Source organism: Auritidibacter ignavus (genome assembly GCF_003703835.1).
Taxonomy (GTDB): Bacteria; Actinomycetota; Actinomycetes; order Actinomycetales; family Micrococcaceae; genus Auritidibacter; species Auritidibacter ignavus.
The window spans coordinates 57672-115342 of record NZ_RDQR01000005.1; the positions used below are offsets into that span (position 1 = coordinate 57672).

Sequence of the window (57671 nt, forward strand, 5' to 3'; positions counted from 1 at the left end):
CGCTGATGGAGTTCTTCGCGCCCAGGTGCTAGCTCATACTTCAACAGCCTACTGGCACTGTAGGGGTCCAACGGGCCGATCCCGGCCGAAGGGCACCAGCGGGCGACCGGGCAGGCCCCGCAGGCCGGTTTTCGCGCGTGACAGATGCGCCGGCCCAAAAAAATCAGCCGGTGGGAGAGCATGATCCACTCGCGGGGTTCGAACAGCTCTGCCACCGCGGTTTCCACAGCGACGGGGTCTTCAGCGGTGGTCCAGCCTAGACGGCGGGACACTCGACCAAAGTGGGTATCGACGGTCAGACCGGGTTTGCCAAAAGCGTTGCCTAACACAACGAAGGCGGTTTTCCGTCCCACCCCGGGCAGGCTAGTCAGATCCTTGAGATTGTCCGGGACCGATCCGGCGAACTTCTCCACCAGCGCTTGGGAGAGTTTCATAATCGAGCTCGTCTTGGACCGATAAAAACCGGTCGGCCGGATCAACTCTTGGACTTCGCGTTCATCGGCCATAGCGAGCGCTTCGGCATCCGGGAATCGGGCGAAAAGGTCCGGGGTAACGGAATTGACCCGCACATCGGTGGTTTGGGCTGACAGGACGGTGGCCACCAGCAACTCAAAGGGATTGTCAAAATCCAGTTCCGCGACCGCATAAGGGAAGAACTCCGCCAACACCCGATTGATTTTCCGAGCGCGACGCTTTCGAGCTAGTGGTGTTTCATCCTCGGGATCACGAGCGGTCACTGTTGCGGTGCCCGTTCAATCCCCTCGAGCTCACGCAACAGACCACGCTGTCCATCGTAGGATTGCACGAGGAATTCGTGTCCACGGTCTTCCAAGGCCAGAATCCACTGGCCCGGTTCCAGCGCGAATGCCGGTTCGCCCTGCTCAGTCACGGCCCGGCGGGGCGTGTAGACCGCAAACCAGAACGGCTGGGCGGTGTCGGCGGGAGTCAGTCCGCCCGAGGTAAGTGCTGAGTCGGCCCCGACTGTCGAGGACCGACCACCGGTTTCCACCTGCGCGTCGACCACTGGGTCGACACCGACTGCTGGCTCGTGGGTTTCGGCAGACGTTTCAGGACGGTTCCAGCTCTGGTCAGGTTCGGTCTCGTCGTGGGATTCGGTGGAGGCATCCTGGCCAGGGTGTGCCGGTGTTACGGGCTCGGCTTCAGTCGGAGCGGGTTGGCCTCCGGGCTGTTCGCCGTGCTGTTCAGTCGAAGGCTGGGCAGCCCGACGCCCGGACGGCTTGTCTTCCTCCTGGTGAACCTGCTGCGGGGCCTGAGTCTGGTTCTGCTGTGCAGACGCGGCGGCGACAAAGGGGTCTACCGGTTCGGGCTGTTGCTGAGACGGTGCCCCCGGTGTGACCTGGTCGGTGCCACCTTGTTGGAATTGCTGATAGCCGGTCTGCTGAGACGCTACCGGCTGACCGAAGTCCTGGTAGGCGACGGGCTGTTGTGCTCGGACAGGCTGGGCTGACCCCATGTAAGCATGGCGCTGGTACGGTGGCGTTGCTGGCTGTACTCCTGCAGGCTGTGCGCTAGCGGAGCCGTTGAATAGTTGTGGCCAGGTGACGAACAACACCAAGGCTGTTGCCACCAAGAACAGCAAGATTGTCATCAACGCTTCAGACGCCCAGTAGAAGTAGTCGAAAGCAATGAAGTTCAAGAGCGCGTAAACGCCAATGGCCCAGGAAATGGCTTGCACCAGGTGTTTGGAGGTGAACGACCCCAACATGGGACGAGATCCGTCCAATCCCTTGGCCCTGAGCACCAGGACCATCACCACGATTCCACCACCAATGTTCAGAACAAGGTTGAGCAAAAACTCCGCATTCCAGAGGATATTGAAGCTCGCCGCCTGATCACCAATGTATCCGCGTGTTTGGTTGTAATACGTAATGTCGTTGATCATCGCCCACAGACCGGCACCGGCTACCAGGGCGGCGGCTGCCGTGATCATCACGGCCACGGCCGGCATGGAGGAGCCGCCTTGCAGATTCTGCACGCCCGGACGAGGCGCCGAGTACTGTTGCGAAGCACCAGCACCGGGTTGCTGCTGATGTGGATATCCCTGCGGTGGCTGGTAATTCTGATTCGACACGGTAACCCTTCTTAACATCTCAGGTCTCTCGGGCCTCAGGTTTGCTCCTGAAGATCTTCTCCCAGTGAACCACATCTGTCGAGAATGCGGGATATCTTTTGGGTAAAAGTCTGCTCCTCATCTGCTTTTAACTGCCGATCCCGCTGAACCACCGGTCCTGGGTAACTCTCAGAACCGGTGGTTCAGCGGGTTCAGGCCGCAACAGATGGGGATGCGACAACCTGCGCGTCAGCTCTGGTTGATCTGCTGGGCGGGGGGAACAGCTCCGTCGGCGCCGAGCTCTCCCGTGGTCTCATCCGGGTTGCCTCGCAGGTGGACGATCGCCACGGCCAGGCCACCCCATACGACCCCGAGGCAGATGATCATCATCACAATTGCTATGGTGCTCACTGGTTGACCTCCTGAGTAGTGACCGGTTGGTCTGCGTGCCGGGGTGTGTTCTTGATGTCGAAATCTTGCTCGTGCTGATCGTCTTGCATCCCGGAGTTTTTCGCCCAGGGGATCAGTGCGACCACGACGGCCAGCACCACCAGTAGCGCTGACATGCCCCATCCGAAGGTGCCGACATACCAGGAGGGCATTCCCCCATAGCCTTCATTGACAACCTGCAGAATGTACTGGACTAGCGTAATACCCAGCACGACTGGCATAACCACGGAGATCAAGATCTTGTAGATCCAGCCCAGGCGGAAGGAAGACACCGAGTTCAGGTGCCCGACGAATTCGTTGAGTCGGAACAGCACCCAGGAGACCACGAAGACCGCCACCAGGCTGACCCCGACAATACCGATGTTGTTCACAAAGGCGTCGGTGACGTCAAGGAGGTGGATTCCGGAGGTGGTGCTGAAGGCCAGGAGCGAGACCACAGCGGAGAGCCCACCAGCAATAGCCACCACCCGTGCGCGGGACCAACCAGTTTTGTCCATAATGCCGGAGATCACCACTTCGGTAATCGAGATCAGCGAGGTGATTCCCGCAAACAGTAGCGACCCGAAGAACAGGACGCCGATAATCGGGCCCAGCCCCAAGGGGGCTTCGGAAATGATGGCGGGGAACGCCACGAAAGCCAAACCAATGCCGGAACTAGCGACCTCGTCGACCCGAAGCCCAGATGCCTGGGCCATAAAGCCCAGTACCGAGAAGACGCCGATGCCGGCAAGCAGCTCGAAACCGGAGTTGGAGAATCCAACAACGAGACCTGATCCGGTCAGGTTAGAGCGTCGCTTCAGGTAGGAAGCGTAAGTCAGCATGATGCCGAAGCCGACCGAAAGGGAGAAGAAGATCTGACCGTAGGCGGCCACCCACACTTCTGGTCTTGTCAGTGCCGACCAATCCGGTGTGAACAGCGCATCCAAACCGGTGGCTGCGCCCGGCAGGCTCAAACCAATGCCGACTAAGATCACGAACATGATCACCAGCAGAGGCATACCGATCGTGGCAGCAACCCCGATGCCTTTGCCCACCCCGCGTGCGAGGATGGTCAGCACCAGGATCCACAGAGCTAGTAGCGGGAAGAAGACTCCTGGAACGATCTGGAAGCTCACTTCGGCTTGTTCTGTGGCTTGCAGGTAGTCCGCGAAGAAGAAGCCTTCTGGGTCATCTCCCCAGGCTTCGGTCACCGAGAACCAAATATAGGAAGTGGCCCAGGCCAGGATGGCGGCATAGAACAGTCCAAGCACGGCACAGATCATCACCTGCCACCAGCCGATGGCTTCAGTCCACCGGCTGAGCCGACGGAAGGCCAGTGGTGGGGATCCTTTAAAGCGGTGTCCAATGGCGTAGTCAAAGAACAACAGCGGAATACCTGCGGTCAGTAGCGCCACCATGTACGGCAGGATGAATGCGCCACCACCGTTTTCGTAGGCGACATAGGGAAAGCGCCAAATATTTCCGAGTCCCACGGCAGATCCGATTGCCGCCAACAGGAAGACCCAGCGGGTACTGAATTGTTCGCGTTGCTGTCTCCCCGCGGTGAGTGATTCTTGTGTCAGGGCCATGCCCAACTCCTTTATCTTCAGGGCCTACCAGCGTGATGAGTGTGATAGTGATCACAAGAGTATGACGAAACATGAAATTTCACAAGAGCAACGCGCGGAAAACCATGCCTCGCACGGAAACAGCAGGCATGCAACCGTTAGTTCATCGGTGATGAATTAATCAGCCAAACACTGCCCCGTTGATACCGGTTCGGTGTAGCTCTGCGCTGAGGTCAGCACCGACCCAGCTTCCTCGGCGGTGATTGCGTAGCCGACCTGGGCATCGGGAGCTTTGGCGAAGATGACGCCGGCAACCTGGCCGGCGTCGTCGACGAGTGGGCCGCCCGAGTTCCCCTCACGGATATCGGAGGCCAACTGATAAATGCCGGTCAAATGCGGATCTTGACCATAGATGTTATTCAGCGTGGCCGGACCTTCAGCTTGCACTTTGCCAGTCGTAATGCGGTATGGACCACCGGCGGGAAACCCGAGAGCGTAGGCATCATCATCGATGCTTAATCCACGACCGACCTCCAACGTTGGAAGATCGGCGTCGGGAATCTGGAGAATCGCAAGATCGGTCTCCGGGTCGAAGTAGACCACCGAAGCACGATAGACGTTTCCGTCGAGATCTTCGACGGTCGGTCCCTCAACTCCGGCAACAACGTGGGCGTTGGTCACCACTCGTTGCGGCTCCACGGCGAATCCTGAACCGGTTTGGTTCTGACCGCATTCAAATGCAGTTCCGGTGATACGGACCGTAGCCTGTCCGGCCTGTTGCACGGCATCATTGGGAGGGCGGACAGCATTGTCCTCCACCGGGCCTTGCGACTGGAGCATCGGCCCCAACTCGGGAATCACCCCTGAATCCAAGAAATCGGTCCACAATGAAGCCACGAAGGTCCGTCCAGACTCAGGAGTCAATTTGGTGACGAAAGCGATGACCCGGGATTCCTTAATGGTCTGCGTTAGTTGTGGCATACCCATCGATGACAAAGAGAAGGCCAATAGGGCAATCAACACCGAGGCGATGGCGGTATTGACAATTCCTCCAAGCACCTTGTCCACACGTCGGGCAATCGGAGCGTTAACCCGTAGTCGTACGGCTCGACCAACGGCCACTCCAATGGCCATCCCGATGCCGACGAGGACAACTGCGCACACCACCATAGCCACGATGCGCCACATCGGAGAATCCACGAAACGGTTGACTTCGGGCATCAAAAAGAAGGCAGCAATGGTGCCGAGAACGAATCCCAGCATCCGTCCGGCCGACACCCAGAGACCCTGTCGAATGCCATTGATGAACACGATGACCAGTACGACAAGAAGAACCCAATCCAGCCAGGTCAAGAACACTACGCTGCGCCACCCCTCTCTCCGTGCTACGCGTCCCGACTCTCTCCGTGCTACGCGTCCCGACGCGCATCCGGTGGCGTCTTCTACACCGTCGCGTATCTCCGCAGTGTCTCCACCCTAAACCCTACGACTGGAAAAATGCCGTGAAGACTTGCATTGTCCAGCGTTGTAACCATCTTTCGGTGGAACGGTTGACGACCACATTGATCGCTCACAGATGAATACCAGCAGATCATCCGGCAATTTCTACTGCCTGTAGAATAATTATGTGAGTAACTGCACTCGAGGTATTCACAGTGTGATCCCGATGATGCAGAATTAACAACGAGCTTACGCCGAAAAACGTTTACCCGGCCGTTCTGGCCAGTTAGGAAGATCTCGCATATGGATTTGGATGTTCTGCGCAATGCTCCGCTTTTTACCCATCTTGACGATGAAGTCTTTGATGCGTTGACTGCAGAGCTGACCGAAGTTGAATTGTCTCGCGGGGCGTCTGCTTTCCACGAAGGCGACGATGGTGATCAGCTCTACGTCATTATTTCCGGCAAGATCAAAGTTGGTCGCACAGCTACCGATGGACGTGAAAACCTGCTTGCCATCCTCGGTCCCGGCGAGGTCTTCGGCGAGATGGCCCTTTTCCAGCCCGCGCCACGCACCGCAACCGCCACTGCTGTGTCCGCAACCCGTTTGGCCGGTCTGCGTCACGAAAACCTTCGCAAGGTCATCTACTCCTCCCCGGAGGTCTCCATGCAGTTGCTGGGCGCCTTGGCTAAGCGCCTGACGCGCACCAACGAGTCGATGGCTGACCTGGTGTTCTCCGATGTGCCAGGTCGCGTTGCCAAGGCCATCCTGGATTTGGCCGACCGTTTCGGTCGCACCGCCTCCGACGGCCTGCTCGTTGCTCACGATCTAACTCAGGAAGAGCTGGCCCAGTTGGTCGGTGCTTCCCGCGAGACGGTGAACAAGGCTTTGGCCGAATTCGTCCAGCGTGGCTGGTTGCGCTTGGAAAACCGAGCCGTGGTCATTCTGGACCTGCAACGACTACGACAGCGCGCACGTTAACCGGAGAATTCTTCTTCTCTTCGTCTCTTCCTCATGGGTGGGCCGGAACACCTAGCATGTTCCGGCCCACCCATGTCTTGTGTAGGACTGTGCGCTGATTAGTCCTGAACCTTGACGGTGATTTCGACCTCGACGGGGGCGTTCATGGGAAGAACAGCCACCCCGACGGCAGCACGAGCATGGGAACCAGCCGCACCGAAAGCCTGGCCCAGCAGTTCTGAGGCGCCGTTGATGACTTGCGGTTGCCCGTAAAAATCCGGGGCCGAAGCGACAAAGCCAGTCACCTTGACCACCTGAGCAACCTGATCGAGGTCGCCGACCAGGTTTTTCACGGCAGCCATAGCGTTCAACACACACAACTGCGCCAACTTTTGACCTTCCTCGACACTGACATCAGCGCCCAGTTTTCCGGTGGTAGCCAGCTCCCCGTTCTGCAGGGGCAACTGACCAGAAGTGTAGATCAACTGACCTTCACGTAAAGCAGGCACGTAGGCAGCCAGCGGGGTGGCAACCTCGGGAAGGGTGAATCCAGCTTCCTGGAGACGGTCTTCAACTGCGGACATAAATCCTCCTCGGTATCGTTGAACATCTCAGGGGTAGAGCACGGCGACGATCTGGGTGGCTAGGGTTTAGGACGCTTGAGATAAGCCACCGGAGCGTTACCATCTGGTCCTGGCAATACCGTGACGAGTTCCCATCCTTCATCGCCCCACTGATCCAGAATCTGTTTGGTGGCGTGAATAATCAACGGTAGCGTGGCGTACTCCCAGCGAGTTGGTTCCGGAGCCGACGCGGGTTCTGGTGTTTTTTGGGTTTCGGTCATCTCCCCAGGCTATAATTGAAAGACCGTCAAGAATAGACATGACGCTCGCACTGTTTGCACCACACCCGGACACAAAACGCGAAACCGGTGGGGATTGTCACGCCTTCACCCCGGTGGCCCCGGGTCAGTAGATCACCTGACGTAGATAGAATTGCATCATGGCCAAAAAATTTGCAATGTTCGACATGGCGACCACTATGGGTAAGGTTTTCGCCTTCTTCGGCGTCTCTGCTCTTTGTGGAGGGCTGGCAGCAGGACTGGCATTACCCTTGGGAATGGTTACCGGCGCTGCCGCAACGACCGGCACAGAACTGCTGGATGAGCTTCCTGCTGAACTACAGGAAGAGCCCATGTCGGTTCCCTCTCGGATCGTTGACAAGGACGGTACCGAATTGGCCACGTTTTATGCGGAAAACCGCGAACCGGTGTCCTTGGATGAGATATCTGAAGAAATGCAGCAGGCCATTATCGCCATTGAGGATGAGCGCTTCTACGAGCACTCCGGTGTGGACCCTCAGGGTCTGGCACGCGCGGTGGTCAATAATGCCACCTCCGATACCCGTCAGGGTGCTTCAACCTTGACCCAGCAGTACGTCAACAACGTGCTGGTGAACTACCAGAACCTCAACGGCCTGCGCACCACAGTGTCGGGCACCAAGACACCGGCCGATAAATTGCGTGAAATGAAGCTGGCTGTAGCGCTAGAGAAGAAGATGTCTAAAGAGGAGATCCTCGAGGGCTACCTCAACATTGTGTTGTTCTCCGGGCGGACCTATGGCGTTGAAGCTGCAGCCAACCACTTCTTCAATAAGTCTGCCTCAGAGTTGGACCTGTCGGACGCGGCGATTTTGGCCGGTATGGTGCAATCACCCAATGCGTTGAACCCCGAAACCAATCCGGAGTCCGCACAGAACCGTCGCAACGTTGTCCTGCAATCAATGGAGAATGCAGGATTCATTACCACGGCAGAGAAAGAGAAAGCTCAGGCCCAAGATCTCGGGTTGGATATCACTCCAAAGAACTCCGGCTGCATCGCAGCGCAACACAATTCGGGTTACTTTTGCGACTACGTGCACCGCCAGATCCTCAACGATCCAGCGTTCGGCCCGGACCCGGAGTCGCGTCAGCAATTGCTGGACCGCGGTGGCCTGACCATCAAGACCACGCTTGATGCGAAAATGCAGAAGGCAGCTGCCGAAGAAGCGAATAAGGCCGTCCCTCGCGAAGAGACTCAGGGCTTCGGCTCCTCCATTGTGACTGTCGAGCAGGACACCGGAAATATCCGGGCCATGGCTCAAAACACTGTTTATAGCCCCGAGGATGGAGCCGGTAACACGCAGATCAACTATTCTGTCGACCACGCCGACGGTGGTGGCCAGGGGTTCCAGGCCGGTTCGACTCTGAAGCCGTTTGTGTCACTGGCCTGGCTCGGTGCCGGTCACTCCATGTCCGACACGGTCAACGCCTCCCGCGATGACTACACGGGAGCGAAATTCCCCGCTTACTGCCTCGACGGAGGCAAAGCCCAGATCGGAACAGACGGCTGGAACATCAATAACACCATTGGCAACATGAAGAAACCGATGCCGATGAACTACGGTCTGTACTGGTCGATTAACACCGCAACCGTCGGTGCCGCCTTCGCCACCGATCTGTGCTCCATTACCGATATCACCGATGCTGCCGGTGTTCACGGCGCAGTGAGTGAAGAAGGTTTGGACCCGCAACACCCGTCGTTCTTGTTGGGTGCGCAAGAAGTCTCCCCGCTGACGATGGCCTCGGCCTTCTCAACCATGGGCTCCTACGGTAACTACTGTGAAGCGCGTGCCCTGACCGAGGTCACCGATGCCGCCGGCAACGAGTATGAAGTGCCACCGGTGCAGTGTAACGAGAATGTGCTGAATGAGGACCACATCGTCCAGCTGAATTCCACGCTGAAACCCATCGCTAAGGACCGTATCGCCGAAGGCAATATTGACTTTGACATTGCTGGCAAGACCGGTACAAACAACAACGAATCCTCCACGTGGTTCGTCGGCTACACCGAAGGCCTCACGACCGCCGCTTGGGTGGGTAACTACCAGTCGGTGGCCAAAACGTTGAAGGGTAACACCATCGGTGGCACCTACTACGAAGACGTGTGGGGCTCGCTGATCGCCGGTCCGATGTGGATCGACTACATGAAACAGGTCGCCGAGGACTACCCGCATGGAGAAATCCGTGATGATGGGTCGCCGAGCCCGCGAAGCATTTCCTCAGCCAAAAAGGGTGGTTCAAACTCCTCCGATGACGACGAGAACAACGAGTCCTCGGACGACCCTTCAGCAGAGTCCGCAGAGTCTTCGAACTAAGACCCTGGGGTGGTAGAGGTGATCACATCCGCGAAGCTGTGGCGCCGGTTCGCCGGTGCCACAGCCGTTACGGCCGTCGCGGGTGTTGCGAGCCTGGTATACGGCGCGTGTCTGGAGGCCCGCTGGTTTAAAATCCGTCACGAACAGGTGCCGGTCTTGCCCGCTGGTCGTCCTCGGTTGCGGGTATTACATATTGCCGATCTGCACATGGTCCCATCCAACCGTGCCAAGATCGACTTCACCCGCTCGCTGGCTGAACTAGAGCCCGATCTGGTGGTCAATATCGGTGACAATCTCGGTCACCGTGACGGTCTGAAACCGGTGCTTGATGCACTGGGTCCGCTCTTAGATCTCCCCGGAGTTTTTGTTCCCGGTTCCAACGACTATTTCGCTCCTCAGCCAGCGAATCCGCTGAAGTATTTCCGTGGGCCCTCTAGCCAGCACGGATCCGCAGCACATTTAGCGGACCGCGAGGTCCTGCCCTACCGGGAGCTTTTTAGCGAATTTGAGCACCGGGGCTGGGTGAACCTCACCAATGCACATCACGATCTGCACCTCGCCCGTCATCGCCTCGCGGTGGCCGGCACCGATGACCCCCACCTCGACCGTGACCGCTGGCCCGGGTTTGGTTCTCACGCGAGAACAGCAGATCTCACCCTCGGGGTCACTCATGCCCCCTATACCCGGGTACTCGATACCATGGCCGCCGACGGCGCGCAACTGATTCTGGCCGGACACACCCACGGGGGACAAATTGCTCTACCCGTGGTGGGACCGCTGGTGACTAACTGTGATTTACCACCCCGGCAAGCCGCAGGCCTGTTCGGATGGCCTGATCTCGTGCCAGGGCGGAACGCACCCGTCGAATCTGCTACGACCATCGTCAATATTTCCGCCGGTATCGGGGCGGCCCCCAAAGTTCCGGTCCGTTTTGCCTGCCGCCCCGAAGCGGTGGTGCTGGATCTTATCCCTGCGGTGTCGCGCTGAATTCTTCCCCGGTGATCCGACGGTAGGCTTCCAGGTACCGCTGACGAGTTTTCTCCACGATATGCTCAGGCAATGCGGGAGGCCGTTGCCCAGAGGCCGGGTCCCAGCCGGACTCTTCGGAACTGAGCCAGTCACGGACAAACTGCTTGTCAAAGGAGAGCTGGGGGCGTCCTGGTTCGTAATCTCCGGCGTCCCAGAACCGTGAGGAGTCCGGGGTAAGCACCTCATCACCTAAGGTGATCAATCCGGTGGAGACATCAATACCGAATTCGACCTTCGTATCGGCCAGGATGATCCCGGCGTTGCGAGCAATCTCCTCGGCCTGACGGTAGAGCTGCAGGGTCATCTCCTGCAAGCGGGCGGCCCGTAGCAAACCGACGCGTTCACTCAGCTGCTCGAAGGTGATGTTTTCATCGTGCTCGCCCACCGCTGCCTTGGCGGAAGGGGTGAAAAGAGGTGGGTCTAGACGAGAGCCGTCCACCAGCCCATCGGGTAGTGGGATACCGGTGACGGCACCGGAAGCTTGATATTCCTTCAGCCCGGAGCCGGTCAGATAGCCTCGGGCAATGCATTCGACCGGTAGCATCTGCAAACGCTTGACGATCATGGCGCGTCCGGCGACTTGCTCCGGGACGTCCACAGAGATCACATGATGCGGAATCGGATCCAGGTCTTCGGCTGGCTGGGCGAGCTGCTGGAACCACCACAACGACAGTTGGGTGAGGATTTTGCCCTTATCGGGGATACCGGGGCTGAGGATGTGGTCGAAGGCCGAAACCCGGTCGGTAGCGACCACCAGCAGGCGGTCTGATTCACCGCTGGGCTGATCGCTGGGCTCGTAGAGGTTACGGACTTTGCCGGAATAGACGTGGCGCCAGTCAGCAAGTTCAAGGACGTCGTGAGAGGTCATCATCTAACTTTCATCGCGGACGGATTGACGGTTCACGTGGACAACAGTAGCCCGGGCAGGCACTGCGTTAGTTAGGGAAGCTGAATCTCGCCAGCCACGGCACGGCGGGCGATATCGGTGCGGTACTGGCCGTCTTCCAGATGAATTAGCTCCAGGCCCTGATAGGCCCGTTGCCGTGCCTGCGCGAGCGTGTCACCTTGACCGACAACAGCCAACACTCGTCCACCGGCGGAGAGATACTCACCGCTGTCGTTGGCGGCTGTCCCGGCGTGGAAGACGGCGACCTTCTCCAGAGCCTCAGCATCCGCAATTCCGGTCATCACCGCACCGGTGCGAGTGGTTCCCGGGTATCCCGGGGAGGCCAGCACCACTGCAACGGCGGAGGAATCAGTAAACCGCGGAGTCAGCTCCGGACGCTCGGCCAGTTCCGAGCGTGCCGCGGCGAGTAACAGCTGTCCCAGCGGTGTGGTCAATCGAGACAATACCGGCTGGGTTTCGGGATCACCGAAGCGAGCATTGAACTCAATCACCCGGATCCCCCGGGTGGTCACAGCCAGTCCACAGTAGAGCACACCCAAAAACGGGGTGCCACGCTGGTCCATCTCAGCCAGCACCGGCCGGGCAACCTGGTCCAGCACCTGCTCGGTGAAGTTCTCCGGCAGCCAGTCCAACGGAGTGTAGGCCCCCATTCCCCCGGTATTGGGACCCTGGTCGTCGTCATGGATGCGTTTGAAGTCTTGAGCCGGACTGAGCGCAACTGCCCCGTCCGGGGTACCGTCGGCGATCACGAATACCGAAACTTCGGGCCCGTCGAGAAATTCTTCGACCACCACGGTGGAGCCGGAGGCGAAACAGGATTCTGCGTGAGCCAGAGCAGCCGCGAGATCCTCGGTCACCACCACGCCTTTACCAGCGGCCAGCCCGTCATCCTTGATCACGTAGGGGGCACCGAACTCGACACAGGCGGCCCGGACTTGCTCGGCGGTTTTCGCGTGCACCGAGGCAGCGGTGGGTACTCCGGCAACGGTCATGACTTGCTTGGCGAAGACCTTGGAGGATTCCAGTTGCGCAGCGGCGGCGCTGGGGCCGAAGACCGGGATGTGCACAGCTCGCAGAGCATCGGAAACCCCGGCTGCCAGAGGCGCTTCGGGGCCAATGACGACCAGGTCCGAGCCGAGCCGTTGCGCCAGTGCCACGACCTCTTCGGGGTCATTGGCGTCAATCTGGTGCACGGGGACCTCGGCCGCAATCCCGGCATTACCGGGAGCAGCATCAACCTGGGTGACGTCGGGGTCTGCCAACAGGGTACGGACCAACGCATGTTCACGCCCGCCGGGGCCTAGCACAAGAATTTTCACAGTTCCCAGGGTAGTCGTTTCCCTCCCCTGCCGTCGCGGTGCAATGACTGCGACGGGCAGACCGGGAGAAATCCACCGAGAAAAGCCCGCCAGAGTAGCTGCCAAGAATTCGCCCCGCGACGGCAGTATGGCTTTAGACTGGAAGGTATGGCAGATCAGCACGATCCCCACCACGAGCCCTCCAATGACCGCTCACGCCGGCCCGGAGACGAGCCCCGATCAAAAAGCTGGGTGCAACACCGCGCCGATTTATTCAACCAGCTCGCCCCCGGTGAATCGATGTTGCCGGACTGGGCAGCATCCCTGTTCGTGTGGGTCATGGGTGCCCTAGCCGGTTCGATCGTCCCGTGGTTTTTATTCCGGTTGTTTACTGGCGCCCAACGTGGCGATATGACGCAAGCGACAATCAGCATCGTGTGTGGGCTGATTATTGGCACCGTAGCGCTGATCCTCTTCCGCAAAAGCAGGGCACGATGAGTTCCCGGACCTCGAACTACTCAAAACCGTTAGCCGGTACTGCGCTGGGCTCGGATTCCGTGGAGCTGGCCCAGCTGATTCGCAACGACTTTATTGAGACCCGATTTATCGGCTCCGCGGTGGTCGTCGATCGCACCGGGGCTATCCAGGCCAAGCTGGGTGATCCGGCGGCATTGATCTACCCGCGTTCGGCACTGAAACCGTTTCAGGCCTTGGCCAGTCTGCGCCACGGGGCAACGCTGGATACCGAACAGTTAGCCCTGGCAACTGGATCGCATACCGGCACGGAATACCACCAGCGACTGGCAGCGTCGATGCTGTCCGACTACGAGTTAGACAGTTCCGCACTACAGTGCCCACCGTCGTGGCCGTCTTCCCCGAAAGAAGTCGCCCGCATGGCAGCCGCTCAAGCACCAGTGCACTTGAATCCGCGACGGATTGCTCACCCGTGTTCGGGAAAGCACGCCGCATTCCTCGCGGCCAGCGTCGCCGCCGGTGATCCGGTGAAATCCTATTGCGAGCCGGGACATCCGATACAACACGAAGTGGACCGGGTGCTGGAAGAATACTTGCAAACCACCATCGCACGGCACGGCGCCGATGGGTGTGGCGCTCCGGCGGCTATCACCTCACTGACGGCCCTGGCCCGTGGGTATTCGCAGTTGGCAGCCTCGGTGCATGACCGGACGGCGGAATGGACGGCAGTGATGGTGGCCCGCTCAATGTTGGAGGCCCCTGATGCAGTGCAGTCCCCCACCGGGTTCGACTCGGTGGTGCTCAAAGAACTCCAGGTGTTGTGTAAGACCGGGTCCGAAGGGGTCGTGGCCATGGCCAGTGGCGACGGCACCGCGGTAGCGGTGAAGATGCTGTCCGGTTCCTCCCGGGCAGCCCATACCGTCGCGGCCGTGTTGCTAGCCCAGTTCAGCGACCCGCGACCGGATGTCTCCGCACTGACACAGGTGTTAGAGACGGTCTCTCCCCAGATCACCTCTGCCGGCCGCCAAGTCGGTCGCACCCGACTCTCCGATGAAGTCCTGAGGGTGATCGGTTCCTGATGGCACGTCGCAAAATTGATCTTCACCAGGGGCGAGCAGCCGTCGATGAGCTATTTAGCCATGCCGACTACGCCAGCCTCCCCCGTGCGGTACAAGCCACGGCCATCCGGTTCAGCCTCGAGGAGTTGGCCGATCGTGCCCCGGGAAAAACCGTAGAGGTCAGAGTCCCGCCGTTTGGGGTCACCCAGTGCATCGACGGCCCCGAGCACACACGGGGCACTCCCCCGAACGTGATCGAAACCAATCCTGAGACCTGGATGGAGCTCATCACCGGGGAAATCGACTGGGACCAAGCGGTGGCCTCGGGCCGGCTGCAGGCCTCCGGTTCACGAGCCGACCTCACTGATTGGTTGCCACTATTTCACCCGCCCCGCACGGCGCCACCCTCGGAAGACCGCACCTAGTCAGAACTGTTGACCGCCTTGTCCTATCGCGCTGTGTGCCAACTCGATCCTGACTGTTGCCGGCTACACACGAACCGGCGCAGAGGTTTTTCTCGCTAAACTGGGTCCCGATGTCCTCACCAGTTTCTCCACAATCCGCGCCGGATCCTGACCAGCCCGACGGATCCCCACAACCCGAGCAGGAAACCGTCGTGTTTCGTCGGGCACCCAAGATCGCCCCATTTCTCGTCGGCGGAGCGTTGCTGGGAGTCCTGGTTGCTTTGGTGATGGTCGGGATCCAAGGCACCAGCGAGGATTACACGCTGATGGCCACCCTCGGGTTCTTCGCGGTGCTGTTCGCCGTTCCCGGTGTTGCTCTCGGTGGCCTGTTGTGGCTGGTCTTGGATCGCCAATCGAAAAAACATACCCGCACCTACTATTCGCGTCCTGTCGATGATCCCCGCCAAGCTGATTATGCGGTCACCGATGACGAGTGGTCGGCATGGCGCTCCCAAACTGCCCGGCGGTTAGCCGACGAACAATTTCAAGCCCGCAGACAGGCACGCAAAAACCAGAAGAAATCCAGCTGATTAGCTCACCGGGAAGGGAAGAACTCGTGACCAGCCCAGATGATCAACACATCACCTACGCAGGCGCAGGTGTCGATGTCGAAGCCGGTGATGTTGCCGTGGCCTTGATGAAGGATGCCGTCAAAGCCACCCACGGTGAGCACGTTCTTGGCGGTTTCGGTGGCTTCGCTGGAATGTGGGATGCCTCGGTGCTGACCAGCTATTCGCGTCCGGTGCTGACCACCTCCACCGACGGGGTCGGCACCAAGGTTGCCATTGCCCAGGCGCTGGACATCCACGACACCATCGGCCAAGATTTGGTAGGCATGGTCGTTGATGACATTGTGGTGGTCGGGGCCAAGCCACTGTTCATGACCGACTACATTGCCACCGGTAAGGTCATCCCAGAGCGTATCGCCGATATTGTCCGGGGCATCGCCACCGGTTGTTCACTGGCCGAAACTGCACTGATCGGTGGTGAAACCGCAGAGCACCCCGGACTACTCGCGGAGAATGAATATGATGTGGCCGGAGCTGTGACCGGAGTGGTCGAGTCTGACCACATCCTCGGGCCAGAGAAGGTCACCTCCTCGGATGCCATCATTGCCATGGCCTCCTCGGGTATTCACTCCAACGGCTACTCTTTGGTGCGCCGGATTGTCAGCGCTCAGGGGTGGGATTATCACCAGCACCTGCCCGAATTTGGTCGGAGCCTAGGTGAAGAGCTCCTCGAGCCCACCAGAATCTATGCTTCGGTCTGTGCCGGACTGGTCGATCACCTCAATGGTGAAGCTCACCGCGCCGGAAAGCCAGCACCGTTGCACGGCTTCTCGCATGTCACCGGGGGCGGGCTAGCCGCAAACCTCGCACGTGTGTTACCTGCTGGGCTGATGGCGATCGTGGACCGCGGAACCTGGTCCATTCCCCCGGTGTTCTCGGTGCTCACCGAGGCCGGCGGTGTGCCCCAGGCCGATGCGGAACGGACCCTAAACCTGGGGGTGGGCATGGTAGCCGTGGTTGAGGCGGATCACGTCGAAAAGGCACTGGCATATCTACGCGACCACGAGGTGCCATCCTGGCAGATCGGTACTGTCGATACGCTCGACCAACAACTCATCGACAACACTGTCGCCGAAGACGTCGTGCAGGGTGCAAAGGGTGTTGACGGTGGCACGGTCGTGTTGCAGGGTACCTACGCCGTCGCTTAGGGGAACTCTTTTTTCACCTGGTCATCCAGCCACTGTAAGGCCTGGGAGGTATCGGCCCGCCACCGGAAGGTCGCCCGGGCATCGGCTCGGGAGGGGCCGGCGTTGATAACCCCCACCGGTTGGTGGCGGTGGACCATATCGAGCACCATTCGGTAGCCCGACATGACCGCCACGGAGGATCCCACCACCAACAGCGCTCCCGAGCCAGCCAACAGCTCGTTGACGCGATGCTTACGCTCAGCCGGAACGGCTTCACCGAAATAGACCACCGAGGGCTTCAACGCGGTGGAATCGCATCGCAGACAACCAACCATCTGGAACTCGTTGATCCACCGCAACTCTAGGCGTGCGTCGCCATCCGGGTTGATGTCTTCTGTGCCGGTATCGGCTCGTTGCAGAAAACCTGGATTCGCCTCTTCCAGCCGACGGTCCAAGCTCGCTCGTGATTCCACGGCCCCGCAGTTCAGGCACTGGATCTCACTCATATCACCGTGCAGAGCAACCACGGTGGAGTAATCATCGCCGAGTTCTTGAGCGGCTCGCTGATGGAGCCCGTCGACGTTCTGAGTCACGATGCCGGAAATGATGCCGGCTTGAGCCCATTGGGCCAAGACCTGATGTCCAGGGTTGGGTTGGGCATACTCCAGGTGACGCCACCCCACGAACGATCGAGCCCAATACCGGTGGCGGGCCACCGGGTCGAATCGGAACTCCTGATAGGTCATCGGGCGGTGGTGGCGCAACGAACCGTTGGGCCCCCGATAGTCGGGGATGCCAGAACCGGTCGAAATCCCGGCTCCGGTCAGCACCGCTGGGCGCAAACGGAGGAGTTGCCCGATTCCTGCTGAGGCCACCCGGTCATTTTGCAGCGGTCGGGAATCGTCGACGACGCGAGCGATGGAACGCAGGGCCGCTTGGTGGGTTGCGTAGGCCGGATGATCAACAGAGATCGCCTCATCAACGTAAGGAACCGATCGGTCTGATGAAGAGTTCATCGGATCCGATCGGTTATCAAGCGCGCTGGGCGTGGAACACCGACGCCACACAAACTACCGAGGTGACGAGTACCCGTAGTCATCCTCGTCGTGATCGTCTTCGTCCTCGTAGACGTTGTACTTATCCGCGTAGTCAGCGTATTCGTCGCTAACCGTGGGTTCGTCATGTTTCTTCCCAGAGAGTTCTCGCTCCAGTGCTGCGAAATCGGTTGCCGGGGAAAAATACTTGATATCCCGAGCCTGACGTGCTGCTTTTGCCTTTTGACGGCCGCGCCCCATGAGCGTGACCCCCTTCGCGGTCTCTTAGCCCTCCAATGGGCACAACATAAGGCTCATGCTGGTGCCGGAGGTCATGTGTTCAAACTGGTTCGTGCTCACCAGTTTAACATGTTTTCAGGTGTTGTGCCGCCACATATCGTGGTGCTCAACCGATAGCGAAGCATTGGCAGTAGACTGTCACATGTGTCAATTACGTCACGCTAAACTACTCATCCACCGCTGAGCACTGCCGTCTTCGGTTTTGACGAAAGGACTGGATAACCCATGACAGAGCCGGTCAACGAGGAACCGTCCCGCCGGGGTAGCAGAGCAGTGCCGTCCGAGACCAGTTCTGAACGCTCGCCTCGGTCACAGCGTCCCTCGCGTCGTGAGATGCGTCGGCGTCGTCAAAGCCGTCGCCGATGGATTCTCACCGGCGTGATCGTGCTGGTCATTCTCCTCATCGGTATCGGGGCCAGCTGGTTGATCCGCTCCGGTGTCTTCGACGGAGATGACTCTCCGGAAGCCTCCGAGGACGTCTCCCGCAACCCCTCCCCTGGCTTGGATGGTGTTGTTGCCACCGAGGTGTGGCCCGAAGACCTGGAGCCCGGAGATTGTTTGACGGACTTTACCGATACTGAGTCTGTCTCGACGATCGTGGACTGCGACTACGCTCACGACGCACAGCTGGTGGGACGTCAGATTCTGTCCGAAGCGGAGACCTATCCCGGTGCGGATCAGATGCGCACCCGTGCCGACGAATTCTGCGCGGCTATTGAGCTGACCGGTTCTACCGATGCCAGCGTCGTCACCCGAGTCTCCAGCCCCTCGGAGGCGTCCTGGAATGAGACCGGTGACCGCCGAATTGACTGCTTCGTCGAAGCTGAAGAATCTGGGACTCTGACAAATTCCTTGATCGGCCAGCCGGTGTTGGATGTCGCCGAGGATCAGAACCTCTCCGAGCAGCCCTCCCGCGACAGCAACGACGCAGAAACTACCAGCGAAGAAACCAGCGCTGCCACCCAGGAGGAAACCTCTGAGGGCTAATCTCTGTAGCCTCCTGGGCACCATAGCCTCAGCGACGCAAACGGCCAGCTACCCTGCTTGGTACAGGCTAGCTGGCCGTTGTCGCTGGTCTCTGCGGTGGTTGCTGAGCACGGCAGAGACCAGGATCAGTTCTGGGTACTCACCGCGTGGACGTCAAGCCCGTCCGGGGTCCGGTCCACTGCCACGGTGTCGCCGTCGGTGATCTCCCCGGCCAGAATCTTCTTGGCGAGTTGATCACCAATTTCGCGTTGCACCAACCGACGCAACGGACGTGCGCCGAAGGCAGGATCGTAGCCGGTATCGGCCAGCCAAGTCAGGGCAGCGTCGGCGACCTGCAAAGTGAGCCGACGTTGTGCCAGTCGCTCGCCGAGGTCTTTGACTTGCAGATCCACGATCTTGGTCAGGTCCGACAGCGAGAGTGGCTCGAACTGGATGATGTCATCCAACCGGTTGAGGAATTCGGGTTTGAAAGCCGCCCGTACTGTTGCCTCCACGGACGTCTTTTTCTCCTCCTCCGACAGCGCGGAATCCACCAGATACTGCGACCCCAGGTTCGAGGTCAGGATCAGAATGGTGTTCCGAAAGTCCACGGTCCGACCTTGACCATCGGTCAAGCGCCCATCGTCGAGAACCTGCAAGAGGATGTCGAAGATCTCCGGGTGAGCTTTTTCCACCTCGTCGAGCAATACCACCGAATACGGCCGACGTCGGACTGACTCGGTAAGCTGACCACCTTCGTCGTAACCGACATACCCCGGAGGGGCACCGACCAGTCGGGACACCGAGTGCTTCTCGGAGTACTCACTCATATCGATCCGGACCATGGCTCGGTCGTCATCGAAGAGAAACTCCGCCAGCGCCTTAGCCAGCTCGGTCTTACCGACACCGGTGGGTCCCAGGAACATAAACGAACCGATCGGCCGATTCGGATCCGAGATTCCTGCCCGACTACGTCGCACAGCATCAGCCACAGCAGTGACCGCGGACTGTTGCCCGATCAACCGGTTGCCGATCACGTCCTCCATCTGCAGGAGCTTTTCTTGCTCGGAGGTCATCATCCGTCCAGCTGGAATGCCGGTCCAGGATTCGATGACATCGGCAATATCGTGAGCTGAGACCTGCTCAGAGACCATGGTCTCTTCGGATTTTTGGTCCTGCTCACTGGCTTCTGCGGCACGCAATTGCTGCTCGACATCAGGAATCTCACCGTAGAGTATCCGGGAGGCTTCTCCCAGATCGCCTTCACGTTGAGCCTTCTCGGCCTGCGAGCGCAATTCGTCCAGCTGAGCACGCAGGTCACCGGCCTGGTTCAGGGAGGCCTTTTCGTTCTCCCATTGGGCCGTCAGCGCGGTGAGTTTTTCCTGCTCATTGGCTTTCTCCTCACGCAGGGCAGCCAAACGCTCCACCGAGGCCTGGTCCGTTTCGCCGTCCAGGGCCATTTCCTCCATCGTCAACCGGTCGACCGCACGGCGCAACTGATCGATTTCTTCCGGGGCTGAGTCGATTTCCATCCGCAATCGGGAGGCCGCCTCGTCCACCAGGTCAATGGCCTTATCAGGCAACTGACGCTCCGTGATGTATCGATCCGAGAGGTTCGCGGCAGCCACCAACGCACTGTCGGAAATCGCGACCTTGTGGTGGGCTTCGTAGCGCTCTTTGAGACCACGGAGAATCGCAATGGTGTCGTCCACCGTGGGTTCGCCCACGTACACCTGCTGGAACCGGCGTTCCAGTGCCGGGTCTTTTTCAATATTCTCTCGGTACTCATCTAGCGTGGTCGCCCCGATCAAGCGCAACTCACCGCGGGCCAGCATGGGCTTGAGCATGTTGCCGGCATCCATCGATCCTTCCGAGGCTCCGGCACCGACCACCGTGTGGATCTCGTCGATAAAGGTCACGATTTGACCGTCGGATTTCTTGATCTCTTCTAAGACGGCTTTGAGACGTTCTTCGAATTCACCGCGGTACTTCGCACCGGCCACCATCGAGCCGAGATCGAGAGAGATCAGCTTCTTGCCTCGCAGGGACTCAGGAACGTCGCCGGCCACGATGCGTTGGGCCAGTCCTTCAACGACTGCGGTCTTACCCACACCGGGTTCACCGATCAGCACCGGGTTGTTCTTGGTCCGGCGCGAGAGCACCTGAATCAACCGTCGGACCTCGGCGTCCCGACCAATAACCGGGTCTAACTTGCCAGACTCGGCTAGTTTCGTCATATCCGTGCCGTATTTTTCCAGTGCCTGGAACGTGCCTTCCGGATCAGCAGAGGTGACCCGCTGATCGCCACGCACACTTGTCAGCGCTGCACGCAACGCGTCAATCTGTGCACCGGCGTCCCGCAGGGCCACTCCAGCTTCACCGGTGTCAGCCGCCAGGCCTAGCAACAGGTGTTCAGTCGAGATGAACTCGTCCTGCAGTGAGCTGGCCTCATTCTGAGCCGCTTGGATCACCTGTAAGCCGGCACGAGAGAGCTTCGCCTGAGCCACGGAATTACCCGAGGTCTTCGGGAGTTTTTGGATTGCTGTCGAAGCAGCGGTGGACACCACATCGGGGTTAGCCCCGGCTGCTTTCAGGATGGACACTGCAATGGAACCGCGCTGGTCCATGAGTGCTTTGAGAACGTGTGCCGGTTCGATTTGGGGGTTACCGGCTGTCGAAGCGTTCATCGACGCTACCGAGAGCACTTCTTGAGATTTTGTGGTGAACTGCGCGTCCATCACATCTCCTCCCTTGATTCATTCACGAATAATACTTGAGTCTAATTAACTCAACCCTGCGGTGGGAGGTTTTATTCCACAGGATCCGGGTTGCAGCCGTTAGGTACTGGAGCTTTCGTCCGGCGAGGCAGACTCTGTTGCTGAGGAGGTATCGTCAACTTCTGCGGGGTCCACGAGCTGCTCGAGACGTTGAATCTGCTCGGTATAGAGACTCAACGCGTCGTCGGGGCTGATGTTATTGGCCACAATATAGACGTGGTATTGTCCACCCACGGAACCACCACCGAGATAGAGGTTCTCGAGGTCATCATCACGACTGGCTTTAATGCCCACGTGCACCGCGTGCAAGGATTCCAGTTGTTCGAAGGTCGCTTCGGCTCCGTCGACGCTATCGGATTCGATGGTGTCGCAACTTTCGGCAACCTCGGAGAACAACTTCATTGGCCGGGTTTCCTCAGCGGTTTCAAACACCATGATCTCCACGTGTGGTTCTCCGGAGAGCTCCTGGGTCTCGGGACCGTCGGAGCTAGTATCCGAGGTTTCCTCAGATTCGGAGGGCGACGGGGAGTCAGAGGCGTCGGCGCCATAGTCGTATACGCCGGTTACACCGTGCGATACCTGTGAGGTGTAGGAGTTGACCGCATCAATCGCCTCACCACATGTACCCTCGGGTTCAAAACCGGTCAGTGTCAGGTAGAGGCTCAATGGCTGGCTCTGGAAACTTTCAATCGAAAACTCGGTGGCTCCCCCCTCAGGCAAATGTTCTGCCGGAATCAGGATTTCCGATAGGTCATCACGGCTGGTTTCGACAGACGATTCATCACTGGGAGAACTAGACGTATTGGCCGAGTCCTCCGGTTCCGGACCGCCTTCTTCTGTTTGACAACCGCTCAGGGCCAGCCCAAGACTCAGGAACAGGGCGCTCAGCACCATAGGCTGCAACGGTGAGGAGGGAACGTGACCGCGTTTCTTCATAGTCAATTTCATAGTCAATATCGTACCGTCTTATCCCATACCCCCAGCAGTATCGACGCGGTACCTGTCCTTGGCCCTGCACGTTCTCTCGGCTGACCGGCGATGATTCGATAGGCTCATATTATGCCTCTCACCCGCCGGTTGGCCAGGAAACAACGTCAGACGTATCAAAACCCTCGGCCCACCGTCTGGTTCGTACTGCGTTGTACGATCACGCGACTACTCGAACTTCAGGTGTGGGATGTTGCTGCCACGATGACGTTCTTTCTGTTGCTCTCGGTCCTGCCGGCCCTGATTGTTTTGGTCTCGGTCGTTTCACTTCTCGGTTTGGCCGATGAAACCATCGGGACGGTCGCCGAGCTCATTCACGAGTTGATTCCGACACTAGATACCGAGGTCATTACCACGACCTTGATGGCTTTTTCAGAAACATCTGGTTCTGTCCTGACGATTGTGATCAGCATTTTGGGATCGATGTTCTCAGCCGGACGAGTCATTGCCGCCTTCCACCGCGCCATGAATACTCTCTACGGGACCCGTGAGGGACGTAACTTCTTCATGATGCGCGCGGTGGTCTTCGTCGAAACCATTGTGCTGATGGTGTCCTCACTGGCCTTGGTCGGTTTGATCATTATTGGAGGCGACTTTTCCCGTCGCATCGGTGGGATGCTGAACCTCTCCGAAGAATCGGTCAATGCTTGGAATACGGTCAAATGGCCCATCATCCTGCTGGTGTTGATCTTGCTGATTACAGCCGCCTACTACCGCGGGCCCAATGTGAATCTGCCCCGTTACCGGTTTATCACTGCGGGCGGGGCATTCACCGTGCTCACACTGTTCGCCGGGCTAGTCCTCACTGGATGGTTGCTAGAGAACTTCTCCATCTTTGACGGAGTACTCGACACCTTCTACGGAACGATTTACGTGATCCTGTTTCTCTGGGTCGGTGCGATCGTGATGATTGCTGGGGCCGCCTGGGATGCTGAGTATCTGCGCGCCAAGCAGTTGGCCGAGGGATTGCCCGCATGGGACCGGTTGCAGTTGTCTCCCGAACACACTCGACAGCTCGAGATCCTGGACTACCGGTCACGGTTCACCGACTATGTCGGCCACGTCGTGGTTTATTCGGTGCACACTGAAGAACCCATCACCACTTTGAAGACCGCGCAATTAGCCGAGAATAAAAGTATTTTCGCCATCAATAGGCCCCGCAGGTCCAGCTCGACCGGAAAGCCCTACCGGTCCGTCTTTGTTCCCGAAGATTTCGGAGACAACATCTATGAGGGTCAACGAGTTCATCCAGAGACCGGGGCACGGTTGGTCTATCCGCCCCAGCGACCAACCCGGTCCAATATCAACGAACGTCGCCAGCAACTTCAAGAAGACTCCAGCGGCTTCGAAGAAAGAACAGGAGACTAGTTCATGAACCTCTTGGCTGAATCATCCGGCTGCCCTTTACCCGACCACAACACCTGGCGTTCTATGATCGCTCGCGACCCGGAACATTCGGTGCGCTATGCGCAACGATGGCGTGATCTCCACCGTGAGGGGAAAGACCTTGACGGTGAGGCCCGACTGGTGGATGCGTTAGCCGATCGATCCAGCCGAATCCTGGATGCTGGGTGCGGGACCGGACGGACCGGAGGCTATCTTGCCACCCGCGGGCATACTGTCATTGGCCTTGATCTGGACGAGTACTTGATTGACGTGGCCCGTGAGGATTTCCCGAATGGTCGCTGGCATGTAGCCGATCTGGAGCAACTACCGGCCAGCCTGTCAGCACAAGCTCGACTCGATCTGTCTGAACCGTTTGATCTCATCGTTTCGGCGGGCAACGTTATGGGCTTTTTGTCGAAGAACGGTCGGCACCCCGCTCTCACGAGCCTCTGTCAGCTACTGGCACCGCAGGCACACTCGCGCGCAATCATTGGCTTCGGCGCCGGCCGTGGCTGGGACTTCCGAGATTTTCTTACCGACGCTAGAGCCTGTGGCTTTGACATCGAGCAACTATTCTCCTCCTGGCAAGCCCACCCCTTTAACGAGGACTCCGATTTCTTGGTCGCGGTGCTGACTCGATCCGATCAGTCAGCCACAGCCAAGTGCCAGAATAGCAGTGCGGGATGAGACCTCCACAGAAGTCCCATCCCGCACCGGTGACAACTACACCTCTGCTGTGCCTATCACAGCAAGAGTCTCTCAGACTTAGCCAAGATTCAGGTTGCTAGCAACTTTCTTGGAGCCTTTCTTCGCCTTTTTGGCAGCCTTCTTCAGGGCTTCTTTCTGCTCCTGACGGGCCTGCTTACGATCGGCTTTGAACTTCTGGCGAGCTTCTTCGATCGCTTCGACTTTCTGGTCGGTGGCTTCCTGGATAGCTTCTACTCGATCGTCTTTGGCAGCCGAGATCTTCTTGGCCCGCTTGGCCGCGGCCTTCTTTTTCTTACCGCCTCGGTTGAACAGCGAGTCCAGAGTGATGGCGATACCGCTACCCAAGAACAGGATGTCCTTAGCAACCGCAGTACCCGACTCGGAAGGACGGATGCCGTCGGATTCAGTCATTTCTGGGGTGTTCAGGTACATCGAAACCAAACCACCGGAGAAGGCGGACAGGGCAGCACCAGCGACCCAACCAGGAACCATCGGAACCAGCAACGAAGCACCCACACCAATCTCGGTGGTGGTAATGAACTTCTTGAACTCTTCGCCGGACATATCTTTCACAGCAGGGACACCGCGGGCAGCCATGTCGCGCAGACCTTCAGCTTGTTCATCGGAGATCTTGCGCTTATTCAGCCCGGAGTTCAGCACAAATGCGCCGGCCGCTAGGCGGAGAGGGATTTGAACAATGCTCATCGGAAGTCCTTCCTCAAGAAACGTTTTCCGGATCCCACTTTATAGGGTTTGCACTGGAAATATCACGACCCTTCTCACAATTTCGGCTGAGCGAGGATATTAACCGGCCTAAACTGATGGGGATGACCTCTTCAGACTCTTCACGGACCTCTGACAACGCTATTCCGGAGAAATATCATCGGACTCCGGTGTCTTTTGTGCGCCGTTCAACGAAGCTCTCCCCTAACCGCCAAAAGCTCTGGGATGAATCGCTGGGCCAGTGGATCGTCGATGTGCCACGGCATCACACCTCGATGTCGGTAGACCCTAATTTTGTGATTTCACCGTCTGCACTCTTTGGTCGTGACGCTGAGCTCGTGATCGACATCGGGATTGGTCACGGGGAATCCACCATCGCCGGCGCGAAGGCCCACCCGGAACGTGATTTTCTGGCCGTGGAGGTCTATACGCCAGGATTAGGTAAACTCCTCGCAGCGATGGTGGACGAGGGGCTCGACAATATCCGGGGAATTGAGGCCAACGCCCCGGAGGTCATTGACGCTATAGAAGGCCAGGCCCAGGAGGTCTGGGTTTTCTTCCCCGATCCGTGGCAAAAAGCCCGGTATCACAAGCGTCGGCTGATTCAGACCGGTTTCGTCACCAAACTTGCCACCGTGCTACGTCCAGGAGGCACTCTACGGCTGGCCACTGATTGGTCCAATTACGCCGAGCAAATGCGCGCCGTCATGGACCAGCACCCGAAATTCACGAATCTTTATCCGCACCGTTTGCGCGGCCCAGACTCTCCGTTGACACGTGCGAAGCGTGAGGGCACTGATAATAACCAGCCCGTACAAGAAGCCGAAGCTCTGGATACCATCGGTGGCTGGGCACCACGATTTACAACCCGTCCGGTCACTAGTTTCGAGCGGAAAGCAACTGAGGCAGGTCGCTATATTTTCGACTTGTGCTATCAACGCGTGGCAGATCACTAACCAAGGTCTGCTCTCGGCGGCTAACGGCCATCGCACGGCTCGCGTAGCTGTTGTTCGCTGATCCCGCCTAGTCTCTTCACGCGACGTCGTGCCACTTCGTTTTACGGAGCAGGTAGCAGTCCGCCCACGAGGTCACCTGCATCAGGTGGCCCCGCGGGCGGACTATTTAGAGTACCGGGTCAGTGATTAGTGAGCCCGGCGACGGGTGAGCAAGATGCCTGCCAATACCAGTCCAGTTGCCAGTAGCATGATCGCTACGACGCCGGCACCGGTGGATGCCAGTGCACCACCCTTGTCCGAGTCAGACTTGGACTGATCCTCACCAGCGACCTGGTCGCCCTGGTTCTCAGTTGACTCGTCGCCATCCTTGGATGGATCCTGAGCACCGTCGGAAGTGTCCTCGGTCGAGTCTTCGGTGGTAGCATCCGTCGGCTCCCCAGTGCCCTCAGTCGGACCCTCGGTACCCTCAGTCGGACCCTCGGTACCCTCAGTCGGAGCCTCGGTAGGCACCTCAGTGGGCTCCCCAGTGCCCTCCGTCGGATCCTCAGTACCCTCAGTCGGCTCCTCAGTGCCCTCCGTCGGATCCTCGGTACCCTCAGTCGGCTCCTCGGTGGGCTCTTCAGTCGGCTCCTCGGTGGGCTCTTCAGTCGGTTCATCGGTAGCAGTCAACCGTAGCCCGAAGACTACAGGATCGTGATCAGAAGAACGGAATTCGTTCGGCTCGTAGATCTCCGACTGTGCAGGATCGGTGTTGTATCGGGTTTCGTAACCGAGAATTGGCACCTCGTCGGAGTTGATGTTCCAGGACGCAGCGCCAGTGACGAATGGCTCCAAGGAGTCGTGTGCTAGTGCGTAATCCAGGTAGCCCAGCTGGCCGTCGAAGACGTAGGAGTAAGCGTATTCACCCTCGTACTTCTTCTTGAGGTCCACGAATCCGCCATCGGTGAGGGTGGTAATGGGGTTCTCATGGTCGTATGCGTTCAGGTCGCCCATAATGACCGGCTTGGGCATGTCCTTGGACCAGTCCACTAGCGCCTTGGCGGCCTCGGTGCGTACCGGATCGCAGTTACCGACGAGGTGGGTGTTATCAGCTTCGTTACCGCACTCGGAGCCCTTGGACTTCAAGTGGTTGGTGATCAGAGTGAACTCTCCCAGCTCCTTATCCGCACCGTCTTCGGTGTTCGCGGTGAAGGTTTGGGCCAGGGCGGGACGGTTGCGGTTGGTGTCAAACCGGGCATCGACGCCAGCGTCCAGTACCTGGTGGTCTCCAACAGGGGTGACCACATCGGGCTTATACATCATGGCAGTGGTGATCGCATCGGTACCCAGCTTGCCTGTCTCCACGGCGACGTAGCGCTCTTCGCCCAAGTACTCGTTGACACCGTCAACAAGGTTTTGCAATGCCACATCCGAGTTATTCTCGATTTCCATGAAGCCCACAACGTCGGCGTCCATCGTGGCGATAGCGGTTACCAGCTTTTCTTTCTGGCGCTGGAACTCTTCCTCGTTGCGAGCCCCACGCTCGTTGAAGGTGGTGAAGTAGTTCAGCACGTTGAAGGCAGCAACCTTGATGTCACCGCCCACCTCGGGTACCTCGGTGTCACGCGGGTTCGCGGCAAGGTGCTCGGCAGCCTCGGTGCGCTGAATCTTCCAGCTGTTGTTGCGGTAATCCATCACACCGGTGATGTTGTTGAACTGATCCCCACCGCGGAAGATGTTGTCTACGGTGAAGGGCTCGCCATTGGGGTGCATAGCCGGGTGCACGTTCTGGATGGAGTTGCGGTCATCAATGGTGATGCGGTTGGCCTGGTTGGATTCGTACAGCTCTTCGGCCTCGGCAGAATCCGGGGCATGAATAGCGGTCGGCGTATACTGGCGCTCCGGTCCCACGACGATCTCACCGAACCGAGCGAACTGGTAGGTCTCCAGTACGACCGATTCAGCAACGTTGACACGCATGCCCTCCAGGTGCTCCAGGTCGTCTTCCACCGGGAAGGTGATCTCGACCGGCTCGGGAAGCTCAGCGGTATCGCACTCGGTGACAGTGGTCTTCGAGAGCTGGGTCTGCTCATAGTACTCACCGGCGGTGCCGGCCACAGTCACCACGGTGCCGTTCTCGGGTGCATCGTGACCGGGATTGTGAATAAACAGACCCTCGGAGGTCTGGTCGTTGTCATCGACATCATCGGGGAGCGACTGGATCCAGAAACCGTTGGAACCCCCAGATTTATTCCAGAAGTCACCGATAACCACACCACGGACGGTCACGTTCTGGCCTTTGAGCGGCGTTTCCGAGCCTTCACCCTGCACTTGGTTAATCGGGGTGGCCTCCGCCTGGCAAACACCGGTGGGCTGATCAGTCGGCGTCGGAGTTTCCGTCGGGTCTTCGGAGGGTTGTTCACCGTTTGGTTCACCCGGGGTGCTGGCCACTTCAAAGTCACCCCGAGGCTGGTTGGGGTTACCGGGCAGACCAGCACCGTTGTAGGCGTTCGGCACCCAGGTGTCAGATCCATCAGGAACCCGGGAGGCGCCACCCAGTGCACCGGTGTAGCCCTCGAAGGTCGAGGCGCGCAATTCAGTTCCGTAGGCCAAGTCGCCATTATCTCCGTCGTGGATTCCGACAGCGTCCAGAACCTCAAAGTTGACGTCGGCGTCAATCTCACCGTTGCGGTCAGCGTCGACCACAGCGTTGGTGCCCGGGTTGCCGCGTACCAGCAACAAGCTCAGTGACCCGTTCTGCAAGCCATTCTGCGGAACGGTGAGCAACCCGCGGCCGTCGGCGTCATAGTCAAGACCACTGGCCTCGTAGTTGTGCACGACGTTGCCCTGGTTATTATTGCTATCGCCCTCAACGCCCAGGATGCGTAGCTCGGTCGTGTCGAATCCTTCAGGGATCAGGATTTCAACGAACTCGTAGGTATCTGTTCCCTGTTCATCGGTGACAAATTCATTGATCACCGGTTCGTCGGCGACGGCTGCCTGGCTGATCTGGGATAACCCCACCAGTGCCGAGGCGCTCAGTGCTGATGCTGTCAGAACAGCAACAACTTTGTTGCGCACGCTCATGTACCCTCCTCAAGGCAAGTAATGGTGTTGAGACATACCGACCTTAAGAGGGACACCTAGACGGCGACAGAAGTTTCACTGAACAACGGATTAAGTCTTCTCAACAATTCCCAGGCTGGCCTGGGCCAGCCGGTACAGCGTGCTAGTCCCCAAATCTCGATACCCGGTCCCACTGGTGGTGTTATGCCCGGTGGCCACGACCAGTTCGGGAACCTCACGAGCTGCGCCGGATGAAAGTGAGGGCACTTTCAGGCGTCGGCGTCCCGAGAATACCCGGCCAATGACTGACAGCCAGTCGCCGCGAGCACGGATTTGCCAGGCCTGTTGAATCACCGGCACCTGAAGTTCTCGGAGTCTTTTCAATTGCACATGTAATGACTGAGGAATACCCACCGGGCCGGAAAAGATAACGCTATTGATTCTCCACCAGTACCACGGGTGAATTCGGTCGCTACGAGTTTGTGCCCACAACGCGATGCGGTGGACAGCCTTCAGTGTGAATAATCCACCGTAGGAGTGGGCTTCTAACCCGATGTGAACATCCGGAGTGATCTGTGGGCAGTATCCCAGATAGTCCCATAAGTCCGTGGCGAGATGGTCCGCGACGGTATAGGCCGCCCGGACCCCGAGCACATCGACCGCCGAGGTGGCCGGGTGCCCCAGCCAGCTAATCACCAGGGGACGAGCATGGGGTAACACCATGGTTTGAGCTAGGTGCAGTTGGGCCGCCTCCCGCGCAGCACCCCAGGTGTTGTTCGAGGCGCTAATTCTCATCCCGGAGATTTGCCAACTGACGTGGGTGGGCTCGTCGAGCTCGCCAACCCCGATGAGCACCCGTTCGCGGGCCAGGTCAAAGTCCAGCAGATGGCGCGGGGCGAGCAGGTCTTTCATGGAGTCCGGTTTCAGTGCGTGGACGATACCGTCCAGGACGCGCCGTTCCTCGGACGAGAGGCGTTCCCGGTGACGCTGAATGGTCTTGAGCCGGGCTGAGGCCTGCTCGTGGCGCTCTATTAATCCACGTAATCCACGGGGCGCCATGGCAGTGCTTTAGAGCTGGAGAGGCGGGAATCCAGGGCCCGCAAAACGCGAGCGCGTTGCACGGTTGTCACTTCGCGTCGCTGATCGTGATCACCGCGACGCTGTGACGACTGCCCGTGTGCTGGTGGAGACTGGGTTTGTTCCGGTTCCGCATCCATGCTTGCCGAACGGAAGTCTGTCACAACGTCTCCCCCGGCCGCTGCGGTGAAAGTCCGGGGAACACGACCGTAGGCGTGCAAGAGGTTCACCTGATCAACCAGGTGGGAAATGGTTTGCCGGAGCGAGTGGACTTCACGTTCCAACTCCACGACGTGACGAATGCCTTCCAGCGAAATACCATCGCGGGAGAGCTGTTGAATGCGACGCAACCGGTGCACATCGCTCACCGAGTAGCGGCGCTGTCCCCCACCCTGGCGGTGCGGGACCACCAATCCCAGACGATCATATTGGCGCAGGGTCTGGGGATGCATATCAGCCAGCTCGGCAGCCACCGAGATTACAAAGATCGGGTCGGCGGCTGCCGGGTGGTCGGGGTCGAATTGTTCAAACTCTGCGAACAGGTTCTCCCAATCTTTCCGTCCGGAGCGGGCTGTCATCACAGGCTCGCTTTCTGTGCTAGCCCGGCTCGGGGATTATTGCCCTGGGTTGCTTGCGCGTAGGCCTCAGCGGCGGCCTTAACCTCATCGTTGGGCTGATCCGGAACGGCGATCTCCAGCTCGACCAGCAAGTCACCTTCCGTCTTCTTGGTTTTAATACCGCGCTTCTTCAGTCGCAGAATTTTACCCGAGGACGATCCGGCTGGGACTTTCACCTTCACGGAAGAATCCAGAGTCGGTACTTCCACGGTCGCCCCGAGGATCGCTTCGTCCACGGAGATCGGTACCCTCACGCGTACGTTTTCCGGGTGTCGCTCGTCGCGGACAAAATAGGGGTGAGATGTGACGTGGACGGTGACCAACAGGTCCCCGCGTCCGCCCGAGCCCGGCTGGCCCTTACCGCGAGCGCGCACCGTCTGCCCATCCTTAATGCCGGCGGGAATTTTAACCTCGGTGATTTCCCCGTCGGCGGCCCGTAGTTGCACGGTGGTGCCACGCACCATTCCGCCAAAGGAAATACTGGTCTCGGCCTTGCGGTCAGCGCCTTTTTGCCGGGGTGGCGAGTAATTTCCAAATCCACCAAAGAGGTCCGAAAAGTCCGGGCCCTGTGCCCCGCCCCGGGAGAATCCTCCCGAAGCGCCACGATTGAACAGGCCGCCAAAGATATCCTCGAATCCAGCACCACTAGTCCCGGCTCCTCCGGCACCGGTACCACCGGCCGGTCCGCCGGTAAACCGAGCGCCAGAGCCCATGGCCCGAATCGCATCATATTGTTGACGTTGCTCCGGATCACTCAAGACCGCGTTGGCCTCGGTGATGTCCTTGAATTTTTTCTCCGCGGTTTCGTCACCGGGGTTTTGATCCGGGTGGTATTTGCGGGCCAGTTTCCGGTAGGCCTTTTTAATATCGGATTCAGAGGCGTCTTTGGAGACACCCAGGGTGGCGTAAAAGTCTTTATCCACCCAATCCTGTGAGGCCATGGTGCCTCCTTTCGCTCATCATCAGTGACCACCACGACCGACCATGCTGTCACCTCCGGCCGGTCTCGATGTGGTCTCGAATCGTTGTCGTCTCGTCCTGTTGCGCGTCCTACTGCGCGCCCTACTGTTCGTCGGCCGGTCCGGCCGAAACCATCACCTGCGCTGCCCGAATCACTCGATCATGGCGCACGTAGCCGTTACGGAAGACCTGCACAATGTGTTCGGCAGGTACCTCGTCGGAGGGTTGCCGCAACATGGCCTCGTGGTGCGCGGGATTGAACTCTTCTCCTGCCAAAGCCTGCTGGTCCTGGCGCTGGAGGCCAAACTGGCTCAACACTGAGTCTAGTTTTTGGGCAATCGCGGCGAAGGGGCCGTCAACAAGATCACCGTGCTCACGGGCCGCATCGAGGTCATCAAGCACTGGTAACAGCGCTTCAAGCATGGCCACCGTGGCGTTATCCCTCGCCACGTCCCGATCCCGTTCGACACGACGACGGTAGTTAATAAACTCCGCCTGTAAACGCTGCAGATCGTCGCGCAACTCGGCGGCTTCAGCTGAGGCCTCGCCAGAGCTGTCTGCCGGCTCGCTGTGCTCGTTGTCGATGCCCTGTCCCGCATCGGTGCCTTGCTGGTCAGTGGCCTGGCTGAGAATGTCTTCTGCCTGGGTGACCGGGTCACGAACCTCTCCGGTCTCCGGGTCAATTTTGCGCTTATCGGTGAAACGGATTTCCTCGTCGCGACCCTTGTCTGGATCCTGGGAGTTGTGCTGGTCTGTCATCACACATTCCTTTTCTACAAAGCCGGGGCGGTAGCGCGATGGGCCGGCCGGTTGGCCGGCCCATCGCTGGCTCACACGGCCTCAGCCCGGATGGACTGACACCGCTAGTGATTGGGCGCAGGATTTACTTGTTGTTATTGTCGTCATCTTCGTCGACAACTTCGGCATCTACAACATCCTCATCGTCGGAGGATCCTGCATCCTCACCACCGGCAGCCTGGCCGGCTTCATCCTGGCTGGAAGCGTACAGCGCTTCACCCAGCTTGGTCTGGGAAGCCTGCAACTTCTCGAAGGCAGCCTTGACCTCGTCGTCGTTGTCTTCCTTCTCCAATGCGGCCTTCAGCGCGTCGACGTCGGCCTGAACTTCTTCCTTCACATCGGTCGGAAGCTTCTCGTCGTTATCCTTGATGAGCTTGTCAACCGAGTAGGCGCTCTGCTCGGCAGCGTTGCGTTGCTCCGCTGCTTCACGACGCTTCTTATCGGACTCAGCGTGAGCTTCCGCGTCCTTGACCATGCGGTCGATGTCCTCATCCGACAGCGAGGTACCGCCAGTGATGGTCATCGATTGCTCAGTACCGGTACCCTTGTCCTTCGCCGAGACGTGGACAATACCGTTGGCGTCGATGTCGAAGGTGACCTCAATCTGTGGCATCCCCCGCGGAGCCGGAGCAATACCGGCCAACTCGAAGGTGCCCAGTGGCTTGTTGTCGGCGGTGAACTCCCGCTCACCCTGGAAGACCTGAATGGACACCGAAGGCTGGTTGTCCTCAGCGGTTGTGAAGGTCTCGGACCGCTTGGTCGGGATGGCGGTGTTGCGCTCGATCAGCTTGGTCATCACGCCGCCCTTGGTTTCAATACCCAGCGACAGCGGGGTGACGTCGATCAGCAACACATCCTTGCGGTCACCCGAGAGCACGCCGGCCTGGATCGCAGCACCGACCGCTACGACCTCATCGGGGTTGACACCCTTGTTGGCGTCCTTACCGGTTAGATCCTTGACCAAATCGGCCACCGCGGGCATACGGGTCGAGCCACCAACCAGCACCACGTGGTCGATATCGCCCACGGTGATGCCGGCTTCGTTGATGACATCTTCGAAGGGCTTCTTGGTCCGTTGCAACAGGTCCGAGGTGAGATCTTCAAACTTCGCCCGAGACAGGTGCTCGTCCAAGTGCACCGGACCGTTTTCGTTGACCGAGAGGTACTGCAGGGAGATATTGGTTGACGTAGCCGAGGACAGTTCCTTCTTGGCCTGCTCAGCGGCTTCCTTCAGACGCTGCAAAGCGATCTTGTCCTTGGACAGATCCGCACCAGAGGCCTTGGCCTTCTCTAGCAACCAGTCCACGATGGCCTGATCCCAGTCGTCACCGCCCAGTCGGTTATCGCCTGCGGTAGCCCGAACCTGAATGGTCGAGAAGTCGTCTTCATCTTTGCCGATTTCCAGCAGGGAGACGTCGAAGGTACCACCGCCGAGGTCGAAGACCAGAATTTGCTCTTCTTCCTTACCGCGGTCCAGACCGTAGGCCAAAGCTGCCGAGGTCGGTTCGTTAATAATGCGTGAGACCTTCATCCCGGCAATTTCACCGGCTTCCTTGGTGGCCTGACGCTCTGCGTCGTTGAAGTACGCCGGAACCGTAATCACGGCCTCGGTCACGTCTTCGCCCAAGTACTCTTCAGCGTCGTGCTTGAGCTTCATCAGGATGCGCGCTGAAATTTCCTGCGGCGTGTAGGTCTTATCGTCAACATCGACGGTCCAGTCGGTCCCCATGTGACGCTTGACCGAGGAAATGGTGCGATCGGGGTTGTTCACAGCCTGGCGCTTGGCAATTTCACCAACGAGAACTTCACCAGACTTGGAGAACGCCACCACCGACGGGGTAGTGCGAGCGCCTTCAGCGTTTGCGATAACGGTGGGGTCGCCACCTTCCAACACGGCAACGACAGAGTTCGTCGTTCCGAGGTCAATACCTACTGCACGTGCCATTCCAGTCATCCTTTCCATCGGATTATCAATCCCTTGTGGCTCCTTGAGCCTTCTCCACTCAAGATAACCACCATCGCTCATCCGGTCAAATAACCTTGAGCGACAGGGACTCAAGTTTTCTTATTCTGTGCAACCATGCCACCTCGAAAAACATTCCCGGGTGGGAAAATTTTTTGGAGAGACGGACCAGAGGCCCGACATCACGGCCCCTAACACCTGGAATACGCGCAGAAACCCCGCAGAAAACTAGCTGGAGCCCTCTCGTTGCGCCTCTTTTTTCGCCGGGAGTGAACTTAGATCTGAGGATTTCGCAACAGCCCTTATTTTGAGCCATTCATAATTACCTAGGGTAGCCTTACGTACCTTGCCGGCGATCTGAGAACACGGTTTAGTTATAACCAAGGTCGCAGGGAGCACCAGGATTCCGCCGGAATCGTGGCCCCGACCGCAGAAACCGCCGTGAGTGAGATGCACTCACCGGGCACTTTCTGAAGAAAGGGAGCAACATGACTGAAGCAAACGCAAACTACACCACCCCCGGCCTGGAAGTTGAAGAAGGCCACCGCGTCGCTGAGGTTCTTCAGACTCGTCTGCACGCAATGAACGACCTGCAACTGACCCTGAAGCAGGCTCACTGGAACGTTGTGGGTCGCGACTTCATCTCCGTGCACGAAATGTTGGACCCGCAGATCGACCTGGTCCGCGACTACGCCGACACCCTCGCTGAGCGCATCGCCACCCTGGGTGTTGCTCCGAAGGGCACCCCGGGCGCGATCGTCTCCGAGCGTACCTGGGAAGACTACTCCCTGTTGCGCGGTTCGACCCTGGCTCATATCTCCGCTCTGGACGAGGTCTACACCGGAATTATCGCTGACCTGCGCGCTGCGATCTCCGAGGTCGGCAAGGTTGACCCGATGTCCGAGGACATCCTGATCGAGCAGGCTCGTGGCCTAGAGCTATTCCACTGGTTCCTGCGCTCGTTCATCACCTCCCCCGAGGGCGACATCGAACACGTGCAGGACTAATGACCCGCTCAGTCGGTTGCCACCGGCCGGTGCGCAAGTTACCGTGAGGGCCTAGCGCACTGAGACACGACTCGACGACGTGGCGTCAAGCGATGATCGCTTGGCGTCACGTCTGTCATATCGGATCGCACCCGGTGGCCTGCTGATGTGAACGGCTCAGAAGTAACCTCTGGGTTGTTCTCAGCCCGGAGACTAGGATGGAGCCATGAAACCCCTGATTCTTGGTATCGACGGCCGTTCCGGGGCCGGCAAGACCGAACTCGCCGACGCCTTGGAACAACGGATCCACGCGGAACACCCCGAACTCTCCGTTGCGGTGTTCGGCCTCGACCAGCTCTACCGTGGCTGGGACGGGTTGGAGGCTGGAGTTGCTCTGTATACCCACGAATTGCTCCCAGCCCTGGCACAGGGTGAAACCGTCACCTACCGAGACTGGGACTGGTCGAGTAATGCCCCCGACGGAGCATTGGGGCCGGAGAGGACCTTCGCTCCAGGCCAGGTCACCATTATTGAGGGTTTTGGAACCGGCGCTCGCGCAGCCCGGGAACATCTCAACTCTCTGATCTGGTTGAATGCCCCCGAACTATCCCGCCGGGACCGCGCTGTGGGTCGAGGCGGAGAGAACTACGGGCCAAACTGGGAACGGTGGTCATCTCAAGAGCAAGACTTTACCGACCGCGACCGAGTCGAATCGGTTGCCGATTTGGTCCTAGACACCTCAGGTCCCGCCGAGTCGGTCCAAGAAGCCGCCTATACGATGTTGCGCCTTGAAATCTCCACCAACGGAGCCTCTAGCTCCTCAGCACAGGGACTAAACTAGCTCCCGTGATGACTCAGTTGCAGATCTACGGCGGATTACTCATTATCGCCCTCGGCATGTCGGTGCTGAATTTTGCACCCTCAACGCCGTTTAGCTATCCGCTGGGGTTTGCTCTGTTGGCCATCGGTTTCATCATCCTGCTGTGGCCGGCTTTGAGCAAGGAACACCAACAAGACGACGTGGATTCCGACTTAGACTAGCCAGCTGAGACCAGCGAGGACCAGCACAAAATACGTGGCGACCTAGCGTTACTGCAAGGCCGAGGTCAGGCGGAAGACGTTATCCAACCATCGTTTATATCGTGGCCTGGCCAACCATTGTTCTAAGGTGAGTTCCTCGCACTCGGCCCGATACTCGTCCATGACACGTTCGGTCGCCGCTACGATCTCCGCGCCCACTGCCAGCACAGTAACTTCCACGTTGAGCGAAAACGAGCGCATATCCATATTCGACGATCCAAACACGGCCACATCGTCATCGACCGTGAACATTTTCGAGTGCAAGACATTAGGGTCGGGATAGCGCAAGATCCGCACCCCGGAGCGTAGGAGCGCCTCGTAGTAGGACTGCTGGGCGTGGTGAACCATGAACTGGTCCGCGCGACGACACACGATCATCTCGACATCCACTCCGCGCTGGGCTGCGGTAGTGAGCGCGTAAAGCATGGAATCATCCGGCACCAAGTAAGGGGTCACCACCCGCAGAGTGCGGGTGGCGGAGTAGAACAGATGGTTGAAGGCCCGCAGGTTGTTTTCGTTCGCAAAACCCGGGCCGGAGGGGATAACCTGCGCGGAGATACCCCGGTGATCTTCAATCTCTTCGGTGGTGAGATCACGCAGATTTTCTTGAGTGGGTTGTCCGGTCTCGGAGTACCAGTCGGTGGCGAAAACGATGTCCAGTGAAGCCACGATCGGCCCGGTAATCCGGGCCATGACATCGACCCATTCTCGACCCATTTTGTGAGCCGAGGCCCTCTTATACCCGGGTTCGATCAGGTTCTGAGATCCGGTGTAGGCCACGGTTCCATCAATCACCATCAACTTTCGATGATTGCGTAGGTCGGGTCGCTGATACTGGCCGCGTAGGGGACGCACCGGCATGGCCCGGTAATACTCAATGTCGTGCTCCCGCAAGAGTTTCAACAAGTCCCGATAGCCGCGCACGCGTAGCGAGGCAATATGGTCAAATAAGACGCGCACCGTGACGCCACGTTGTTTAGCACGGATCAACGCATCAAAAACCACTGAGCTATAACCCTGTCGGTCTACGGGGTCTACCGCGCAGATGTAGAACATCATGTTCACATAGTCGTGGGCCCGGTCGATATCTTGGGCCATGGCGTGCAAGGAATTGCGGTAGTCGGTGTAGTACTGGAAGCTATTGCCATCCAGCATGGGGAACCCCGTCAGCTGACGGGTCAACGCAGCCGAGGACTCGACGTACTGGGGTACCTCATGGATCTGGTCAGGGAGCGTCCAGTGCGCGGTAGCACGCCGGAGTTCCTCATTAACGGCTTTCTGGCGCGAGCGTCGCTGACCGCCGAGTTTGAACGAGCCCAGCAACAAGAAGAGCAAGACCCCAATCCAGGGCAGGAAGAAAATCACCAACAGCCAGGCCATCGCCACCGCGGGACGCCGATTACCCGGAACAATTCCCAGCAGCAAAATACGAATGCCCAGGTCGAGAATCACCACGAGGATCGCAAGCCAGATCGGCCAATCAGCAATCTCGGAAAGGGTCCAGTACATAGGGTGACATTCTACTCATCGAGCGGGCTCAGTACCGTGACGCCAGCTCGGAAACGGCGGTCGGTCAACAGTCAATAACACTCAACCTACAGGCACTCAACCTACAGGACCGCATCAAGGATGGATTCAGCCCAGTGCTCGGGGACCGGGCGTTTGATCAGAAGTCGCCAGAGCAGTGCTCCGGCCACCATTTCAGCGGTGATCTCGGGGCTGGATCGCAAGGTTCCGGGTTGCTCTCGCTCAGCATGTCGGAGCCGACCGATCAGCACATTCATCAGTGGTTCGGAGATCGGACGGAAGAGTTGTTCAGCATCTTCTCCGGCAGCAGCGACCATCGAGATCAGGTTTTGGACGAGTTGCGGGGTATCGGCATCGTCGAAGATTTTGTCCAACTCTGTGGACATCCACGCGAGCAGATCGGCTTTGAGATGATCAGTGTGAGGAGCCGGTGCCGGATAGTAGGTGACCTTTCCCTGCGAGATCGCTTCCAGGACCACATCATTTTTGGACGACCACCAGCGGTAAATGGTCTGTTTGGACACCCCGGCGCGGGCGGCAATGCTTTCCATCGTCACTTGATGGTGTCCGCCTTCAGCCAGCAGTTCGGATGTCGCCTGCAAGATCGCTTCATGCGATGCCACTGACCGTGGTCTGCCGCCTCGCGATTTCTGTTCTTCGGTCATATTCCTACTTGCTTCCGGACCAGATGGATGGCCATCAGCCCTATTCTGCCCGCTCCCCAAGCGAAAGCAGGACTTTGAATGAGCCGAGGTGATGATCTTTACGGTGCCGAAAAGAGTCTCACCATTAGTTTCGAGACGCTCCGTCAACTATAGTAGCGATCGAGCCTAAATATCTCGAACTTGAGGACTATGTACTGTGGCTAAACTTCTGAACAAACTTGGGCTGGGCGCCGCCGCTCGCCCGTGGACTGTCTTAATATCCTGGCTGGCGCTTGTCGCCATTGCCGTGATTAGCTTTTTCACTTTTGGTGGTCAGCTACAATCGACCATCACCATTCCCGATACTCCGACCGTGCAGGTCACCGACCGACTCGAGGAAGAATTCCCCGATGCCGCCAAGGGCACCGGGCCGGTCGTGTTCCGCACCGAGGATGGTTCGGAATTTACCGACGAGCAAAAGAACGAGATCGGGGACCTGCTCACTGATCTCGATGAGCTCGACGCGGTGAACGAAACGGTGAATCCTTTCGACACCGAAGAGCAACGACAGGACCAGATTCAAGAAATCGAAGATGGTCAACAACAGCTCGACGACGGCGAGGAGAAGCTGGCCACCGGTCGCCAGGAGCTTGACGACGCTCGCGAGCAACTGAGTGCGACTGAACAGGAGCTGGACGAAGGCCAAGAACAGGTTGACGCCGGCATCGAGCAGGCCGTGGCTCAAGGCATTCCGCAAGAAGCCGCCGAGCAACAGGCTGCCCCGCTGCAAGAGCAGATTGATCAGGGCCGCGAACAGCTCGAACAAGCCCGTTCTGAGTTAGCGACTCAAGAGGACGAGCTGGACGAGGCGGAGCAAGAGATCGAGACCAATCGCGACCAACTTCAGGATGCCCAAGACCTTCTCGATGCCTCAGAAGGTTTCTCACTGGTCTCAGAAGACGGTACCACCGTTGAAGCGATCATCATGTTCAATAAGCCTCCGCTCGATATTGAAGAGGAGGACCGCGAGGGCGTCATGGCCGCCCTCGAGGAAGCCGAGATTGACGGGGTGGAAATCCTTCCCACTCAGCAGGTGTCCCAGACGATCCCGCAAATTATTGGCCCGACTGAGATCGTCGGTATGGTGGTGGCGGCCATTGTGCTGTTCATTATGTTGGGTACTTTCGTCACCGCAGGTCTGCCGTTGCTGAACGCACTGGTCGGCGTCGGTGTGGGTGCCGTCGGTTCCCTGGCCTTCTCCTCCGTGGTGGAGATGGTCTCCATCACCCCTGTCCTGGGCATCATGCTCGGCTCGGCCGTGGGTATCGACTACGCGCTGTTTATCATCAACCGGCACCGCCAACAGCTCAAATCCGGCATGGATGTGCGTACCTCGATTGGTTTGGCCAACGGAACTGCTGGTACCGCAGTGCTGTTTGCTGGGTCGACCGTGGTCATCGCCCTGCTAGCCCTGGGCATTACGGGTATTCCGTTCTTGGGCCTGATGGGTCTTGTCGGTGGGGTCTGTGTGCTACTGGCTGTGCTGGTGGCTCTGACGCTGACCCCGGCAATGCTGTCCTTCATCGGCCCGCGTGCCTTGAGCAAGAAGGAACGCCGGAAGCGAGACGAACAGCACTCAAGCCAAGCCAAGCACTCTGCCGAGGAATCTGATGAAGGCTCCTCCTCGCAGATTACCGGTCACCATGACCCCCAAACCCAGCCCATGTCGTGGACTCGTGCGATCGTCACCGCTGTGGCTTCGATCGCTGTGCTGGGCATCTTGGCCATCCCGGCTTCCCAGATGCGACTGGGCCTTCCCGACGGTTCGGCTGAACCTGAAGGATCGGCCGCGTATGAGTCCTACATGGCCATCGATGATGCCTTCGGTCCCGGACGTAACGGCCCGTTGGTGGTTACCGCGGATCTGGAAGAGGACACCTCGGATGATGATGCGATGACTATTACCGCGGAATTGGCCACCCAAATCTCCGAGATGGATGGGGTGGACCAGGTAGTTCCGGCGGGAACCAATGATGACAACTCCATCTTGGCCCTGCAGGTCGTCCCCGAAGAAGGCCCGAACGAGCCTTCCACGGAGGACTTGGTCTACGAACTGCGCGACACCACTCCGGAAACCAATGCCTCCGACCTGGGTGTGGCTGGTATGACCTCCGGGTTCATCGACATCTCCGATGAACTCGCCGAAGCTCTGCCCGTCTACCTGGCAGTCGTGGTGGGTCTGAGCTTGCTGATCATGATCGTGGTTTTCCGCTCTTTGGTGGTCCCGTTGATCGCCACCGGTGGTTTCGTGCTTTCCTGCTTGGCCAGTATGGGTGGCGTGGTCGCCATCTACCAGTGGGGTTGGCTAGATACCATTTTCCAGGTCTCGACCCCCGGCCCGGTGCTGAGCTTCCTGCCGACCATTCTGATCGGTGTGTTGTTCGGTTTGGCCATGGACTACCAGTTGTTCATCTCTACCGGTATGCGTGAAGCCTACGTCCACGGATCTGACGCACGCACCGCGGTCATGCAGGGCTTCAAGTCCGGCCGCTCGGTGGTCACTGCAGCGGCGATCATTATGATCTCGGTCTTCGGTGGTTTCATCTTCGCCGATGATGTGATGATCCGCCCGATCGGTTTCGCGTTGGCCTTCGGTGTATTGCTGGACGCCTTCGTGGTCCGCCTGTTGCTCATGCCGGCTCTGATGCACCTGGTCGGTGCAGGTGCCTGGTGGTTCCCGAAGTGGCTGGACAAGATCGTGCCGAACGTTGATGTCGAGGGCTCGTCCCTGGACGAAGAGATCAGTCGCAAGGAAAAGGACGACGCAACGGCTCAGGCCTAAGCACTGATCCGGTTAGCACGTTTTCTTCCGGTGGCCCGGTGGTTCCTCTGTGGGGAATTACCGGGCCACCGGCGTTTAAGGGCACCGGGGTATCCAGACCCGCGGTATCCAGTACTGTGGACCTCAGGATGAAAACTGTGCTGATTGCCTCCGATTCGTATAAGGGAGCCGCCACCGCTGCGGAGGTCTGCCACGCCATTGCTACCGGTATCCACCGTGCTGATCCCTCGATTGTCGTGCGCCAGCTTCCGCTGGCCGACGGCGGAGAGGGCACCGTAGAGACTGTGTTGGCTGCTCGAGGTGGCCGACGGGTCACCGCAACGGTCACCGGAGTCTTCCCCGGCGATACTGTCAGGGCCAGCTATGCGCTGCTAACGGAGACCACCGCGGTGATCGAGATGGCCGCCACGGCCGGGCTACCCTTGGCTGCCGGACATCTGGATCCGGGAGCTACCACAACCCGGGGCGTGGGCGAGCTCATCCGGCACGCAATCGAGTCTGGGGCAACTGAGTTACTGATCGGTGCCGGCGGTTCGGCGACGCATGACTTGGGACTTGGTGCAGCCTGGGCGTTAGGGGCCCGGTTTTATACCGCTGAGGGCGAGGATTTCATCCCCACCGGGTCACGATTGCGCGAGCTCGATCGTGTTGATGTCTCGGCGGTGGCCGACACTCTCGGTTCCGCCCGGTTGCAGGTGCTGTGCGATATTGACAACCCGCTGACCGGACCGCAGGGGGCGACTGCGATATTTGCCCCACAGAAAGGCGCTACCGACCGCCAACTGATCGACCTGGAGGCCGGAATGGTTCACGCCGAGGCGGTGATCGCCCGCGACACCGGCGTGTCCGTGGCTCAGCTGCCCGGTGCTGCGGCCGCCGGAGGTCTCGCCGCAGGGTTAGCAAGTGTGGCCGGGGCGAGCGTGGTCTCGGGCATTGCAACCTTGCTCGATCTGCTGGCTTTTGAAGACCAGCTGACCGATTGCGATGTGGTGCTCACCGGTGAGGGACGTCTTGATGGCCAGTCGTTGTCCGGTAAGGTCCCGGTCGGGGTGGCTCGCGCGACGCGTACCGTGGCTGCACGTACCGGCCGGGCTATCCCCGTGATTGCCCTAGCTGGGGCACTGGGCGATGAGCTCGAGGACCTCTATGCCGAGGGTCTGACGGCGGTGTTCCCCATTGGTTCCGGTCCCCAGAGCCTGCAGGCGGCCATACGTCAGACCACCGATGATCTCACACGAGAAAGTGAGAACTTATTCCGGCTGTTGCGTCGCGTCGGGACGATCGGCGTTCCGCAAGCAAGCCAGTAGTTGTCTCAAAAGGCCGTGGACTCGCTAAGCTGGTAGTCGGCAACCCTCTCCCGCAGGAGAGCTCGGTCCGGATGCGCTGGACCCGGTCATCAACACAGAAGAAAGCAGGAGTGATGGATAGCAATAAGCTAATGCAAAAGGTTCTGACCACCGGTGTCTCGCTGGCCGGCGGTTATCTCGGCACCAAGATCGTCGATCTGGGCTGGAAGGCTATGACCGGTGAGAAAGCTCCGTCGGAAGACGATGAGCAACAAACCTCGATCGCGAAAATCGTGACGTTCGCGGCGATCTCGGCAGCGATCTCGTCGCTGATTACGTCCGGTTCTCAGCGCGGTGTCCGCAAGGCCATGGAAGCCCGCGCCAAGAAGCAGGAGAAAACCAAGCGGACCGCGCGTCGAGTCGGCGACGCCGAAGTCTAGGAGTTCTGGGCTGGCTTCTGGGCTGACTCGTCAGGTTGATCGTGATCAGCGCGCTGATCTTTTTCATCCTGGCGAGTAATCACTTCAGCCAGTTCATCCACATAGAGCAACTCCGGGTCCAGATGCCGGGAACGGTAGGTGGCTCGACCCACCAGGTGCGCCGAGACCGGTGCGGTCACCAGCTGTAGTACCCAGGCGACGACCAAGACGGGAACCCACCACCACGACTGCCAAATGCATCCCAGGCCGGCCAATGCCGTTAACAGACCGAATACCTGTGGCTTGGTTGCTGCGTGAATACGCGAGAGCACATCCGGGAAGCGCAACAGACCGATTCCTGCCGTGGCTGACTGGGAACAGCCCACCACAATGAGAATCGCGCCGGCGATCTCCCACCCTGACTCAAATTCGATCATAGTCGATCACTCCCCCTTTCCCTGCTGTGGCTTCGACTGCTGGGGCCCGATCTTGGAAGCGCGTCGGCCCGGCCCCTGTGCGTGACCGACATAGGTGTCTTTGTGGTCTTGGGACTCCAGCCGTTCTTCGGAGGCCCCCGGGTTGGCGGTGGTACCGTCCACGGTGAAGCGGGACAGGGTCACCGATCCGACGAAGCCAATCACACTGGCAACAACCACAAACATGATGTAGTCAGTCAGCCCGGTCAGGGCCATGATGACCACCAGCGCTGAGGAGACCGTAATCAGTAGCACGTCGGTGGCAATGGCACGATCCAAGGTCGCCGGCCCGCGTGCGATGCGGTAGACCGAGGCCAGCGCACCGATCGCCAAGAAAACCAGGCAGATCCAGCCTGCCAACTGAAGGACATGCATCAGCGCTCACCTCCCGGGTGTTGAGTTTGGTCTGGAGCAGGCTCGCTGGTGTCGTGTTCCCCACGAATCAAGGCGTAGTCCTTCTTAGACCCGATGGCTCGGATGATGTGGCTCTCGATATTGTGTGAATCGCGTTTATAGTCTTCAGCGGCTTGATCATTGGGCACATCCAGCACGTGTAGGTAGAGGGTGGAGGTGGTTCGGTCCACGTCAATGACCAAGGACCCGGGGATCAGCGCGTAGGCGTGAGCCACCAGGGTAACCACGAGGTCGTCGTGGCTACGTAGCTGGACAGCGAGCACCGAATTGGTGATCCGCGGGCCTCGGACGATGGCTTTAATCCCCACATCGATCGAGGCCCAGGTGATCTTCCACAGGAAGATGAACAGGAATTTCACCGCGTAGTAGAAGTTGAACCGGTCGCCGAAGGGAATCGGTGGCAGGCGGAAAATGAACATCACCAGCACCGCGGTGATCGCGCCCATGATGATTTGTCCGATGCGGAAGTCTTGCCACAGCGCACACCAGATCAGCACCAGGAGCAAGAACATGGGCCATTGGGTCCACCAGGGTGGCTTATTTTCAATGACGCGCGCGTCCGAGTCGTTCTTGGGTGTCGACGCGGGGGGTGCCTGATCATTCATCGCGAGCCTCCTTCCTGCCCAGAGTCTCTGATGTAGCATCCGATGCGCCGGTGGCAGCATCGGTGGCTTCTTCGGGGTCATTGTCGTCTTCACCGGCACCATTCGAGGACTCGGAAGCTAATTCGATGCCATATCCGTTGAGTTCCTGGAGGTCTTCGGCGGCTTGGGCGGCTGCCTCATCGCCGAGCACGGATTCAATATACGGGGTGCGAGCGAGCATATCTTCGGCCGCCTGGTCCGCGAAGCTATACAGTGGGCCGGCGACCACGGTAAGGCCTACACCCACGGCGACCAGTCCGACGGTGGGGGCCACCAGGCCGGCTAGGTTTTTGCGGATGGGTGGCTGGTTATTCTCGGCGGCTTCGGCTTCTTCGGACACGCGCAAGGTGGCATCTTCGACGTCCTCAGCTCGGCGCCAGAAGACGCGGGCCCAGATCCGGACCATCACCAGTAGGGTCAACAGGGAGGTGACTACCGAGGCAATGACGAGGGCGAAGGCCAACGGGGAGCCCTCCCCCACACCGGCCTGTAGCAGACCGACCTTGCCGATAAATCCGGAAAACGGCGGGATACCCCCGAGGTTCAGGGCCGGAATGATGTAGAGCACCCCGATCAACGGTGAAATCTTCAGCATCGAGCCCAGGCGGTCGATATTGGCGGTACCGGCCCGGTATTCAATGAGCCCGGTGACCAAGAACAGCGAGGTCTGGATGGTGATGTGGTGGACCACGTAGAACACGGTGGCGCCCAGCCCCACCACATTGGCTAGGGCCAGCCCAAAGATCATGTAGCCGATATGGGAGACCAAAGTAAACGACAGCACACGTTTGATATCCGACTGCACCAGGGCACCGAGGATACCGATCACCATGGTCAGCCCGGCGACCACCAGCAACAGATCGTTGAGCCGGTTGCCTGGGAACAGCAGGGTTTCGGTGCGCACGATGGCGTAGACACCGACCTTGGTCAGTAAGCCGGCGAACACCGCGGTGACCGGGGCTGGGGCGGTGGGATAGGAGTCAGGCAACCAGAACGACAGCGGGAACACGGCGGCTTTAATCCCGAACCCAACCAACAACATGATGTGTAGCACCTGTTGCAGGTCGGGGTCGAGTTCGGCGAGTTTGACCGCCAGATCGGCCAGGTTCACGGTTCCGGTCGCGCCATAGATCATCGCGATCGCGATCAAAAAGATCACCGAGGAGATCACTGAGACCACGACGTAGGTGACACCGGCGCGGATCCGTGGGCCGGTCCCGCCCATGGTCAGCAACACGTAGGAAGCCGTCAGCAGGATTTCGAAGCCCACATAGAGGTTGAAGAGGTCTCCGGCTAAGAACGCGTTGGACACCCCGGCGGTCAGGATCAGGTAGGTGGGGTGGAAGATCGAGACCGGCCGGGGCGTGTCGTCATCGCCGATACCCTGTGCGGAGGCGTAGAGCAACACCGCGAGCACCACAGTGGTGGCAACCACCAGCATCAGCGCCGAGAACCGATCGACCACCATCACGATGCCCCAGGGGGCTTCCCAACCGCCGAGGAAGACGGCGTTGGCGCCCTCGTTCCAGGTGGCGATCAGTAGCGCGACCTCCAAGAGCAGGGTAACCACAATGGTCAGCACGGTCACCAGGATTTGGCCACGCGGACGTCGGACCAACGTAAAGGCGAGGGCGGCGCCCAGGATGGGCAACACGACGGCCAGCGGGGCCATGGAGATCACATCGAGCTGCATGAGCGATCAACTCCTGTTGTGGTGGAGCCGGACTCGGCCGAGGGCGCGTCGTAGGCCATGTTCGGGTCCTGGTCGTCGTCAATAAACTCGGATTCTTCCTCGCGTAGCTCGGCATCATCTTCGGCGTCGTAGGTGGGTTGCTCGGCCACCTTGACGTCTTCGACGTCAACGGAAACTTCATCGCGACGGGCCAGCACCCAGGAGCGGTAGATCATCGCCAGCAAGAAGGAGGTGGTGGCAAATGAGATCACGATCGAGGTCAACGTGAGAGCTTGTGGCAACGGATCGGCGTATTCATCGGCACTGACCGAGTCGCGCACGATCGGGGGCCAACCGGCGGGGCCGGCCATGATGATGATCAACAGGTTGGCTCCGTTGGTGAACATGACCAGCCCGAGCATAATGCGGGTCAGGGTCCGTTCCATGACCATATAGACCGCACCGGCGAACAGTGCTCCCATGATGATCAGCAAGATCGCATCGATCGTCATCAGCGACCACCTCCGGTTCGCGGTTGTGCTGTGGACTGAGTACTGACCTGCTTGCGACGGGCCTCAGCTTCTTCGCGGACGGCCAATTCCTTTTCGTACCGACGGTCGACCTCTGCACCCAGGGAACGCAATACGTCGATGACCAGGCCGATCACCACGAGGTAGACCCCGATATCGAAGATCAATGCCGAGGCCGCGTGGACGTAACCGAAGACCGGTAGCGTGAATTCAAAGTCGACCTGCTGGAAGACCTCACCGCCGAAGAACAGCGGGATGATCCCGGAGATGGCGGCCAGCGCCAGTCCGGAGCCCAGCACCACACCGGCGGGGATGCGCACGGTTTGGGCCAGCTCATAGCGGCCAGCGGCCAGGTACCGAATGGTCAGCGCCAGACCGGCCAGCAGACCACCGGCGAAGCCACCGCCGGGGACGTTGTGTCCGGCCAGTAGCAGGTAGATCGAGATCAGGATGATGATGTGGAAGATCAGGCGGGTGACCACTTCGAAGATGATGGAGCGACGTTCCGGCGCCAGGGTCCGACCGGCGATCAGCCACGGGTCACGCGAAACCGTCGAGAACCCACGCACCACCGAGATTTCGCCGGTGCTCAGCGACGCGGCTTTATGGTTATAGCGTCCCACCGAGCCGGGTTCCACATCGGCCAATGAGTGGTGGCGGAAACGCTCCCGGGTGGCGATGAAGACCAGCGAGGCCACACCGGTGGCGGCCGCGGTGAGCACCGTGATTTCGCCGAAGGTATCCCAGGCGCGCATATCGACCAGGGTGACGTTGACGATGTTGTAGCCACCGCCTTCTTCGGCGGCCAGTTCCGGCATTTTCAGTGAAATGGGGTCCTGCACACGGGAGGCCAGCACGGTAGCAGCCAACCACATCATCACCAGACCGAATCCGATCGACAAGAGCGCGCGCGCCCAGCGGTTATTGCGTCCATGTAGCCCGGTGGGAACCCGCGGTGGCAGTACCCGCAGGCCCAACACCATGGCCACCAGCACGATGGATTCCACCAGCAACTGAGTCAGGGCCAGATCCGGAGATCCGCGGAGCGCGAAGATGGCGGCCAGCACGTAGCCGGTGGCTGAGACCAGCATGACGGCCATGAAACGACGACGGGCCCAGACGGCACCAGCCACGGCAATGATCATACAAATCGAGGCCAGCACCAGACCCGGTGATTGCTCCAGTCGCCAGTCGCCGAAGAAGGCCACGTTGGGCAGGCTGACAGTGGTGGGATCGTTATTGGTCGGGAACAGCATGGCCAGCAACGGTCCCACGGTGGCCACGGTAAGAATGATGAACAGGTAGAAAGCCAGGTCACCGCGCTGGGTGCGACCGGTGACCCAGACAGCAAAGGCATCTAGACGCTGCAGGGTCCAACGATAGACTTTGGCCGAATCCACCCAGGACGGTACGGCATCTTGTGCATGCCAGACCCGGTCTTTGAAGGCGTAAAGCACCAGACCGACGAGAATGATCGCGATAGAAATTGCCAGCACCGGGGTGAATCCGTGCCACAGCGCCAGGTAGGCCGGATCGTTCTCAAAACCGGCTAACGGTTCGGCGGTTTGGCCATAGGCCTCGGGCAGGGCACCCATCAATCCGGGAACGAAGGCGGCGACCAGGCTGATCACGCTCAGCACCGCTGCTGGGGTGGTACCCAGGATCGAGGCCGACTTTTCGACCGGGGTGTCTTCCATCTGCTGGGTAACGCCCTGGTCGTCCACGGTGGTCTTAGTGGCGAAACCACCCCAGAGGAACCGTGCAGTGTAGGCAACGGTGAAGACCGAACCCAGTACCGCCACGGCGAGTGGCAGCCACGCCCAGACGATACCCCAGAAGCTCGGGGCCGCATACGCGTCAGTGGCGACTTGTGAGTGGACCTCGCCCCAGTGCAGGGCTGATTCCAGCACGGATTCTTTGGCCACGAAACCAAAGAACGGTGGGATACCGGCCATCGACAACGAGGCCAGCAGGGCGAAGGCAAAAAGCCACGGATGGTTTCGGCCCAACCCGGACAGACGGTTCACATCGCGCGTTCCGGCCATTTTATCGATGAGGCCCACCAGCATGAACAGGGGTGCTTTGAACAGCGTGTGGGCCATCAGCATGGCCAGTCCTGCCATGGCGGCGTCGCGGTCACCCAACCCGTTGGCGATCATCAAGAATCCCAGCTGGGAGACGGTGCCGAAGGCCAGGACGAGTTTGATATCGGTTTGACGTAGGGCTCGCCAGCCGCCGACAAGCATGGTCCACATTCCGACCCCGAGCACCATCACTTGCCAGACTGGCATGTCGGCGTATCCGGGGGCTAGTCGTGCCACCAGATAAACACCGGCTTTGACCATGGCAGCCGAGTGCAGGTAAGCCGAAACCGGGGTGGGGGCTGCCATAGCCGCGGGGAGCCAGAAGTGGAAAGGCACCTGGGCGGATTTAGTCAACGCACCCAGTAGCACCAGGCCGATGGCCCAGCCCATAAAGGCTTCCGAGTAGGGGCCAGTCAGGAGTTCTTCGGAACGGTTGACAACCTCGGAAATCCGGTAGGTGCCGGCTGATTCACCGAGCATCATCAGTCCGACCAGCATGGCCAGACCACCGAAAGTGGTCACTATCAGCGCGGTAATCGCGGAGCGACGGGCGAAGATTCGTTGCCCGGCGTAACCGATCAGCAGGAAGGACAGCACCGAGGTGATTTCCCAGAAGATGTAGAGCACCAGTAGATCATCGGTGGTGACCAGCCCGAACATGGCGCCGGCGAAAGCCAAAAGTTGAGCACCGAAGGTACCGTTGCGCGGGTCGCCGGCGCTGAAATACCGAGAGCAGTAGACCAGCACCAGAGCGCCCACACCGAGCACGATCAGCGACATCAGTGCCGCCAGGGTATCCATCCGGAAGGAGAGTTCAACGCCGATCTCGGTTAACCACGGGTAGGTGCTCACCAGCGGGTCATTGGCGGCATCGGCGGCTGCTCCGGAGGCTAAGAGTTGCTCGGAGTGGAGAATATGTGGCATCTGGGTGAGAACCCAGATGAAACCGGCGGCTGGAACCGCAGCCAAGACAAAGAAACCAGCCCGATCGGTAACTCGGAAAATCCAGGGCGCGACCAATGCGACGGCGAACAGTGCAATCAGCACAATGAGCACGGTCGTCCTCCAGAGCAATTATGGGGCAGGCACCCTTCTTACTTTAGCGCTTTTCGGTGTGGTCGATTGTCACAGGACGTCGTCACCGACGATGCCAGAGGGCTTTAAATCTGCCCACAGAGACGTTATTCCGGTCGTAACGAGTCAGCCCACAGCATCAGAACAGACCCCGGGGTTCCCCGGCATTTTGGGGTAGCACCGCCATTAACTCGGCCATATCGCCTTGAAAAATACATCTTTCATTCAGGTTCCAGTACCGCTGGTTGCCAATTCACGGTTATGAAAAATTTCACAGGGTCCGTGAAGTCACCTTCGGATCCCGGACCGGAATCAGCAACACGGCTCCGGCTAGCAGAACCAGCATGATGGCAGGAATCATGGCGCGGGAGTCTCCCACGATCCCGACGAACAAAGCGATGAGTGCGGGTGAGAGGAAGGAAACCGAACGCCCGGTGGTGGCGTATAACCCGTAGATTTCACCGGCCGTGTCAGGAGTCACCAGTCTTCCCAGAAAACCGCGGGATGCCGACTGCACCGGGCCCACGAAGAAACACAGCAATAGTCCACCGACCCAGAACGCTCCCGCACCGTCGAGGAAGAAAATCGTTCCGGCCAAGACCAAGATATCGGCCAGTGAGATCCAGATGACCCACTTAGGCCCGAGCTTGTCATCCAGGAACCCTCCGGAAAAAGCGCCGATGGCTGCGACAACATTGGCGCCAATACCGAACAGCAACACGTCGCTGGCGCTGATGCCATAGACCGTGGTGCCCAAGACTGCGCCGTAGGCGAAGATTGCACCGGTGCCGTCGCGAAAGACCGCCGAGGAGATCAGGAAAGCTAAGGTGTTGCGGTCTTCACGCCACATACGCACCAGAGTGCCCCAGAGTTGGCGGTAGGATTCCACCACGCTAGGAGAGGGTTCGTGTGCGTTCTTCTGAGCCGACTCAGCCGAGTTGGTGAGGTCAGCCCCGACGCCACGCCGTTGAGCGAAGAGCACAGGCAAGGAAAACAGGAGAAACCACCCGGCCGCGATGACTGCCACGATACGAATGTTGAGCATCTGCTCATCAGGGACCCCGAACCAGTGTGGCCCCTCGGAAATGAAGCCCAGGTAGAGCAGACCCAAAAGCACTATTCCACCGAGGTATCCGCAAGCCCAGCCAATACCCGAGATGCGTCCGATCGTGGACGGCGTGGAAATATCGACCAGCATCGCGTTGTAGTGGACTTCGGCGTATTCGAAGAACACGTTGCCGGCTGAGAGCAGAATGACTCCCAGCACCAGGTAGGTTTCCTGCGGTTGGACGAAGAAACAGCTCGCCATACACGCCACCACGAGCGCTGTGTTCATGCCTAACCAGAGCGTTCGTTTCCCGCCGCGGTCGCCCCGCTGGCCAATCACCGGTGCGGTCACCGCAATTAGTGCGCCGGCGACCGCGTTGCCGGCTGCCAACCACGAGGTGCCTCTGCCATCGGGACCGAAAACCTCAGAGCTCAGATACGTGCCGAAGACGAAGGTCACCATCACGGCATTGAAGGCCGCCGACCCCCAATCCCACAGCGACCACGCCACCACACGCAGACGCCGCGACGTTTGGCGGGACCCGTCAGGAACGTGTTGGAGGCTGGCGGAGCTCATGGTCTGGAATCCTGTCAGCGTTCGATCGTGGTGCGGTAGAAATTCAGATGGCTCCGCGACGCGGTCGGCCCACGCTGACCTTGGTAACGGTTGAGATTTCCGCCGGAACCGTAGGGCTCCTCGGCCGGCGAGGAGAGGTTGAAGAAGCACAATTGGCCAATCTTTGACCCCGGCCAAAGCTTAATCGGAAGGGTGGCCATATTGGACAGTTCCAAGGTGATATGACCGGAAAAGCCCGGGTCGATAAATCCGGCGGTGGAATGCGTGAGCAGCCCGAGCCGTCCCAGCGACGACTTCCCTTCGAGTCGCGCTGCCACGTCGTGGGCGATCGTGACTTGCTCGTAGGTCGCACCCAGCACAAACTCCCCCGGGTGCAAAATGAACGGCTCATCCGGGTCTACGCTGACCAAACGGGTCAGATCTGGTTGCTCTACCGAGGGATCGATGTGCACATTGCGGTGATTATCAAAGAGACGAAAGAACCGGTCCAAGCGCACATCAATACTGGCCGGCTGGACCATGTCACGGTCCAGCGGATCGAGTTGAATACGGCCAGAATCCAAGGAGGCCTTAATATCGCGATCAGAGAGAAGCACGAATCTAACCTATCTCAGTTAGCAACTTCAGACTTAATGGCACGTGCCAATGTCAGGTTTTGCCACACCGGGGTGATGGCACATCGAAAGTCAACATCTGGTACCCTCTATATGTCTCTGATGTGAGATCTGCGGGCGTAGCTCAATGGTAGAGCGCTTGCTTCCCAAGCAAGATACGCGGGTTCGATTCCCGTCGCCCGCTCGTTCAACGTTCCCGTCGCCACCGGGCGCGCAGAAAAAATGCGGTAGATCTGCTCGGACGCGATAGGTACCCACAGCGATTGATGGCCCGGAGAGCCCTGCGCCCTTCACAATAAGGTTATGCCGACCATGTTGTCCCTGCCGGTGGCGAGGTGGCCGGGACTTTTGTTCCGGAACTTTTCCGGGGCAGTTAGAAATGACAACCAATCCCCCGGGTCGCTCGATACACCCGAACCCCGATAAATGCGGGGTGTCGCTGATCAGTTCTTCGCGATGCTACGCGATGTTTGACGAGCAAATCACGAACTGATCGAGGCACCGACGCATCCTGGCCCGGGGCTTTTGCTCGCCAGTGGACTACCGGAATTTCGGGATGTACAAACACTCATCACGTCCAGACCGATCCTCGTGGCGCATACCATCCGTGAACTCGACACTGGGATGAAGAGTCGCTGACGGTGTCGCGTTCAACCAATGACCGGGCTTGGAGCACCGCTGTTCGCACCTCGTGCTAACGGCCGCACCGCACAATGCAAGGTCCACAATGACCAAAACCACATCGGCCTGACAAGGAGTTTTATCAGAGTTCCGGTGTTCGGGAGGCCGGCGTTACCTCGTATTTACGTACCCGGACCACAGTGCACACGTACCCAAAAAATTACTCACACCTAAGGAGTACTGTGCCGTTGAATCACGCGTTGCCTCGCTGGCTGACAGTAGCCGGCGCAAGCATCAGCATTGTCGCTGCGTCCCTGATCACCATTCCACACGCCACCGCCAGCACTGCCGAGCAACCAGCGTCCGAAGACCTGGCTTCCCGCTTTAGTCTCGGGATCCTTCCCGACACCCAGTTTTACTCACGCTACGCCACTGAGGAAACGGGAGACCTATTCAACGCCCGTTTTGGGTCCGAACCCTACGATGTCCAGACCGCATGGTTGGCCGAGCACGCCAATGAACTCAACATGCCACTGGTCACCCATTTGGGCGACGTGGTAGACCAGGCCCATGTTCCTGCAGAATGGGACGTCGCAGACGCGGCGATGAAAAACCTGGAAGATGCCAACGTTCCATATTCTGTTCTTCCGGGCAACCATGATCTGACTTCTGACGGGTCAACCCCCTATCTCGATCATTTCCCCACCTCTCGCGCAGCTGAACAGGAAACTTTCGCCGGACGCTCCCCGGACGAACACAGCGAATACCACATTTTCGAAGCTGAAGGCCAAAAGTTTTTGGTCCTCGCCCTGATGTATCACGCTGATGATGCCACGTTGGAGTGGGCATCTGAAGTCCTCGACCAACACCCAGATTTGCCAACAATCCTGACCACCCACGAGTACTTGGGACTCGACGAAGAACGCACCCAGGTCACCGATACGGAGTACGGTCAGCACCTCTGGAACACTCTCATTGCTGACCACGATCAGATCTTTATGACCCTCTCCGGTCATAATCACGGTGCCGGTTACCGGGTTCAGCAGAACAATGCCGGCCACGATGTCGTCGACATCCTGATGGACTACCAGATGGCCTACCAGGGTGGCAACGGTTTGATGGGCGTGCTGGAATTCGACCTGACCAATAACCGTCTCCAGCTGGAGGCGTTTTCGCCCTGGGTCAGTGTGAAGCCGTACGAGACGCTGACATCGTTCGACGACCTCTTGCTTCCTGATGAACCGGATAGCTGGACCCTCGACTTCGATTTTTCAGAGAGGTTCGCAGATTTCAATCCTGATTTCATCGCTGGCACCCCCGACGAGCAACCTCTGGCTGACCGCGCGGTGTCGTTGGTTTCTCAAGGCTACGTCCCCTATGAGCCGGAAGAAGCAGATCTGCCAGACAACCGGAACGACTATCCCGAGGTTGACGGCACGGTGGCGCACTGGCGACCCGGTGACATCGATCAGGAAGATGGCAGCGTCATTGGTATTGGGGGCGTTATTCCCGATATCACCGCTGACCAGCACTTCACCCGCCAAGAAGGCATCAACGGCGCAACAGAATCCGATGTGACCCTTAGCAAAAGCACGCACCCGCTGTCCTCTGACGGTGCCGCGGTCTGTTTTGCTAACGCCGATAAGCACTTTGGTGGACGTGACGTCTCACGACTGAATTACTTCACCACCGACAATGACGCTACGATCAACAGCGAAACCTTCGACAACGGTTATACCGCCGAAACCTTCATTCGCGTCGACGAAACCTGGTCTGCCGACCGAAACCCTTCCATGACGGCGTTCGGCCGCATGGGCGAGCGTAACAACATCACCCAAGGCGGTGGCATGGACATGCCCGTCAACCTGGCATTCTCCGATCTGCAGGAGTTGCAGTGGTCTTCCATGTCCAACCAGCTCGACAGCTCATCGAATTGGTCCCACGAAGTACCCAAAGCTGAGTGGGTCCACGTGGCTGTGGTCAATGACCCGGTTGAGCAAACCGTGACGATGTATGTCGATGGTGCACCGATTCTGCGTAACGTCATCAACGCCACCGGTATTCAGCACGATGACGGCAAACCCTGGATTCTGGGAGCTGGCCTATGGGGCGAGGAGCTGACCGACGGATGGAACGGTTGCGTTGGCGAAACGCGTCTGGTCACCAAACCCCTTGAAGAGCGCCAGTGGTTGACGGCACGCGCCGCAACCTCGGCGCCTGCTCCGAGCGAGGAGCCCTCGGAGGAGCCATCTGAAGGCACCAAGAAACCCGCTGAAGAACCCACCAACAGTACTGAACAACCAACCCAAGAGCCCACTAACAGTGACACTCCCTCCGAACAACCCACCGACAGCACCACTGAGCCGACCGCTGAACCAACCAGCGCCGAGTCCTTAGCGACGGAATCACCTGAGTCCGACGCAACTGAAGAGGTAGCAACTAGCGACAATCTAGCCCGAACCGGTGCCAACGTGTTCTGGCTCATTGGAGCAGGTGTTGTTGCGATTGCTCTGGGAATCATTTTGACGGTGGTATTGCGTCGTCGTAACGTCTCCTAAAAGCCACCCCCGTGTGAGGTCACCGCGGTGATCTCATCAGCGTCAGGCTACGGAGCCCTTGCTCCGTAGCCTGACGCCTTCTCTGTGATTAGAGCGTCATGTCGCCCTCATCCCCGCAGGATCTGCCCGAAGGCGTGGCAGGCTTGGTGAAAGTTCTCATCACGACCTCCCCCGAGACCGACCAACACCATATTGGAGGACACATCGGCGTGTAAAGGCTTGCCTCTGTGGTCGGAAATGCTCCAGTACTCTGGGTCCACCACCGCCCCTAGGTGCGCGCGACGGAATTGTTCGGTCAGCTCCAGAGAGGTAAGGGGCAGACCATCGTCCAGATAAACCATGGCGTTACTGCCACCATGTCGCTCGTCCATGGTGGCGGTAACAGGTAGTTCTGCCCCGAGGATCTCACGGCGTCGCATGGCTCGGTTTCGCTGGTGCGCCAGATCGCGAGAGTACTCTCCGCTATCGAGCAAAATCCGCCAGACGGTTTGAATACCGGACCCTAGAGCAGGACCAATATCTTGGCGGGCATGCCGAAGTTCTTCGGCCAGCCCACTTCCAGCCACCACGAAGCCTCCACCTAGCGCTTGTGGAGCTGTCGAGGAAAACGATCCCAAGGTCACCACCCGTTCAGAGTCCAAGGAACTCAACAGCGGTAGGGGTTCCCCGGTGTAGCGCAACGCAGCGTCGTAGTCGTCCTCGATGACCCAGGACCCAGTGGCACGAGCCCATTCCACCAGTTCGAGACGACGTTGTAGCGGAAGAGATGCCCCGGAGGGATATTGGTGACTTGGCGTGACGATCACCGCGTCGAGGTTGTCGGGCAGCCGGGAGGTGACCAGCCCCTGCTGGTCTACCTCCAGCCCGGTCAGTTCAGCTCCGAAACGCGCCGCCAGGTGATGTAGGGAAGCATAGCCCGGGGATTCCACGCCGAGACGGGGCCGGTCTTCCAGGGCAGCCAAAACCAAAAGGAGACCTTCTCGAGCCCCACCACTGACGAACAAACGGTCAGGATCGACAACGGTGGCTCGAGACAACCGCAGATATTCCGCGAGCGCATGGCGCAATCCCGGATCTCCGTGCACGCCGACCGGTGCAGCGTGCGCCGCTTGTCGCCAGGCTTGTATCCAACTGCGCCGGTGCGACAGCTCGCTGAGGGTCACGCCGGGAGTCAGCGGCAAGATGTGATGGAGCGTCGGCTGTGAAGGCTGGGTCCCGGCACCAACCTGCCGGGCCGGCATCGGTGGCAAATCCGGATGCACCACCGTACCGGCCCCTTGCCTGCTCGCGCAGTAGCCTTCCGCAACGAGTTGTTCATAGGCGCTCACGACGCTTCCACGAGAGATGTTCAGATCCCCAGCCAGCTGTCGGGTCGAGGGCAATTTATCGGAGGCGCGAAGCACCCCGGACAGGATGAGATCACGCAGTTGCCGGGTGAGCTGAACTGGGATGGATTCAGCGGTATCGGACGCGATCTGCAGGCTCGGGAAGGCTGTCATCACCACCCAGTCTAAGCGCCTTCCCGCAAACTGGTCCGAAGAACTGGCACGAAACTGGACCTACGATTGGTCCGGTAACGGTCCTACAGTAAGGAATCATGACTGACATTAACACCACACAGCACCATGCTCAGACCTTTTCGTCCGCCACTGTCCGCCGAGGCCTGGCTGACCAGTTCATCGGTGGCGTC

51 protein-coding genes and 1 tRNA gene (2 of these 52 cut by a window edge) are annotated in these 57671 nt (G+C 59.1%); 21 read left to right on the plus strand and 31 right to left on the minus strand.

Translation table 11 applies throughout. The features are described from left to right. The 5 genes from nth to DYI20_RS04235 all read right to left on the minus strand — a co-directional run. Positions 1–737, minus strand: partial view of an endonuclease III gene (gene nth, locus DYI20_RS04215; protein ID WP_110100687.1) — the 5' portion only. 61 nt of this gene lie to the left of the window's left edge; 737 of the gene's 798 nt are visible here — the first part of the coding sequence; its start codon is at positions 735–737; the stop codon falls past the left edge of the window. Continuing rightward, positions 734–2092: a hypothetical protein gene (locus DYI20_RS04220; protein WP_110100688.1), complete on the minus strand. Its 1359-nt coding sequence runs from the start codon at positions 2090–2092 to the stop codon at positions 734–736. Before DYI20_RS04220 ends, nth begins: the two co-directional genes overlap by 4 nt. Positions 2093–2320: 228 nt before the next feature. Next, positions 2321–2482 (minus strand): methionine/alanine import family NSS transporter small subunit, encoded by a 162-nt coding sequence (locus DYI20_RS04225; RefSeq protein WP_110100689.1) that lies wholly within the window; start codon positions 2480–2482, stop codon positions 2321–2323. After that, positions 2479–4089 carry a sodium-dependent transporter gene (locus DYI20_RS04230; RefSeq protein WP_110100690.1) on the minus strand — a complete coding sequence of 537 codons (1611 nt, stop codon included), beginning with the start codon at positions 4087–4089 and terminating at the stop codon, positions 2479–2481. The genes DYI20_RS04225 and DYI20_RS04230 overlap by 4 nt, the downstream gene beginning before the upstream one ends. 156 nt (positions 4090–4245) lie before the next feature. Then, positions 4246–5421 carry a MarP family serine protease gene (locus DYI20_RS04235; protein WP_158524715.1) on the minus strand — a complete coding sequence of 392 codons (1176 nt, stop codon included), beginning with the start codon at positions 5419–5421 and terminating at the stop codon, positions 4246–4248. Positions 5422–5811: 390 nt separating this feature from the next. Here DYI20_RS04235 and DYI20_RS04240 point away from each other — a divergent pair, with 390 nt between their 5' ends. Next, positions 5812–6489, plus strand: coding sequence for a Crp/Fnr family transcriptional regulator (locus DYI20_RS04240; protein ID WP_110100692.1), 678 nt, complete (start codon positions 5812–5814; stop codon positions 6487–6489). Between the two features lie 98 nt (positions 6490–6587). Here DYI20_RS04240 and DYI20_RS04245 read toward each other — a convergent pair whose 3' ends face one another. Next, positions 6588–7052, minus strand: a complete 465-nt coding sequence (locus tag DYI20_RS04245; protein WP_122548922.1) for a RidA family protein — start codon at positions 7050–7052, stop codon at positions 6588–6590. 59 nt (positions 7053–7111) lie between these two features. Continuing rightward, a complete protein-coding gene (gene sp36 / locus DYI20_RS04250) occupies positions 7112–7312 on the minus strand; it encodes a Sp36 family protein (protein WP_110100694.1) in 201 nt (66 codons plus the stop codon). A gap of 158 nt (positions 7313–7470) precedes the next feature. Here sp36 and DYI20_RS04255 point away from each other — a divergent pair, with 158 nt between their 5' ends. Further along, the gene (locus tag DYI20_RS04255) at positions 7471–9663 is read left to right on the plus strand and encodes a transglycosylase domain-containing protein (protein ID WP_122548923.1); all 2193 of its coding nucleotides are present in this window, start codon (positions 7471–7473) and stop codon (positions 9661–9663) included. An 18-nt stretch (positions 9664–9681) separates the two neighbouring features. Next, a complete protein-coding gene (locus tag DYI20_RS04260; protein ID WP_341771016.1) occupies positions 9682–10650 on the plus strand; it encodes a metallophosphoesterase in 969 nt (322 codons plus the stop codon). On the opposite strand, the gene DYI20_RS04265 is transcribed toward DYI20_RS04260, so the two are convergent. After that, on the minus strand, positions 10628–11563 hold the full coding sequence (locus DYI20_RS04265) for a phosphoribosylaminoimidazolesuccinocarboxamide synthase (RefSeq protein ID WP_110100696.1): 936 nt from the start codon (positions 11561–11563) through the stop codon (positions 10628–10630). The genes DYI20_RS04260 and DYI20_RS04265 overlap by 23 nt on opposite strands. A 68-nt stretch (positions 11564–11631) precedes the next feature. Beyond that, the gene (purD, locus tag DYI20_RS04270; protein ID WP_122548924.1) at positions 11632–12918 is read right to left on the minus strand and encodes a phosphoribosylamine--glycine ligase; all 1287 of its coding nucleotides are present in this window, start codon (positions 12916–12918) and stop codon (positions 11632–11634) included. A gap of 147 nt (positions 12919–13065) precedes the next feature. Here purD and DYI20_RS04275 point away from each other — a divergent pair, with 147 nt between their 5' ends. From DYI20_RS04275 to purM, 5 genes are all read left to right on the plus strand, one after another. Further along, a complete protein-coding gene (locus tag DYI20_RS04275; RefSeq protein WP_110100698.1) occupies positions 13066–13395 on the plus strand; it encodes a hypothetical protein in 330 nt (109 codons plus the stop codon). Further along, positions 13392–14450, plus strand: coding sequence for an asparaginase (locus tag DYI20_RS04280; RefSeq protein WP_110098025.1), 1059 nt, complete (start codon positions 13392–13394; stop codon positions 14448–14450). Before DYI20_RS04275 ends, DYI20_RS04280 begins: the two co-directional genes overlap by 4 nt. After that, positions 14450–14854 (plus strand): sterol carrier family protein, encoded by a 405-nt coding sequence (locus tag DYI20_RS04285; protein WP_110098026.1) that lies wholly within the window; start codon positions 14450–14452, stop codon positions 14852–14854. The genes DYI20_RS04280 and DYI20_RS04285 overlap by 1 nt, the downstream gene beginning before the upstream one ends. Positions 14855–14964: 110 nt before the next feature. Next, positions 14965–15423 carry a hypothetical protein gene (locus tag DYI20_RS12165; RefSeq protein WP_110110221.1) on the plus strand — a complete coding sequence of 153 codons (459 nt, stop codon included), beginning with the start codon at positions 14965–14967 and terminating at the stop codon, positions 15421–15423. A gap of 26 nt (positions 15424–15449) precedes the next feature. Further along, complete coding sequence (purM, locus tag DYI20_RS04295) at positions 15450–16610, plus strand: phosphoribosylformylglycinamidine cyclo-ligase (protein WP_244924652.1); 1161 nt, start codon at positions 15450–15452, stop codon at positions 16608–16610. Here purM and DYI20_RS04300 read toward each other — a convergent pair. Continuing rightward, entirely contained in the window at positions 16607–17605 is a 999-nt protein-coding gene (locus tag DYI20_RS04300; protein WP_122548952.1) for a Sir2 family NAD-dependent protein deacetylase, read from the minus strand. The genes purM and DYI20_RS04300 overlap by 4 nt on opposite strands. Positions 17606–17659: 54 nt before the next feature. Then, positions 17660–17884, minus strand: a complete 225-nt coding sequence (locus DYI20_RS04305) for a DUF3073 domain-containing protein (protein ID WP_122548926.1) — start codon at positions 17882–17884, stop codon at positions 17660–17662. A gap of 264 nt (positions 17885–18148) precedes the next feature. Between DYI20_RS04305 and DYI20_RS04310 the strand changes: the two genes are divergently transcribed. Next, positions 18149–18910, plus strand: coding sequence for a septum formation family protein (locus DYI20_RS04310; protein WP_110098031.1), 762 nt, complete (start codon positions 18149–18151; stop codon positions 18908–18910). A 125-nt stretch (positions 18911–19035) separates the two neighbouring features. Here DYI20_RS04310 and clpB read toward each other — a convergent pair whose 3' ends face one another. After that, the gene (gene clpB / locus DYI20_RS04315; RefSeq protein WP_122548927.1) at positions 19036–21627 is read right to left on the minus strand and encodes an ATP-dependent chaperone ClpB; all 2592 of its coding nucleotides are present in this window, start codon (positions 21625–21627) and stop codon (positions 19036–19038) included. Between the two features lie 99 nt (positions 21628–21726). Then, entirely contained in the window at positions 21727–22614 is an 888-nt protein-coding gene (locus DYI20_RS04320; RefSeq protein ID WP_147472514.1) for a hypothetical protein, read from the minus strand. A gap of 222 nt (positions 22615–22836) precedes the next feature. On the opposite strand from DYI20_RS04320, the gene DYI20_RS04325 reads away from it, so the two are divergent. Both DYI20_RS04325 and DYI20_RS04330 read left to right on the plus strand, forming a co-directional pair. Further along, positions 22837–24021: a YihY/virulence factor BrkB family protein gene (locus DYI20_RS04325; RefSeq protein WP_183145592.1), complete on the plus strand. Its 1185-nt coding sequence runs from the start codon at positions 22837–22839 to the stop codon at positions 24019–24021. Between the two features lie 3 nt (positions 24022–24024). After that, positions 24025–24726 (plus strand): class I SAM-dependent methyltransferase, encoded by a 702-nt coding sequence (locus DYI20_RS04330; protein WP_110110217.1) that lies wholly within the window; start codon positions 24025–24027, stop codon positions 24724–24726. Between the two features lie 78 nt (positions 24727–24804). Here DYI20_RS04330 and DYI20_RS04335 read toward each other — a convergent pair whose 3' ends face one another. After that, positions 24805–25452, minus strand: coding sequence for a hypothetical protein (locus tag DYI20_RS04335; protein ID WP_110100708.1), 648 nt, complete (start codon positions 25450–25452; stop codon positions 24805–24807). Positions 25453–25574: 122 nt separating this feature from the next. Here DYI20_RS04335 and trmB point away from each other — a divergent pair, with 122 nt between their 5' ends. Beyond that, on the plus strand, positions 25575–26426 hold the full coding sequence (gene trmB / locus DYI20_RS04340) for a tRNA (guanosine(46)-N7)-methyltransferase TrmB (protein ID WP_166769851.1): 852 nt from the start codon (positions 25575–25577) through the stop codon (positions 26424–26426). Between the two features lie 186 nt (positions 26427–26612). Here the strand turns inward: trmB and DYI20_RS04345 are convergent, their stop codons facing one another. From DYI20_RS04345 to dnaK, 6 genes are all read right to left on the minus strand, one after another. Next, entirely contained in the window at positions 26613–29492 is a 2880-nt protein-coding gene (locus DYI20_RS04345; RefSeq protein WP_122548929.1) for an ExeM/NucH family extracellular endonuclease, read from the minus strand. A gap of 90 nt (positions 29493–29582) precedes the next feature. After that, positions 29583–30530: an alpha/beta hydrolase gene (locus tag DYI20_RS04350; protein ID WP_122548930.1), complete on the minus strand. Its 948-nt coding sequence runs from the start codon at positions 30528–30530 to the stop codon at positions 29583–29585. Continuing rightward, positions 30503–31126 carry a heat shock protein transcriptional repressor HspR gene (locus DYI20_RS04355; RefSeq protein WP_122548931.1) on the minus strand — a complete coding sequence of 208 codons (624 nt, stop codon included), beginning with the start codon at positions 31124–31126 and terminating at the stop codon, positions 30503–30505. Before DYI20_RS04355 ends, DYI20_RS04350 begins: the two co-directional genes overlap by 28 nt. Beyond that, the gene (locus DYI20_RS04360) at positions 31126–32106 is read right to left on the minus strand and encodes a DnaJ C-terminal domain-containing protein (protein ID WP_110098040.1); all 981 of its coding nucleotides are present in this window, start codon (positions 32104–32106) and stop codon (positions 31126–31128) included. Before DYI20_RS04360 ends, DYI20_RS04355 begins: the two co-directional genes overlap by 1 nt. 121 nt (positions 32107–32227) lie before the next feature. Next, positions 32228–32884 carry a nucleotide exchange factor GrpE gene (locus tag DYI20_RS04365; RefSeq protein ID WP_110100710.1) on the minus strand — a complete coding sequence of 219 codons (657 nt, stop codon included), beginning with the start codon at positions 32882–32884 and terminating at the stop codon, positions 32228–32230. A gap of 124 nt (positions 32885–33008) precedes the next feature. After that, a complete protein-coding gene (dnaK, locus tag DYI20_RS04370) occupies positions 33009–34868 on the minus strand; it encodes a molecular chaperone DnaK (protein ID WP_122548932.1) in 1860 nt (619 codons plus the stop codon). 506 nt (positions 34869–35374) lie between these two features. Here dnaK and DYI20_RS04375 point away from each other — a divergent pair. From DYI20_RS04375 to DYI20_RS04385, 3 genes are all read left to right on the plus strand, one after another. Further along, positions 35375–35893 (plus strand): Dps family protein, encoded by a 519-nt coding sequence (locus tag DYI20_RS04375; protein WP_110100712.1) that lies wholly within the window; start codon positions 35375–35377, stop codon positions 35891–35893. A 205-nt stretch (positions 35894–36098) separates the two neighbouring features. Next, complete coding sequence (locus DYI20_RS04380) at positions 36099–36713, plus strand: nucleoside/nucleotide kinase family protein (protein WP_122548933.1); 615 nt, start codon at positions 36099–36101, stop codon at positions 36711–36713. Between the two features lie 8 nt (positions 36714–36721). Further along, positions 36722–36913: a hypothetical protein gene (locus DYI20_RS04385; protein WP_110098044.1), complete on the plus strand. Its 192-nt coding sequence runs from the start codon at positions 36722–36724 to the stop codon at positions 36911–36913. A 48-nt stretch (positions 36914–36961) separates the two neighbouring features. Here the strand turns inward: DYI20_RS04385 and cls are convergent, their stop codons facing one another. After that, a complete protein-coding gene (cls, locus tag DYI20_RS04390) occupies positions 36962–38461 on the minus strand; it encodes a cardiolipin synthase (protein WP_183145593.1) in 1500 nt (499 codons plus the stop codon). 101 nt (positions 38462–38562) lie between these two features. Next, a complete protein-coding gene (locus DYI20_RS04395; protein WP_183145594.1) occupies positions 38563–39102 on the minus strand; it encodes a TetR/AcrR family transcriptional regulator in 540 nt (179 codons plus the stop codon). Positions 39103–39340: 238 nt separating this feature from the next. Here DYI20_RS04395 and DYI20_RS04400 point away from each other — a divergent pair, with 238 nt between their 5' ends. From DYI20_RS04400 to DYI20_RS04410, 3 genes are all read left to right on the plus strand, one after another. Next, a complete protein-coding gene (locus tag DYI20_RS04400) occupies positions 39341–41965 on the plus strand; it encodes an MMPL family transporter (RefSeq protein WP_110098046.1) in 2625 nt (874 codons plus the stop codon). A 128-nt stretch (positions 41966–42093) separates the two neighbouring features. Next, on the plus strand, positions 42094–43272 hold the full coding sequence (locus DYI20_RS04405) for a glycerate kinase (protein WP_110098047.1): 1179 nt from the start codon (positions 42094–42096) through the stop codon (positions 43270–43272). A 113-nt stretch (positions 43273–43385) separates the two neighbouring features. Further along, positions 43386–43691: a DUF4235 domain-containing protein gene (locus tag DYI20_RS04410; protein ID WP_158278442.1), complete on the plus strand. Its 306-nt coding sequence runs from the start codon at positions 43386–43388 to the stop codon at positions 43689–43691. On the opposite strand, the gene mnhG is transcribed toward DYI20_RS04410, so the two are convergent. The 8 genes from mnhG to dcd all read right to left on the minus strand — a co-directional run bounded on the left by mnhG (position 43688) and on the right by dcd (position 52784). Next, positions 43688–44107 (minus strand): monovalent cation/H(+) antiporter subunit G, encoded by a 420-nt coding sequence (gene mnhG / locus DYI20_RS04415; protein WP_110098049.1) that lies wholly within the window; start codon positions 44105–44107, stop codon positions 43688–43690. The genes DYI20_RS04410 and mnhG overlap by 4 nt on opposite strands. Before the next feature lie 6 nt (positions 44108–44113). Then, positions 44114–44521 (minus strand): MrpF/PhaF family protein, encoded by a 408-nt coding sequence (locus DYI20_RS04420; RefSeq protein WP_110098050.1) that lies wholly within the window; start codon positions 44519–44521, stop codon positions 44114–44116. Then, positions 44521–45165: a Na+/H+ antiporter subunit E gene (locus tag DYI20_RS04425; RefSeq protein WP_122548935.1), complete on the minus strand. Its 645-nt coding sequence runs from the start codon at positions 45163–45165 to the stop codon at positions 44521–44523. Before DYI20_RS04425 ends, DYI20_RS04420 begins: the two co-directional genes overlap by 1 nt. Beyond that, a complete protein-coding gene (locus DYI20_RS04430) occupies positions 45158–46897 on the minus strand; it encodes a Na+/H+ antiporter subunit D (RefSeq protein ID WP_122548936.1) in 1740 nt (579 codons plus the stop codon). The genes DYI20_RS04425 and DYI20_RS04430 overlap by 8 nt, the downstream gene beginning before the upstream one ends. Next, positions 46882–47388, minus strand: coding sequence for a Na(+)/H(+) antiporter subunit C (locus DYI20_RS04435; RefSeq protein ID WP_122548937.1), 507 nt, complete (start codon positions 47386–47388; stop codon positions 46882–46884). The genes DYI20_RS04430 and DYI20_RS04435 overlap by 16 nt, the downstream gene beginning before the upstream one ends. Beyond that, positions 47388–50546 carry a Na+/H+ antiporter subunit A gene (locus tag DYI20_RS04440; protein WP_122548938.1) on the minus strand — a complete coding sequence of 1053 codons (3159 nt, stop codon included), beginning with the start codon at positions 50544–50546 and terminating at the stop codon, positions 47388–47390. The genes DYI20_RS04435 and DYI20_RS04440 overlap by 1 nt, the downstream gene beginning before the upstream one ends. Positions 50547–50835: 289 nt before the next feature. After that, on the minus strand, positions 50836–52188 hold the full coding sequence (locus DYI20_RS04445) for an MFS transporter (protein WP_110100722.1): 1353 nt from the start codon (positions 52186–52188) through the stop codon (positions 50836–50838). A 14-nt stretch (positions 52189–52202) separates the two neighbouring features. Beyond that, positions 52203–52784 (minus strand): dCTP deaminase, encoded by a 582-nt coding sequence (gene dcd, locus DYI20_RS04450; RefSeq protein ID WP_122548939.1) that lies wholly within the window; start codon positions 52782–52784, stop codon positions 52203–52205. A 131-nt stretch (positions 52785–52915) separates the two neighbouring features. On the opposite strand from dcd, the gene DYI20_RS04455 reads away from it, so the two are divergent. Together DYI20_RS04455 and DYI20_RS04460 are read left to right on the plus strand one after the other, a co-directional pair. Further along, positions 52916–52986, plus strand: a tRNA-Gly gene (locus DYI20_RS04455). A 679-nt stretch (positions 52987–53665) separates the two neighbouring features. Then, positions 53666–55981: a LamG-like jellyroll fold domain-containing protein gene (locus tag DYI20_RS04460; RefSeq protein ID WP_166769850.1), complete on the plus strand. Its 2316-nt coding sequence runs from the start codon at positions 53666–53668 to the stop codon at positions 55979–55981. Between the two features lie 107 nt (positions 55982–56088). Here the strand turns inward: DYI20_RS04460 and pdxR are convergent, their stop codons facing one another. Continuing rightward, the gene (gene pdxR / locus DYI20_RS04465; RefSeq protein ID WP_147472515.1) at positions 56089–57480 is read right to left on the minus strand and encodes a MocR-like pyridoxine biosynthesis transcription factor PdxR; all 1392 of its coding nucleotides are present in this window, start codon (positions 57478–57480) and stop codon (positions 56089–56091) included. Between the two features lie 98 nt (positions 57481–57578). Here pdxR and pdxS point away from each other — a divergent pair, with 98 nt between their 5' ends. Then, positions 57579–57671, plus strand: partial view of a pyridoxal 5'-phosphate synthase lyase subunit PdxS gene (gene pdxS / locus DYI20_RS04470; RefSeq protein WP_122548942.1) — the start only. The gene runs 822 nt beyond the window's last position; the window shows 93 of its 915 coding nt (coding positions 1–93); its start codon is at positions 57579–57581; its stop codon lies beyond the right edge, outside the window.

What these genes read in the sequence shown, in the direction of transcription:
- DYI20_RS04445 (WP_110100722.1), bottom strand. Translation starts at nt 52,188, where the DNA reads ATGAGCTCCGCCAGCCTCCAACACGTTCCTGACGGGTCCCGCCAAACG.
- cls (WP_183145593.1), bottom strand. Translation starts at nt 38,461, where the DNA reads ATGTACTGGACCCTTTCCGAGATTGCTGATTGGCCGATCTGGCTTGCG.
- DYI20_RS04330 (WP_110110217.1), top strand. Translation starts at nt 24,025, where the DNA reads ATGAACCTCTTGGCTGAATCATCCGGCTGCCCTTTACCCGACCACAAC.
- dnaK (WP_122548932.1), bottom strand. Translation starts at nt 34,868, where the DNA reads ATGGCACGTGCAGTAGGTATTGACCTCGGAACGACGAACTCTGTCGTT.
- DYI20_RS04375 (WP_110100712.1), top strand. Translation starts at nt 35,375, where the DNA reads ATGACTGAAGCAAACGCAAACTACACCACCCCCGGCCTGGAAGTTGAA.
- DYI20_RS04245 (WP_122548922.1), bottom strand. Translation starts at nt 7,052, where the DNA reads ATGTCCGCAGTTGAAGACCGTCTCCAGGAAGCTGGATTCACCCTTCCC.
- DYI20_RS12165 (WP_110110221.1), top strand. Translation starts at nt 14,965, where the DNA reads ATGTCCTCACCAGTTTCTCCACAATCCGCGCCGGATCCTGACCAGCCC.
- DYI20_RS04410 (WP_158278442.1), top strand. Translation starts at nt 43,386, where the DNA reads ATGGATAGCAATAAGCTAATGCAAAAGGTTCTGACCACCGGTGTCTCG.
- DYI20_RS04360 (WP_110098040.1), bottom strand. Translation starts at nt 32,106, where the DNA reads ATGGCCTCACAGGATTGGGTGGATAAAGACTTTTACGCCACCCTGGGT.
- DYI20_RS04265 (WP_110100696.1), bottom strand. Translation starts at nt 11,563, where the DNA reads ATGATGACCTCTCACGACGTCCTTGAACTTGCTGACTGGCGCCACGTC.
- sp36 (WP_110100694.1), bottom strand. Translation starts at nt 7,312, where the DNA reads ATGACCGAAACCCAAAAAACACCAGAACCCGCGTCGGCTCCGGAACCA.
- DYI20_RS04320 (WP_147472514.1), bottom strand. Translation starts at nt 22,614, where the DNA reads ATGAAATTGACTATGAAGAAACGCGGTCACGTTCCCTCCTCACCGTTG.
- pdxR (WP_147472515.1), bottom strand. Translation starts at nt 57,480, where the DNA reads ATGACAGCCTTCCCGAGCCTGCAGATCGCGTCCGATACCGCTGAATCC.
- DYI20_RS04285 (WP_110098026.1), top strand. Translation starts at nt 14,450, where the DNA reads ATGGCACGTCGCAAAATTGATCTTCACCAGGGGCGAGCAGCCGTCGAT.
- DYI20_RS04280 (WP_110098025.1), top strand. Translation starts at nt 13,392, where the DNA reads ATGAGTTCCCGGACCTCGAACTACTCAAAACCGTTAGCCGGTACTGCG.
- DYI20_RS04435 (WP_122548937.1), bottom strand. Translation starts at nt 47,388, where the DNA reads ATGACGATCGATGCGATCTTGCTGATCATCATGGGAGCACTGTTCGCC.
- DYI20_RS04335 (WP_110100708.1), bottom strand. Translation starts at nt 25,452, where the DNA reads ATGAGCATTGTTCAAATCCCTCTCCGCCTAGCGGCCGGCGCATTTGTG.
- DYI20_RS04240 (WP_110100692.1), top strand. Translation starts at nt 5,812, where the DNA reads ATGGATTTGGATGTTCTGCGCAATGCTCCGCTTTTTACCCATCTTGAC.
- DYI20_RS04405 (WP_110098047.1), top strand. Translation starts at nt 42,094, where the DNA reads ATGAAAACTGTGCTGATTGCCTCCGATTCGTATAAGGGAGCCGCCACC.
- DYI20_RS04420 (WP_110098050.1), bottom strand. Translation starts at nt 44,521, where the DNA reads ATGCATGTCCTTCAGTTGGCAGGCTGGATCTGCCTGGTTTTCTTGGCG.
- DYI20_RS04230 (WP_110100690.1), bottom strand. Translation starts at nt 4,089, where the DNA reads ATGGCCCTGACACAAGAATCACTCACCGCGGGGAGACAGCAACGCGAA.
- DYI20_RS04350 (WP_122548930.1), bottom strand. Translation starts at nt 30,530, where the DNA reads ATGGCGCCCCGTGGATTACGTGGATTAATAGAGCGCCACGAGCAGGCC.
- DYI20_RS04275 (WP_110100698.1), top strand. Translation starts at nt 13,066, where the DNA reads ATGGCAGATCAGCACGATCCCCACCACGAGCCCTCCAATGACCGCTCA.
- DYI20_RS04310 (WP_110098031.1), top strand. Translation starts at nt 18,149, where the DNA reads ATGACAGAGCCGGTCAACGAGGAACCGTCCCGCCGGGGTAGCAGAGCA.
- DYI20_RS04305 (WP_122548926.1), bottom strand. Translation starts at nt 17,884, where the DNA reads ATGGGGCGCGGCCGTCAAAAGGCAAAAGCAGCACGTCAGGCTCGGGAT.
- DYI20_RS04430 (WP_122548936.1), bottom strand. Translation starts at nt 46,897, where the DNA reads ATGCAGCTCGATGTGATCTCCATGGCCCCGCTGGCCGTCGTGTTGCCC.
- DYI20_RS04300 (WP_122548952.1), bottom strand. Translation starts at nt 17,605, where the DNA reads ATGAACTCTTCATCAGACCGATCGGTTCCTTACGTTGATGAGGCGATC.
- DYI20_RS04355 (WP_122548931.1), bottom strand. Translation starts at nt 31,126, where the DNA reads ATGACAGCCCGCTCCGGACGGAAAGATTGGGAGAACCTGTTCGCAGAG.
- mnhG (WP_110098049.1), bottom strand. Translation starts at nt 44,107, where the DNA reads ATGATCGAATTTGAGTCAGGGTGGGAGATCGCCGGCGCGATTCTCATT.
- clpB (WP_122548927.1), bottom strand. Translation starts at nt 21,627, where the DNA reads ATGGACGCGCAGTTCACCACAAAATCTCAAGAAGTGCTCTCGGTAGCG.
- DYI20_RS04385 (WP_110098044.1), top strand. Translation starts at nt 36,722, where the DNA reads ATGACTCAGTTGCAGATCTACGGCGGATTACTCATTATCGCCCTCGGC.
- DYI20_RS04345 (WP_122548929.1), bottom strand. Translation starts at nt 29,492, where the DNA reads ATGAGCGTGCGCAACAAAGTTGTTGCTGTTCTGACAGCATCAGCACTG.
- DYI20_RS04255 (WP_122548923.1), top strand. Translation starts at nt 7,471, where the DNA reads ATGGCCAAAAAATTTGCAATGTTCGACATGGCGACCACTATGGGTAAG.
- trmB (WP_166769851.1), top strand. Translation starts at nt 25,575, where the DNA reads ATGACCTCTTCAGACTCTTCACGGACCTCTGACAACGCTATTCCGGAG.
- DYI20_RS04425 (WP_122548935.1), bottom strand. Translation starts at nt 45,165, where the DNA reads ATGAATGATCAGGCACCCCCCGCGTCGACACCCAAGAACGACTCGGAC.
- DYI20_RS04380 (WP_122548933.1), top strand. Translation starts at nt 36,099, where the DNA reads ATGAAACCCCTGATTCTTGGTATCGACGGCCGTTCCGGGGCCGGCAAG.
- DYI20_RS04365 (WP_110100710.1), bottom strand. Translation starts at nt 32,884, where the DNA reads ATGACAGACCAGCACAACTCCCAGGATCCAGACAAGGGTCGCGACGAG.